The sequence below is a fragment of the Alicyclobacillus kakegawensis NBRC 103104 genome (genome assembly GCF_001552655.1).
Taxonomy (GTDB): domain Bacteria; phylum Bacillota; class Bacilli; order Alicyclobacillales; family Alicyclobacillaceae; genus Alicyclobacillus_G; species Alicyclobacillus_G kakegawensis.
Genome location: NZ_BCRP01000019.1, coordinates 1 through 47,636 on the forward strand (window position 1 = coordinate 1; position 47,636 = coordinate 47,636).

Genomic DNA, 47,636 nt, shown 5'->3' on the forward strand with positions numbered 1-47,636 from the left:
TTTTCCAGTTCCGCAGCCCATAACACCACATTGCCCTGTTGGAAGGAGCCCACTAGTGCCATCCCAGTGACTTTAGCTCCGGGGTCTAGTTTTATGCGAAGGGGCTGGACGCCACCACCTTCCCTCTCCGTCAGAATGATGGTGAAGGGATAACGGCGAAACACGGCCGCTTTGCTCTTCTTCAGAAGCTGTCTGGCCCGTGCTGGGTGACAGGGCATCAGCGGGTTTCGATGATTGTCCAGTACAAACACACGGTTTTGCTTACTCATGGCAGTTACCTGCCTTTCTCCCCGATTGGGGGTCACGTTGGCCTCGCCCGGTTATCCCGGCTTGTCATGCCCGGCATACTGGCTTCCACCCCGTATGCCTGTTTAATGCCGGACGGCAGGGCCCGGAGCTGGCCTCGCACCCCAGGGTGCCATGACCGGGATAACGTCTGCATGAGGGGCTGTTCCCTCTCATGCGGGCTGGTCAACCCCAGGCTTGCTCATCGCAAGCCCCCGGCTTTGCCGTGGGGTGGTTGACACAAACTCGACTAGATCCTCGCTCGACATAAACCGACCGAAACTATTTTCTCTCATGGCACATTATGCTATACTTCTCAATGACCAGCCAGCGCAGGACACATGCGCCGACACTACTCTTGACGTAGTGTATTGGGCGTAGTGTATCTATAGAGACAAATCTCGCGCATCTGGTTGGTCAGATGCGCTTTTATTTTTCGCCAGTAGCCCAATAGAAAGGAGGACCGTCGAACAGGGCGTGGTTGGGCAAAAAGAAAAGACCCTCAGGTTGGCCGCCGGAGGGGTCTTACGGGTTCTCGGTATGAATCTCGCAAAAAGAGATTATCATACCGGCTAGTTAAAGTCAACCACTTTCCGCTGTTCGATGAACCTATGGAGCATGACAAGCTCGAAGCCATCTGGGGGCATCGACTGCTTGACGAGGGATTCCTCGCTATCCCCAATATCATCGTCCGCAATTACCGTCGCCTCGGAATTGAACATGGCGAGTTCGGTTTCATTTGCGCCGTCCTCACATACAAACACGACGGTCGAGATCCTTACCCGAGCCAGGAGACATTAGCCGAACACCTTCAGTGTAGTACACGTCAGATCCGCAAATGGGCAGATAGCCTCGAAAAGAAAGGTCTACTTCTCATCGGTCAGCGTCGCAATCGGCAGAGCAAACAATTCGGGAACGTCGTCTACAACTTTCGACCTCTCATCGAGGCCGCATTGAAGCTCGTCGGCGAAAAGCCACTGCCAGCCTCCAAGGAAGACTGGGACGTCGAGTATCGACAGCCGGTGGAACCTGAAGTTCCAGCGGAACCTCAGATACCGATGGAACTTCAAGTACCGACGGGTAATACCGGACTTCAAGTTCCACCGGTTCAGGAACTTGAAGTCCTCGAATTGGGACCTGAAGTTCCGCAGAATATATCATTTGAACAAACAAAAGAATATAACAAACCTGATCCTACTTTATTAACGGAACATCTATGCGAAAAACTCAGACAACAATTCTCATCTTCATCTTACGATACTTGGTTCCGTAATATACGCGTTGAGGGAATTTCAGATGGCATCCTCTTTGTGGAAACAGAACATGAGCTGGCTGCTACGTATTGTCAGCAACACTATGTAAACAAGTTTCTCGACATTCTTCACGAACTAGGCTATGAAGTCAGTCATGTGAAATTCTTTGTCCGGGACAGCTGATACTTACTGATGTAGATGTTTTCTCCCAGTAATAGTTGACGTTGGAAAACAGAGTATATTATGCTTCATTCAACAAATATAAAGGGAGACAAAAGATGAAGTCCACTGGATACGTTTATCGTGTTGACAACTTAGGTCGTATCGTTATTCCGGTCGAACTCCGAGAGGAGTTTCAAATTCACCACCGTGAGGATATAGAAATTTTCGTAAATCAGGAGGGGATTGTCCTCCAAAAGTACAAACCATCCTGCATCTTCTGCTCAAATGAAGAACATATGCGTGTCTACAAAGGGAAGCTCATTTGTGATGAGTATGTAGTGATCTCGGCTCGCTAATCCATACGTCATTGTATGCCGCATAATAAAAGTGCAGAAAACCGCAGCGTAAAATTGCAGAGTTAATCTGCGTTTTACGGGCGGAAAGTGAATAGGCACTTGCAACACCACTCTGCCAATTCTACCCTTGGGTTTGCCGAAGACCTAAGGGGGATGAGAGAGGATGTTGAAAGTGCCACAGCAACAGTATATCAAGTTTCTCTACGAGAATGAGGATTATTCGATCTCAGAGATCGCCAGGGCCATGGGAATCAATTGGCGGACAGCCAAGAAGTACGCCACCAGGGACGATTGGAATGAGCCCGTGCGCCGGCGCAGGAGGCGATATCCCGTTCTCGGTCCGTACCTTGACATCATCGATACCTGGTTGACTGTGGAGCAGGCGTTGCCCCGTAAACAGCGGTACACGGCGAAGCGAATCTTTGATCGCCTCTGATCGCCTCTGCGATGAGTATGGGTTTAAGGGCGGGCGGCGGACCGTTGAGGAATACGTGGCCAAGCGCCGGAAGGAACTCAAGCTGGAACGTGCCGAGAGCTATGAGCGGCTTGAACATCCCGGCGGCGAAGCGCAAGTGGATTTTGGCACGGCTTATGTTGGACAACCCGGCAAGCTCGTGGAGCGAAAGGTACTCACCATGTCTTTCCCGTTCAGCAGACCCTAAATAAAGTAGGTTACATACTTGAATAGGAAACCGATTTCCCGTATAATCCTTTTCAGAACGATGACAATAGACATCGAATAGAGGAGGTATGAAAGGAGCGATATGGGGGAAAAGCCGGTCAAACCAACGATTAGAGATATAGCCAAGAAAGCCAATGTGTCTGTTAGCACGGTGTCACGAGTTCTAAATGGTAGCAAACCGGTTTCCCCTGATCTTCGGGAGAAAGTGCTGTCTACCATCGAATCGTTGAAATATAGTCCAAACCCCATAGCCCGTGGTCTGGCCACCGGCAACCTGCCTTTTGTTGTTGTGATGATTCCGCAGTTCGATGAATTCTTTACCGAACTTGCAAGAGGTCTGGAGTTGGCATTACCAAAAGGAATTACTGTTTTTCTTGTCGATTCTACGAACGACATTACGGTGGAGAAGCAAATTTTCGAACTGGTGAGTGAGCTTAAGCCTGTAGGATTAGTGCTCGCAGCGGTCGCGAGAGAATGGAATTATCCAACTCCGGATTATCCGATGGTATTTGTAAACCGTCTGCCAAGTGGTGTTCTTGATAGATTTGATACGGTCGAAAGCGACAACTATGAAGGCGGGAAGCTTGCTGGCAGTTTCATTCGTGAATCCGGTCATGAACGTGTCGCAATCATCGCCGGCCCGAAAGGATATAGAACGAGTGACAATCGTGTGGATGGATTCATCAAAGGATTCCGCGCCGGTGGTAACAGGGACATCACTGTCTTCCGGACAGATTTGTCGTTTGAAAGCGGCTTATCTGTCGGGCAGGTGTTACTAGGAGCTAACACACGCTATACTGCGGCCTTCTGTGTCACGGATGCGATGGCCCTCGGTGTTATGGAAGCGTATTGGATGGCTGGGAAAGCGGTTCCTCGGGATATTAGCATCATTGGCTTTGACGACAGCTGGGCCGGACGATTAACGCCGGTGCAATTGACCACGGTGCAACAAAACCCACGACAAATTGGTAGAGAGGCTGCGGGATTGCTGTTGAGAAGATTGTCCAACTTCGAGGTAGAGCCAGCATCAATTTGTTTGCCCGTCACTCTCTTAAAACGGAAATCCGTCGGAAGATACCTATCGTGGTACGACGGTGCTAATGAAGGTGAGCGGTTATGAGTGAAATTGTCTTAAAAGGGATGGGTTGGAATCATATTAGGGCTATGGGTCCTGTATTGGCGGCATCTGAAGCATTTACCTCCAGCCATCCTTCTGTAACTTTAAGGTGGGATACTAGACCTTTGAGTGACTTTGAGTCCTACCCTGTTGAAGAACTTGCCAGACGTTACGACATCATTCTTTTCGATCATCCCTTTGTTGGTAGCATAGCCAAAGGCAGGTGGTTTCTGCCGCTAGATGAATGGATTTCCGAAGACGAGATGGAAGGTATTCGTAAAGGGTCGGTAGGACGGAGCTTTGAAAGCTATGCTTGGAATGGTCATCAATGGGGGCTTCCGGTTGATGCCGCATGCCAGGTGATGGCCTTTACGGGAGATGATTTAGATGAGGACTCAGGGCGGGAGTGGGTCACGAGTCTCCTGCAGAGGAGGTCTACTAGAGGTGAATATTTAGTCCCATTGCATCCGATTCATGTATGGTCGTTGTTTCTGGGCTTGGGGCATTACATTGAGGGGAACACATTCTGGCCATTGGGTGAGGCGATTTCGAGCCACAGTGGTGCTGAAGCCTATCATACGTTACGGTTCATTGTCAGACACGCTAGCCCCTTCTCACAGAGGAACGATCCAATAGGTATTCTCGACTACATAAGTTCGACCAAGGATTCTTGTTTTGTTCCTTGGATTTTTGGGTATTCCATCTACTCTCGCGAGGGGGTTGGCACGAATCGGGTGCATTTTCGTGATTTACCCATTCGGGCTCATGCCTTTTCTCCCGCCATCGTGGGCGGAGTCGGAATCGGGGTTTCGGCGCGAACAGCCGTGCCGCAGATAGCGGCCGAATTTGCCGCTTTTCTAGCGGGTGAAAAGTGCCAGACAGGAATGTACTGGAAGGCATTTGGACAGCCCGCTCATCGAGCGGCATGGATGAGTTCCGAATTGAATCTGTCTACGGATAACTTTTTTACAAAGACGTTACAGACGATGGAAACAGCCTTCATGAGGCCAAGATTCCCTGGATTTCCTTCGTTTCAAGAGACTGCTTCCAAGATACTGCTGACCGGATTGCAAGAAGGCAGGTCGGCGTCATCTGTCATTGAACACATGAATGAAGCGTTTTTTACGATGTGCGCTATATAATGCCTACGCTAATGCTCGTGTTGGATGTATTGCCATCGAAGGATACCAAATCGGTTGGAGATGTCAGTGATGAAAAAATATTATCAGGATTACGAGGTTGGGGAAACTCGTGAAACATATGGACGAACCATTACCGAGACTGACGTTGTCTTGCATGCAGGACAATCAGGAGATTTTTATCCGCATCATATGGATGCCGAATGGTGCAAAACCCAGGAGTTTGGCCAACGGATCGCGCATGGTACCTTAGTGTTTGCTGTCACGGTTGGTCTTGGTGCCAGTGAGATAAATTCAGTGGCATTCACGTACGGATACGACCGAATTCGTTTCATCAAACCGGTTTTTATCGGGGATACCTTGCATTCGCGTATAACCGTTATCGAGAAGCGTTCACATCCAAAACGTTCCTCCGCCGGCATTGTTGTAGAGCGAGTTGAGGCTATAAATCAACACGGGGTGACCGTTTTTGCCTGTGACCACTTACTGATGGTGGAAAAGAGAAACTAGCGGTCAAATAAAAGTGTAATAAAATTCCATGTAGATCTGGTGGAGCGTGAGTAATTCTTGCATCAAGAAGAGGTGACTTTGCGTGGGTGCGTTAAAAGGGTTAAGAATTTTAGACTTTACACAAATGAAGTTTGGGCCGTTTGCTACACAAATTCTCGGCGATGTGGGTGCCGATATCATTAAGGTCGAAAAACCGGGTGGAGAGTTTGAGAGAACACTGACCTATGAAGGCATGTTGCTGGGAGATACCAGTCCATTTTTCCTCAGTATGAATCGCAATAAGCGTAGCATCGTGCTTAATTTAAAGGACCACCGTGCACACGAAATTGTGAAACGTCTGGTAAGCACATGTGATGTTGTTGTCAGCAATTACAGGCCAGGGGTCATGCAGCGCCTTGGCTTGGATTACGAGTCGCTCAAAGCGATTAAACCAGACATTATCGTAATTGAGGCGAGTGGATGGGGAGCGGACGGACCTTACGTTGCGAGACCTGGGCAAGATTTATTGGTTCAGGCGGTATCGGGTGTAGCGGCAAACAGTGGCCTATTAAGTGGGCCTCCCATTCCAACATCGCTTTCCATTAGTGATACCTTTGGAGCACTCTATTTGGCCATCGCAATTCTTGTCGCTTACCAGCACAAGCAACGTACCGGTGAGGGTCAACTAGTGCAACTCAATCTTTTAGATGTGATGATAGCTGTTCAATGTGAAGAAGCGACTGCGTGGTTAAATATGGGCGGAGATTTTGAGAGACCCGCGGTAGCTCCGGGCAGCCCATGGGCGAGTGCTCCTTATGGAATCTATAGAGTTCGGGACGGATACATCGCACTGGCGATGAACAATCTATCCAAATTAGGTAAGATCCTTTCTATTGAAGAACTACATCAATTTGACACTCCGGACATTGCTTTTAAGGAACGGGATAAGATCGCACGCATTATTCAAGCCAATCTTGATAACAGAGACTTATCCGTCGTTGAAGAATTGCTCGCGCAAGATATTTGGTGTGCTCAAGTACAGTCACTTCCGCAGGCCTTGCACGATCCGCAAGTGATTCATAATGGAATGATTCAAGAAATTGATCATCCGGGATATGGAAGAATAAAGGTGATTGGACATCCGATTCACTATAGTAAGACGCCGGCTTCTCTTGGGTCAGGTGCTCCGAAGACGGGAGAACACACCGCAGAGATTTTAAAAGAATTAGGATTTGATTCGGAAAGTATCAAAGAACTGTTTAGTCAAGGGGTTATTTGCTGAGTTGTGACATTGTTACGATTGTGGGGTGAGTATGAGTTGGAAAAAAACGCATTTATCCAACTGGATAACGTTACCAAGGAATACCCTGGCGTTGTTGCCTTGAATAAAGTTTCCTTCACAATAACCCCGAATGATATACACGCGTTGGTGGGGGAAAACGGGGCTGGGAAATCAACAATAATTAAGATCCTTGGTGGATTGGAGCGTCCGTCCAGTGGAACGCTGAGAGTACGTGGGAAAGATTATAAATACCTAACTCCTAAGCTATCTCAGGAGTTGGGGATCGCGGTCATCCATCAAGAACTCATGATTTTGCCCGAACTCAGCGTAGCGGAAAATTTGTTTCTCGGTCAAGTGCCGAGATTTGTAAACTGGTCTTCAGTGTACGAACGGGCTCAGACTATTCTCAGACGCTTAGGTCTGGATGATATTAATCCGAAACAGCCGGCAGGGGAACTGACAGTGGCTCAACAGCAAATGATCGAAATTGCGCGAGCTGTGTCTAGAAACGCGAGTCTCTTGATTTTGGACGAGCCAACCTCATCTCTAACCGCTGTGGAAACGGAAGTTCTCCTTAGGCTCTTAGAGTCTCTCCGAGACGAAGGGACGTCGATCATTTATGTATCCCATCGCATGAAAGAAGTGTTTGACATATGTAATACAATCACGGTTCTTCGCGATGGGAACATGATTACCTCAAAATCAAAGGATGATATCAGCTCGGGTGAAGTTATCCAGTTGATGGTTGGACGGCCAGTAGAAAATTTTTATGTGCGCAATCAACCTGCGAGGCACGGTGAAGAATTGCTAGCGGTCAGAGATCTCACGCGAAGAGGGTATTTCTACAACGTTTCATTTTCTCTTAGAGCAGGTGAAATACTTGGGTTCTCAGGACTCATCGGTAGCGGGAGAACCGAAGTAATGAGAGCGGTTGTTGGTTTAGACAAATATACTTCCGGGGAAGTTGTATTTAATGGTAGTACATGGGACAAACCTACTGTGGCTCGAAGCATTAATGAAGGACTCATATATCTTCCTGAGGACAGAAAGAGCGAGGGGATGTTTACAAAACTAGATATAATTGATAATATTTGTTCTATTTTGTTACGTGAGGTTAGTTCTGTAGGAGTGATATCTCGAAAGAAAACTAGAAATTTGTCAGAAAACATTGTTGAAACATATAGTCTTCGGCTCGGCGGCTTGAAAACGAAGGGTGGTCAGTTAAGCGGAGGAACGCAGCAAAAGATTATACTGGCTCGTGCTCTGGCACTGCGTCCGAAAGTCTTAATCCTTGATGAGCCTACACGGGGGATTGACGTCGGGGCTAAACAGGAAATCTACAGATTGTTGAATCAACTAACAGAGATGGGAACGGGCATAATCCTCATTTCATCCGAGCTTCCCGAGGTTCTGGGATTAAGTGACCGTATTGTGGTCATGAGAGAAGGTTATGTTGTCGGTGAATTGGAGAGAAACCAAGCGACCGAACAATCCGTTATGGATTTGGCAATCGGGTATGCGGTTTAAGAATGGGGTGTGCAATGTGTCTCAAATTCAATCGAGTGAAAGCAAGTGGTGTCCGTTTGCAGTAACGGGTAAAGACCTAGCCAAGAATAACTTTATGCTAGCCATTCTGTTGGCCATGATTATAGTATTCAGTTTCATTCCTGGTTTCTTAACTTTTCACAACTTAGTTAACATCATGGCGCAGGGAGCCGTATTGTCGGTTGTGACTCTCGGCATGACCATTGCTCTTATAGCTGGCAAGTTTGATTTGTCGGTGGGTTCGATAATATCTCTGACGGGGGTACTTTCAATCGGACTACAATCTTTCATGGGGTTGCCTCTGAGTTTGTTAGTCACATTGCTGGTGGGACTTGCTGTCGGAGCAGTCAATGGGGTACTGATTGGCTTTTTGGGCGCTGACGCTCTCATTGTAACTTTAGGAATGCTCTCTGTGGTTGGGGCTGCAGCATTGTTGTACACCAATGGAGCGACTTTATCGGGTAATTCTCATGCATTTACATCTCTAACGCAAAGCAGTTGGGCTCACATCCCTACATTAGTAATTTATCCAATTATTCTGACCATACTTGCTCACTTGGTTCTTCGCCATACAGTGTTCGGACGAAAAATCTATTTTGTCGGGGACAATGCGAAAGCTTCTATATTGGTTGGGATAAAGCCTAGACGAGTCATTTTCACTGTATTTTTGATTTCAGCTTTATTAGCATCCATAGGCGGTATTTTATTAAGCTCATGGGTTAACAGCGCGTCACCTGTGGCGGGCGTTGGCTGGGAGTTAAATGCTTTGGCTGCGGCGGTTTTGGGGGGTACGAGCATGTTCGGTGCAGAGGGTCGAATGTCAAATGCCTTAGTTGGTGCGCTTATTTTCTCGGTCATCAGTAACGTGATTGTGCTTTTAAAGTTGCCCGTTGTCTATCAGGAAATCGTTGAAGGGATCATCATTGTGGTGGCAGTTGCCATCCGTCGGGGGCGAGTGAATTGACTTGGTTATTAAGTAGTTCGAAGAACAATCTTCAGGGAATCAAGAGGCATCTATCCTTGCCATTTCTTGTAGCGGTAGTTCTATACATTGTGGAGGTAATTTTTATCCCGCATTTCTCTTCTGTGCGTAATATATCTCAAATAATGCTACAAATGAGTACTATTGGGATTATTACATTGGGAATGAGTTGTGTAATGATTGGTGGAGGTTATGATCTATCTGTCGGTTCCGTGATGGGACTAAGCGGTGTCATTACCGTGATGCTTGAATCTCATGGCCTTGTTTTGGCCATTTGTGTAGGGATTATTGCAAGTATTATTGTAGGCGCTATCAATGGTGTAGTCGTTACCTATTTCAAAGTGAGTCCGCTCATTGCCACGTTAGGAACCATGACCGCTGTGTTTGGTGTCGATTTACTGCTGACCAATCAGACTTCGGTTATTGGTACGAACCTGGCTCTCACCAAACTGAATATCTCCATATCGCAAGTTCCCATTCAATTTATCATCTATTTAATTTGCATACTGTTTATGTGGTTCTTGTTCTCCCGAAGTCGTTTTGGTCGAAACTTATATGCCATCGGAGGGGATGAGCAGACAGCCCATGCGTTTGGAATACCCGTCATGCGAACAATCCTTCTTTCTTATACGATATCAGCTTTTATGGCTGGGATCAGCGGCATTTTAGTTGCTTCTCAGTTAAATACGGGTTCTCCACTGTCTGGACAAAATGATGAATTGACTGCGATTACAGCAGCTGTACTGGGTGGTATCAGTCTGACAGGCGGTTCTGGAAAAATCGCAGAGACCCTTTGGGGGGTCTTTATCCTCACAATCGTAGCAAACGGGTCTGATTTGCTCGGGATAAATGGCTATGTCCAACCTATTATTTCCGGGGTAGTGCTAATCATCGTAATTGTCACAGCGACTGCACTGAAGAAAGAAAATCGACCGATGAACTTGGAGTCGAAATCCGATGGCAGAGGCCATGTAGCGAGTGCATAGGAAGTCTGCTTGGAACCCTGTTAAGGAGGTGATAATGTTGAATCCCATATCATGAAAGGACAGTCTGACAAGTATACATTTTATTCCACAACGAGCTAATTAAGGAGGTATTAACCATGAAGAAACTTGCAATCATCTTGAGCAGTATGGTGGCAGTTTCCATCGCCCTCGTTAGCGGATGTGGTGCAACAACATCAGGCAATGATGCTGGTAATCAATCCACCTCTTCGTCTTCGAGTAATGCACATGCCACGAATAAGACGCCTGTCATCGGGGTAACTGTATCAAGTCTTTCCAATCCATATATCAAGCCCTATGCCACTGCTTTACAGAATGTAGCAAAGAAATACGGAGTAAAATTGATTATCTTGGATGGCCAGAATTCTGTTATAAGGCAAGCCAATGAGATTCAAGATCTAATTACCAAGGGTGTCGATGGGATTATCGTGAACCCGGTCGATCAAGAAGGGGTGATACCTGCTATTAAGGCTGCTCATAATGCCGGGATTCCGGTCGACACCGGGAATATGAATGTTGCAGCAGACGGTCTTCGATACATTAGCGCATTTACGGGACCTGACGATGTGACTCAAGCTGAACAGGCAGCTTCTCTAATGGTTAAGGCATTACACCAAAAGGGGCAGGTCGGTATCATTATCGGGATGCCCGGAGATTCTGCGAGCGTGAATCGATTGAAAGGTTTTAAAAAGGAATTCTCAAAATATCCGGGGATAAAGATTGTAGGTACAGCGATAGGTAATTGGCAAAAATCTGATTCGCTGACTGCTGCTCAAAATCTCTTGACTGCGCATCCCGGATTAAACGGGATCATCTGTGTTGACGATAACAGCGCGGCTGGCGCAATTGAAGCGCTTCAACAGAGTGGGAAAGCAGGTAAAGTAACTGTCGTCGGTATTGGCGATAACTCCACCGGCGCGGCTAATATCAAGGCGGGGCTGCAGTATGGTACGACGGATCAATCGCCCGTGACGGACGCAACATATGCGATTAAAGTGATGCTGGAGGTTATAAACCACCAGAGCCATAAAAAGTTAAATTATATACCGACACCTGTTGTTACAAAGGACAATATTGATAAGTATCCTCCGCAGTGGTAATTGACTCTTATGAAAGCGGACCCAGTCAAGAATCTGTCATTCTGCGATTCTCGCAAACAGCAACAGAAACAGCAGTTAAAATCTGAAAAAGAGTGAGGTCTCTCGTCTGTGTAAGCAGTCTTGACAAAATGGTGCGTCAATTCAAGGATCGGGCGTCCTACAAGTCCGGTAATGGAACTTACGATAATCACTTATGGGTCGATGGGAACCTCCCGATCAGTTGGTGAAATCAGGCCTTGCGGTACAAGTCGGACTGCTAGACTGCTTGGATGGGGAAGCTCCCATTGACTTCCCATCCTCCTGAGCAACTGTCTCACATGGATGGGGTTTGAGCGGCTCTGGAAATTCTCCGGCGTTGTTCCAGCAGTTTCGGATCTACTGGAAATTCAACAACGGAGAACTTCTCTTACCGTCATAGGAGCGAGGACGGAGCATTCTGAACGGAATTTCTTAGGGGTCGAGGGAGCATGGGGGTTGAAGTGTAAGACTTTTAGAGATGCATGCCAATGACGCGACGAGCCATTTCAGAGGTGCTTACAAGCGTGATGTGGCAGCGGTGCAAGGTGCACACCATCCGCAACGTCCACCCCCAGGGTGTCCAATGAAGCAGTACTCGATGATACCGCCCGTTATCCGGGCTATATTTGCCCAGCTCACTCAGGAAGGACCCCGGGGAGCAGTTGTGCCGTGGGCGAATGAACTCAAGGGCAATTTTTCAAAGGCTATGGAGGTACTGGAGAAGACGGCGGAGAACGTTGTCGAGCACCAGCGGCAACTCTGCTCGACGAATCCGATGGAGTGGTTGAATTGAGAGATGAGCCGGCGGTTGAATGTACTGGGCATATTCCCAAATTGAGACTCTGTACTCCGCTTGATGGGCCATCTTACAGGAACAACACGAAGAGTAGCTGGTAGCTCGTTGCTACTTCAGCATTGAGTCCATGGTGAAGCTGGAGTCGGAACCCATATCAGTATTGGCGACGGATTCTGTATCTTAAGTAGTAATATTAGATTGTCACACTCTGGGCAAACGGTGAATTTCCACCACTTGACGAGATGCTACTCAACATCGAGAGGTGACATTGCTATGAAATTGAGATTGTTGTCGCGTGCCTTCGATGGTTTTGAGAGAAGCTTCAATGAGCAAATCCGTACATTCAAAGAGTTGCATCAGGATGTTGAAATAGAAGTTGATTTTATAGAGATCTCCGAGTTGGAGAGACGAGTGGTGTATGGTGAAGATAGAAATGTTGACTACGATGTACTTCTAGCCAACACAGACTGGCTTCCTGCACTCGTACGCGATAGGAAAATACTGTGTCTTGATACTTATCTAAAAAACGTTCCAGAGCGCATCGGTTGGCCGAGTGGTTGGTCACCAAGCATGCTGTCCTTACAAACATTTGATGAAAAAACATTCGGTGTTCCGTACCATGATGGACCGCAACTGTTCATGTATCGAAAAGATCTTTTCTTCGATTCAAACGAACGAAAGAAATTCAAGGATGTGTACGGATATGACTTGTCCGTTCCCAAAACATGGTCGCAATTCGCTGACATTGCGAAATTCTTCACCAGACCGGAGCAGGGGTTATGGGGAACGCTACTGGCGGGCTTTCCGGACAGTCACAACATCGTGTATGATTTTTTAATTCAATTATGGAGTCGGGGTGGCGAATTTCTCCGTGATCGGAAAGCAGCATTCAATGATGAAGTCGGTCTGGAGGCATTGAAGTTCTATATAGATTTGGCAATCAATGACAAGGTTGTTCCACCAAACTTTCGCGATTTGGATAGTGTTGCTTCTGGAGAGTATTTCGCATCCGGCCATGTTGCGATGATGTGGAATTGGAGCGGGTTTGCGGCGGTAGCCGACTCACCAACATCAAAAGTGAAGGGCCAAGTGGCTTGTACACATATTCCCAGAGGTGACGGTCCACATGGAAAGCATGTGTCACTAAACGTCTACTGGGTTTTGACGATTCCGAGTTCGGCGCGCAATCCGGATGCATCCTGGCAGTTTATCCAACATTGTATGAGTCCTGAAATGGATAAAGTCACCTCCATGGCTGGAGGGAATGGGACGCGCTTGTCCACTTGGAGAGATAGCGAAGTTCAAGCTCAATATCCGTATTACAAAGTGATTGAAGATATTCACAAAGAAGTCAGGTCAACGCCGTCCATACCCGAATATCCGCTGCTTGCAGACATCCTAAACGACATGATGGTGCGGGCGTTAAATGGTCTTCCAGCTCAAGACTGCCTCAACTGGGCTGAGAATGAGATCAATCGTATTTTACAGACTAAGTAAAAGATATAAAATTCTTGATATCAGTTTGTGATGCCATGAAAGAGGGACATAAAATGCCGCGAGTACATGAGATCTTAGATCTTGAGTATAAGCCAAAACTACCTAAAGATATGTCTATGGGAATCGGCATTGTTGGAGCGGGTGAGATTGTTCGCGAGGCACATCTCCCGGCCTATAAGATTGCAGGTTTTAACGTTGTATCGATAACCGATCTGGACACAACACGTGCACAGGCCCTATCGGTTCAATATGGGATACCCAGAGTCTATGAGACGGTAGAGGAACTCGTTGCCGATCCAGACATTCAAATTGTGGATATTGCAGTCCCGGCCGAGGTGCAGCCGAGCATTGTTGAACTTGCTACAAACCACGGCAAACATGTGCTGTGTCAAAAGCCGCTGGCCGATACGTTTTCCAACGCTCAAAGTATTGTTTCAATGTGCGAACAGGCAGGAGTTAGAGGTGCAGTGAATTGCCAGATGCGGTGGGCTCCAGGTATCCAAGCTAGCCACACGATTATAAAAAGAGGTTGGCTAGGGGACCTGATTCAAGCGAGCTTTCAAGTCAACGTTCTTCAAAGGTTTGAACGTTGGTCGTTTCTGAGAGATATTCCAACACTCGAGGTCATGTATCATAGTATTCACTATTTGGATTCAATTAGGTATCTCTTTGGCACACCATCATACATCTTCGCGGATGGTTCAAAGTATCCAGGACAGGTGTGCGCGGGTGAGACGAGGACATTGATTCATATAGCATATGAGGACGAAAGACGAGCGTTGATTTACGATAATCATAACAACTGGTGCGGTCAGGATGATTGGTATGCCGCGTTCCGATTCGAAGGTACACGAGGCGTCATTAAAGGGACAAATGGAGCGCTGTATAATTACCCGACAGGACGAGAGGATACAATGAGCTTTATCTCCAGGGAGATAGATGAGGACTATTGGTTTACCCCGCGGTTGACAGGCAGATGGTTTCCTCACGCATTCATAGGAACTATGGGAGAGCTAATGATAGCCATCGAAGAAGATAGAGAACCGGTCAACAGTGTCCGAGACGGATTGGAAACGTTGCAAATGGTATTTGCAGCCTATAAATCAATGGATGAACGTCGCGCAGTATGGCTTCATGAAATAACGGGTTAGCACCTAAAATTCCGATGGGAGTGCTGATGTCTATGAAACTAGTTACCTACAAGTCGCAAAATCAAGAGTTGCTTGGGGTGAAATTGGACGGCGGGATCATCCCTGTTTCATGCATAGCAGAGGTTTCCGGCGACAGTGAGCTTGCTTTGGTTACGGTACATGACTTAATTGGGAATGCCATGTTAACCGAACGTCTGCATGAGGCGGTGGAGAAACATCATAATCAACTCCAACACAGTCTCGTCCAAGAGGACTCCATTCAGTTTTCCCCGTGTGTGCCGCGACCCGGCAAAATCATCTGCATCGGCTTGAACTATCGCCGCCATGCGATTGAAACCAACGCACCGATTCCAACTGTTCCGATTGTGTTCAGCAAGTTTTCCGACACAGCGGCAGCACATCTTGAAGAGATACCGTTGCCTAAAAGATCCACCGAGGTCGACTACGAGGCGGAACTGGGCGTTGTCATCGGTAAGCGTGCTGTCGATGTTTCCCGCGAGCAAGCGCTCGATTATGTTTTCGGATATTGCAACGTGAATGACTTATCCGCCCGAGATCTGCAGATGCGCACTCACCAATGGCTACTTGGCAAGACATGCGAGAAATTCGCCCCGATGGGTCCGTTTCTCGTCACCAAAGATGAAGTCGGCGATCCGAACAGCTTGGACATCCGTGCCTTCGTCAACGGTGAAAAGCGCCAGGACTCCAACACTTCGGACATGATTTTCCACGTCGATGAAATCATCGAGTATCTCTCACAATACATGGTCCTCGAACCGGGCGACCTGATCTTGACCGGTACGCCGGAAGGCGTCATTCTTGGATATCCAGAGGATCAACGGGAATGGTTGAAAGCGGGTGACACGGTGACAATTGAAATCGAAAAGCTCGGCTCATTAACGAATACGTTCACTGTTAAAGAGAGGGTGTAATAATATGCGACTGCAAAATAAGGTTTGCCTGATTACTGGAGCTGGAAAAGGGATTGGTGCCGCAACGGCAAAAGCGTTTGCACGGGAGGGTGCCATCGTTGAAATTGGCGAAGTCGATATGCGGTCTGCGAATTCCGTTGTAGAAGAGATCAATGTTGCCGGTAGACTGGCCTTCGCCACGGCTGTCGATGTAACCAACAGTGAATCGGTCGACGCGTGGGTGAAGCAGGTGCTTGAGCGTCACAAGCGGATCGACGTTCTGTTCAACAATGCGGGCGTGAGTGCTGTTGGCCAACTGCATGAAGTGACACGGGATCTGTGGGATAAGGTAATGGCTGTCAACGTGACGGGTGTGTATTTGGTTTCACGGGCGGTGCTGCCAGTGATGATTGAACAAAATCAGGGCGTCATCATCAACATGTCTTCTTGCATCGCACAGATCGGACTTGCTCGGCGCGCGGCCTATGCGGCGACCAAGGGGGCTATCCTCTCAATGACGAAGTCGATGCAGGTTGACTATGCACCGCATAATATTCGCGTGAATGCGTTGCTTCCGGGAACGATACTTACACCGTTTGTAGAAGATTATTTGAATCGGTCTTATGATGACCCAACAAAAGCTATTGAATCTTTGAAACAACGTCAATTAGGGGGGGAACTAGGTAAACCGGAGGATGTTGCAGCCGCTGCCGTCTATTTAGCCTCTAATGAATCCAGTTACGTGATGGGAGCCGGCCTAGCGGTTGATGGTGGTGTTACTGCAGGGAAACCATTATAATTTAAGCAAAAATGTCCGTGTAATAGTAATAGCTGAATCCGTGACAGGGTAGCTGTCGGTTGCTCATGCGGCGTTTATCACGAATCGAACGGGCTTGGACACATCGGTGAGTCAAGCGATTCCATCGGAAATTCACCCGTAAGGGAACACCAGTATCCGTAGAAGCGAATGGCTTCCCGGGCCGTTCATCGTCAGGCCTTGTTTCCAGGTCGCGTGGTTCCAAATCCCGGGCTAGAGACGGCACATGTTATGCGAAGGTCAAATACAAATGGCGAAATACAGGGAGCCATCGGTTCCATGCCCCAGCTTCAGTTTGGTCTGCTTGCATGTCGGACTAGCTTCGCAACCAAGGTCATCAAGTTCTGAATTGCCGTCCGGATACGGCGACGTTCTGCCTTCTTACGCAGGGGTATCGTTGCGTTTCAGGCTTTCCTGACCAACCACCCTCAGCAAGTTATAAGTCATGCATACAAAATGCAGTACCGAGTTGGTTGCGAACTTGACTGACGGCAGCCGTTCTGCGTCAAAATCCGTCTTGATTTCGCTGTGGAACTGTTCCATCACGGCGTGGTCATGGTACAGACGAATGATCACATCTGGGTCGTCGGGCAGGGAGGTCCAGTAGGCGTCGACCTCAATGTCTGGGACCAACAGGGTTTGTTCGTCGTCGTGGTCCGTTCGATGACCTCGCAAACCATCCGAACGGGTTCCGACAGGCCCTTGACTGGGCACATCAGCGAACCGTGATACACTTTCTTGCCTGGCCGAGGCTCGTGGCATATACCGTGCTGCTGGGCGGTCACGAGCCAGGCCTAGGGGCTTTACCTTCGCAGATTCCGTTTGATAATGAACTCGGTCCTGCTATCCTGAGGCACAAATTCCGCGCTACATCTCGGTACGGTGAACTGGTAAACGAACAAAGTGGTGCAGAAATTGTTCGGTTGATGGCAGAATCTCCTGATATATGGTTCTATGAAAACGCGATCATTATCCGACCGTCCTTCTTCAGGGGGTTAGAACCCATACTTCTTGCGTTTTTCTCCTTGTACTGTCGAAGTACTGTCGAAATTAAATATGTAAATTTTACAATTTTATAGGCTGCTATGTGGGGCCACTTGCTTCGTAAGCATTCAAAATGCCCTCATCGGTAAAGATGGGGGCGTTTTTGCATTTACCTAATCTGAATCCGACCGTTATTCCGGTACTCGAACAACCCAAACATGTTCTGAACTTCCAATTCCGATCATTTCTTAGAAAAAGATCGCGGTTTCATAATGACTCCTTTATCCATATTATCGAACGAGCGACAAGGATTTCCCCTATTCAGACCTGTTTCCAGTCTGCCCGTGCCAAGGTGGCGCGAAATGTGGGTTGACATCGATTTCATGATTGATTTAAAATAGAGTCAAGAAACTTAGTAACCGTTATTAAGTAAGGGGTCAAAGATGTGGTAAATAGTAAGCCTGAGTTGCTACGAAAACTCAACGACCGACAAATTCTCAACTTAATTCGGCAGGAAGGCCCTATTTCAAGAGCAGAAATTGCTCGTGAATTAGGCCTAGCACTTCCTACTGTCTCAAGAGCTGTTGACAGTTTTCTTGAACGCGGATGGATTGAGACCGTAGGGGTGGGCACCTCCAGCGGCGGAAGACCACCAACACTACTTCGGCTAAAGGAAAATAGTACGGGTGCCGTAGGTATCGAGATTGGCAGAAGCTCTGTCCGTATAATATACACAGATCTTCGAGCACACGTTCGATATCTTGACGAGCGTTCCATCAATGAGGTTGCCGGGCCTTCTTCTCTTTTGAAGTATGTTTATGAATTTATTGAAGAGCATCAACTGCCGATTGACCAAATCGAAGGTATTGGTATTGCGGCTCCTGGACCGTTGGATGCGGCTAAGGGGGTATTGATGGTACCAGAGGACATCACGAGTGAATGGATTGGTGCGCCTATTGTTCAAGTTCTGATGGATGGACTGAATGTTCCGTGTTACTTGTCAAATGATGCAAATGCAGCAGCGCTTGCAGAAAGCTGGTTTGGAAAAGCCAAAGATTATGACAGTGTTGTGTTTGTGCTGTCGGACATTGGGTTGGGTGCTGGGGTTGTACTAAACGGGTCTATATGGAATGGGCACAATAATTTCTCCGGTGAAATCAGCCACATGATTGTGGATGTTCAAGGTATTAAATGCTCCTGTGGCAGAGTTGGATGTTTGAACGCATATGCTTCTCTTCGCGCAATCGAACAAGCTGTAAGATCGCGAGAGGCCAGTAGAGCAGATGCGACTTGGTCAGATATTATTCGACGAGCGAAAGAAAGAATAAATCCCGAGGCTGAAGTCATTCGGACTGCTGCACGGTATCTCGCTGCTGCGATTGTGAACATAATTCAGATGATTGATCCTGCGGTTATCGTTCTTGGTGGGCGAGCAATGCTGCATGAAGATATGTACCTATTCAATCTCGTGCGGCAACATGTTAATCAGTTGCTCGGTAATGAAGAGCGAGACATCTTAATCACAGGCTTTGGCGTTGACGCCGTATGTGTCGGGGCAGCTTCGTTAGCGTTGCAATACGTTTATGACCATACACGGTTGTTGAAACAAAGTTAAGGGCTTTTACACGCGGGAACGTCTATTCAGCTCTTCCTTTTGTTACAAATTAACAAATATAACAAATATAAACTTAAAGCGGGGTGTGAAGTGAGTTCAGTGCAGTGAGGGAGAAGAACTATGTTTGTTGGAGTTCTTGTAGGATTACAAAATATTACTATTAGGCTTGTGCAGGTAGGAGGCGTGCAAATCAGGTGGTGAATATTTCGTATGTCACATGTGATCTGTGATCTATGTGGTTGATGGTAGGTTCACCACGCGGAATTACTCGTCACGGTTGTGCTCATCGACCATTGAAAAGAGATGGAGGGAGAAAGCCGTGGGTACCCATACGAAATCTAACGTAGCGAAGTTAGTCATCGGCGCGTCGTTGATAGCCATATTGGCAACTGGGTGTGGGGCACAGAATGCTACCAACAGTGCGCAAAGCAATTCGGGAAGTCCCAATGGCGAGACTATTACGTTTTGGGCTGACCAGGAGGCGCCTGAGAATTACCAAGCACAGGTTTGGAAAAAAGTTCTTGGTAAATTCAAGCAACAGACTGGAATAACTGTGAAGTATCAAATGATCCCGTGGTCGGATCTTTGGCAAAAGATTCTCGGTGCCGTCTCCAGCGGAAATGGACCAGACGTCGTTGCAATGGGTAACACTTGGGCGTCTACATTGGCTGCTACGGGCGGATTCGTCCAATTGACTCCAGACAAGGTACAGCAGATTGGTGGTTCGTCGAAGTTTATACCTGCGTGCTTTGTTGTCACAGGACTAGCCGGACACTCACCGATCGCCGTGCCGTATCTGGCTGAAGCGGACGCGTTGTACTACAACAAGCAAATGTTCCAAGATGCTGGCATTGGGAAGCCCCCTACTACTTGGAGTGAATTTGTTGCTGATGCCCAAAAATTAACGAAAAACGGTGTGTATGGTTTTGGAACGGACGGAGCATCCGTCACCGATAACGCACACATCTTCTTTGATTTGCTCAACCAAAATGGAGGTTCATTCTTCGATAACAATGGTAAGCCTGCATTGACCAGTACCGCGTCAACAAAGGCTGCGAGCTTCTTCGCAGATTTGAGGAGTAAATACAAGGTGATGGCGCCAGACTCCGCCGAGTGGAACGATAGTGATGTGGTAGCCGCTTTTGCTCATAAGAAGATTGCCATGATGATTATGCAAGATGGATACATGACTCAACTCAAGCAGGATGGCATGAACGACAGCGAATACGGTGTAGCTCCGATTCCGATGATTCCGTATGGTTTAACTAAGCTCCCGGCAGGTGGAAGTATGACTGGTAGCCATGTCGCGGGCATCGATGTTGGCATACTTAAATCTTCCAAGCACCTGCAAGCGGATTTGAAGTTTTTGAAGTATATTACGGATCCACAGACGCAAATTACACTCTGCAAAGCGTTTAATCTGTTGCCAGTAAATCCGGACGCCTACAAAGATCCAGCTTTCCAATCGCCTAAAATTAAGGTGTTTGAAGATATCCTGAGGAATCATGCCAAGCCCACTCCGTTGGTGAATAACTATGGTCAAGTCGAGCAAATTATTGGTACCCATATCAAAAACATTCTTTCTGCAGCAGCTCAAAATAAACTTCAACCAAATACTGTGACGAAAGAACTTTCCCAAGCCAATCAGGAAGTGGCATCTATTTCTCAGTAGAACGTTTGTGCTGAGGGAACAGGAACCATCGTAAGATGGTTCCTGTGTTCCCGATATTCAAAACGTGTGAAAACTGAGTTAAGAAATTGATATTACCATAAGAGTCAAGGAACAACTCAGTGGTTGTCGCAATTGTTACATAGTTAGCTAGGGAAATGGTCCAGGATTGATGGAATTATTGAAGTGAAAAGATGCTTTGCCAGGATGAAGAAAGTTCGCTTGACTGCCATGTGGCTGCCTCGGCGTCACCTGTTCATCCTGAACTCATCGAGTACAAGCGCTTCAACAGAGAATAGTTGCAAACACTCATGGTGAAACGAAGGTGAGGCAGCCAGAGAGAACGCAAAGTGATTGGCTTGATTGTATGCTGGCACAGGCACTGCTCACCGGGGTTATGGAGAAGTTCAAGAGGTTACGCAAGTAGCAATTGTACCGCATGAGGGAATTATATGAGGGAGTTATCGAATTGCTTGGTTCTTCGCGTTTCAGAGGACCGAAATCTTTCGTGGCGGAGGTGGCTGAGTTGTTTCTGTGCGGCCATCACAGTGATCTATTTATCGAAATGATGATTCATCGTGTCCAAACCTCCTAATGCCTCGGTATGCTAAGGCCATCTTCTGTTTGTTAAGCTTACTCACTCATAGTCAAACGGCACCAAGTCACGACAATTTGAATACTTCTCTATAGTCCTGAGTGATGTAACGAGTAGAAGAACACCACGTACGCATCGCCAAGAAGGCAAGGATTTTCAATGAAATGAATGATGTATGCGTACAAACCATACGTTAACTAACACACGCATCTAGAAAGTAGGTGGATATCATGCATAAATATTCCTGGTTAGAAAAAAAACCGAACCTTATCGTACTATGGATGCTGTTACCGGCACTAGTTTTGGAATTATTGATTCATATACTGCCGATGCTTGTTGGTTTATACATCAGCTTTACCCATCTCACGACGTTTACCTTACATGATTGGCTCCATGCGCCGTTCATAGGACTCGAGAATTACAAAGTTGGTCTTAACCCATCCAATCCTCTGGGGGCAGCGTTCTTCTGGTCATTCTTCATTAGTTTAGCTTACACTGCGATTACAGTCATTGCTTCAACTTTGTTAGGATTGGGCGGAGCACTGCTTGTCAATCATCATTTTCCAGGTCGAGCAGTATTTCGCACAATATTTCTATTACCTTATGCAATGCCTGTATTTGTGGTTGGGATTGTGTGGCGATTTATGTTCATGAGGGATTGGGGACTTGTCAATCAACTACTTGTCAACGCGTTTCATGTTATCGCTAGTAAACCGTTCTGGCTGATTGGACCGCATGCGTTCATAGCCATTGTTATTGCATCAATTTGGAGAAATTGGCCATTCTTGTTCTTGATTTCGCTGGCTGGCCTGCAAACGATTCCGCCTGACCAATATGAGGCTGCAGAGGTGGATGGTGCAAATACATTGATGAAATTCCGTCACATTACTCTTCCTGGTTTGCGGCCCGTCATTTCCATCGGTATTTTACTCAGTTTCTTGTGGACTTTTAATGATTTTACACTTCCGTTTTCGATGTTGGGTGAGAACCCATCCCCGAGCGCGGATGTGTTAACTCTGCACATCTACTCTAATTCATTTCAAGATTGGAACTTCGGTACAGGTGCTGCCATGTCCGTACTCATGATGATGGCACTGGGGTTGATTATCTTACTGTTCAACAGGATGTTCCGGCTGGGGAGGAGGAATGAACTGTGAAGCGCAAGTCACAATTACAGACGCTTACACGAGCTTTCTTTCTGACTTTGTACACGCTGTTTGTTGTTGTGCCACTTTACGAAATGGTAAAATCTTCATTTGAACCTTTGCGTGACATTGAGTCTACACAGTTTCATTTCTTGCCGCTTCACTTTAGTTGGAAGGCATACAGAGACATGTGGACAACACTTCCTTTAGCACGATACTTCATAGATAGTTTGGTTGTCTCTGGAATTTCGACCTTGCTCTCCATTGTCGTTGCGATATGTGCGGCGTATGCATTCAGTCGTTTTCGCTTTCCAGGCAAGTCTTTCTTCGGTGTAATGATTCTTGCAACACAAATCTTTCCCGGGATGTTGTTTTTGTTACCTATATTTGTAATGTTTACTCAGATTCAGGATAACACGGGCATTCAACTGAATGGGACATATCTTGGGCTGGTCATCACTTATATGACGTTTGCACTTCCTTTTGCAATTTGGATGATGCGCGGCTATTTTGAAACCATTCCCCTTTCACTGGAGGAAGCGGCTATGATTGATGGCTGTTCTCGGATAGGTGTTTTAACTCGAATTGTTATTCCTTTGGCAATTCCAGGGATTATAGCTGTAGCCGTCTTCGCCTTCTTGAACGCGTGGAATGAAGTGCTGTTTGCTAGTGTTCTCACTTCGGATACGACACAAACGCTTGCTATCGGACTCCAAAGTTATGCGACCCAAACTGTAGTCGAATGGAATCAGCTGATGGCATCGTCCATAACCGTGACTGTTCCAGTTATGGTTGCATTTTTGTTAGTTCAAAAGTATTTCTTGTTCGGCCTCACAGGTGGCGTAAAAGAGTAGCAAATTTAGTAGTTACGTTGGTGCAAAATGCGAGCATATTTCTGTAAAGTCCTAGCCTAGGAGTGTGTCAACGTATTTGATTTGAGCGCTGAAATATACGCGATAAGCCACATAGTTCCTTTTCGAACTCTGCCTCACCCCAGGAGGTCGCATGATTTTGCGGTGGGCTTCTTTGTGCTGTGTACGCAGTGATGAAATCCCGGAGAGGTTGCCATTCCCTGTCTCGATGACGCTGTTGGGTGTCAAGGTGGTGCGCGCCTGAGAAGGTAATGATTTTCATTTCAGCAGATGTGATGATCAGGCTCTGCTAGTGATTTGAGAAACTAGATGGATGTAGATAGCCAGTAGGAGGCTCGCAGAGTGAACGAACTCACAAACTGGAAAATTCAACATATGGATGAAGGCGCGATCAGCGATTTGGTTATGGCTTCACCAGACTTTATCGACCACTTTTGGATCCCAACCCGCGTCCCCGGCGATGTACACACAACACTTATCGAACGAGGTATCATCGAGCACCCGTTCTTCGGCCACAACGACGTGAAGGCCCGCTGGATCGAGGACAAGGTGTGGTGGTATCGAACCGAGCTGTTCTGGGACGAGGTACTGGAGCCCGACGACCGGGTGGAACTCGTGTTCGAGGGCCTCGATACGTTTGCCACAGTCTACTTCAACGGTCTCGAGATGGCTCGTTCTGAGAACATGTTCGTGCCGCTCGTACTCGACGTGACGCGCGAGATCCAACGGGGACGTAACGTGATCGCAGTCAAGTTTGACCCCATTCTGTACCGAGTGGCGAACAAAGAGATGCGCTATTGGTCGGGTTTCAGCAAGGAACGGATTTGGGTTCGCAAGGCACAGATGAACTTCGGCTGGGACTGGTGTCCGCGGCTGGTGACGGTCGGGATCTGGAAACCTGTACACCTGCTCCGCCGTCGTACCGGCCGCTTGACCTCGGTCTGGGCGCGAACGACGAAGCTGACGCCCGACCACAGCCGGGCGTGGCTGGACGTCGACGTGGAGGCGCAAGTCTGGGCGGACAGCGCCGAGCAGGTGGTCGCAGAGGTGGAGTTGGCGTCGGACGCCGGCCGCCTGGTGCATGAGCTGCCGCTGCGGGCGGGGCGCGGCTCGCTGCGGATGGAGATACCGCAGCCGCGGCTGTGGTGGACGCATGACCTTGGAGAACCGCACCTCTATAAGCTTCAGACTCGGCTGTACGTGAACGGGGAAGTCGTCGACGAACACGCGTCCGAAGTCGGGATCCGCACCATCGAACTGCGAACCGCGGACGATCAAGGCCGCCCTGTCTTCACCTTCGTCCTCAACGGAGTGCCTGTGTTCGCGAGGGGTGCCAACTGGATCCCTGTTGACAGCTTCTTTGCGTCGGCATCGGATATGCGCTATCAGCAGCTGATCCGGCTCGCCAAGGAGGCCCACATGAATATGCTCCGCGTGTGGGGCGGTGGCATCTACGAACGGGATGTGTTCTATCAGACGTGTGATCGCGAAGGCGTCCTCGTCTGGCAGGATTTCATGTTCGCGTGCGCGTTGTACCCGGATTACAACATGGACTTCATGCGCAACGTGGAGACGGAGATGCGCCACGTGATTCGCGCGCTCCGCAACCACGCGTGCCTGGCGCTGTGGGGCGGAAACAATGAAAACGACTGGTTGTACGAGATGCTGCGGGCCAGCGGCACCATTCAAACCCCGTTCTACGGCGAACGCATCTACCATCAACTGATTCCGAAGGTTCTCGCGGAACTCGACTCGACGCGGCCGTACTGGCCGAGTTCACCGTATGGCGGCAACGACCACAACAGTGCTGAGGCGGGAGATCGCCATAACTGGCAGGTCTGGCATGGCCATGTGTACCCGCGCAGGTTCGGCGAACCGGAACGGGTCGACTACAGCGTGGCCGGGGTATCGTTCAAACACTATGCAGAGGACGAGGCGCGGTTCGTTAGCGAGTTCGGGATGCACGCCGCGGCCAACCGCTACACGCTGGCGCGCTGGCTACCAGAAGGCACGCTGTACTGGGGCAGTCCTGAACTCGCCTATCGGAACAAGGATTACCACCATCCTAAGGGCAACCTGCTAATGGCAGGGTATACGGGTGAGCCTCACAATCTCGAGACCTACTTGGCCTACTCGATGTTGACTCAAGCCGAGGGTCTTCGCTTCGGAGTCGAACACTATCGGCGACGCAAGTTTGAAACGAGCGGCACGCTGATCTGGCAGTTGAACGACTGTTGGCCAGGGACGAGCTGGTCCGTGATCGACTATCACCTGTTGCCCAAGGCGTCGTACTACTATGCCAGACGGTTCTACCACCCCATACTCTGGTCGCTGCGGGTCATACCCGGTGAGGTTATTGAATTGTGGGGCGTGAATGATACGCGGTGGCCTGTGGAGGAGAGAGTCCGGGTGGAGGTCCGCACCTTCCATGGTGAGACGATGTTGGAGGAGGAGGTCTCGGTCAGCCTTCCCGCGAACGGGATTCGACAACTCCGACGCTGGTCAGAGGCGGAGGTGCTGAGGGGTGCAGACCCGAGGCATGTGGTGGTGATCTCGACGCCTATCGCTGGGCGAGGACCGCGTCAGATCGTCTACCTCCGTGACCATCGTGAGCTGTGCTGGCCGTCCGCGGAGCTGCGCTGGGAGGTGGACCACGAGCGCCGGACGGTGACAGTGCAGACGGACGTTCATGCTCGCTTTGTGCAGATTGAGCTGGCACAGTCCGGCGTAGTCTGCTCGGACAACTTTTTCGACCTTCCGGCCGGGGAACGAACCACCATTGAAATCCGCCAGCTGGAAGGAGATCCGCTCCGCTGGGACACACTTCACATTCATGCGCTAAACGAGAGGGGGAACGCGTAATGAAGGCAGTGGTATTACACGGTGTTGGAAACCTGCGGGTGGAGACCCTGCCTGACCCGGTCCCAGGCCCAGACGAGGTCGTGATTCGTGTCGCCGTGTGTGGGATCTGCGGCACGGACCTGCACATCTATCAGGGTCAGCCGGGATCGGCCGAGGTGCATCCACCCGTGGTGCTCGGCCATGAACTGGCCGGCGAGGTGCTGGCCGTTGGGACGGGGGTGACGAAACTGCGCGTGGGAGACCGAGTGTCGGTCGACCCGAACCTGTACTGCGGCGTCTGCCGCTTCTGCCGCGACGGACGCATCCAGATGTGCGAGCATTTGCAGGCGATCGGAGTCACACGTAACGGCGGTATGGCCGAATTGTGCGTCGTTCCGGCCAAGAATTGCCACCGCCTACCGGACGGGCTGGGGATGCTGGAGGGCGCGCTGGTAGAGCCGCTCGCCTGCTGCGTACACGGAATCGAGCGGCTGTCGCTGCGGCCGGGGCAGTCCGCTCTTGTCATCGGTGCCGGTTACATTGGACTCATGATGGTACAGCTGCTGCGTCTGTACGGTGCAGGCCACATTGTTGTCAGTGAGCCAGAGGCGCGCAAGCGCGAGCTGGCCCTGTCGCTCGGCGCGGATTCTGCCATCAATCCGAATGCGCTTCCAGATCACGCAGCCGGCGTGCCTGCGGCGGATGCAGGAACCGGGTTCGATGTCGTCATCGAGTGCGTAGGCCGCGCGGAGACCATGCACGCCGCTGTCGAGGCCGCGGGCCGCGGGGGACAGATACTTCTGTTCGGTGTCGCTAATCCAGACGCGGTCATCCAGGTCCGACCGTATCAGGTGTTCGCCAAGGAGCTGACGATCGCTGGGTCGTTCGTGAACCCGTACACCCATCGGGCGGCGGTCGCGTTGGCGGCGCAGGGTCGGATTCAAATGGTGCCCCTGGTCTCCCATCGCTTTGCGCCCGACGATATTCCCAGCGTCATGGAGTGCTATAGGGGGCTATCGGCACTAAAAGGCGTCATTGTCTGGATGCAGTAGGCAGGATTCGTTTCCGGCACCAGCTGAATACCCCCGACACGTGTAAACGTACGGTTTAGTATCAAGTGGTTTGGGTTGCAATTGAGTTCACCGATTTCGTTCAAATAGCATACATCACGCCGGAGTGACAGTCTTCTGAAGAAGTTCACCGATACGGTGACTACAGGAGTTCGACAGAACTACCCCGGACCCTACGCTTAAGGTCATAGTTTTTTAGATTATGTAATTATGCAATGACTTTAGAAGAAAAAATTCATATGACGTATGCTCTGTCACTTCGCTAACTGGTTATGGAATGATGGAATCATAGAATGATAATTGAAGGCATTTCGTGAAAGGATGGTCATCATGGTATACGGAGCCATCGAGGCTGGCGGCACCAAAATTTTGTTCGGAGTCGGTGATGATAACGGAAGAATTCTGGATTATAGGACCATTATTACCACAACTCCGGCGGCAGCGATGTCATCGATTTGCGAATTCTTCAAACGTAATCCTGTGGAAGGTATTGGCGTCGGATCGTTTGGACCTGTGGATGTCCATCTTACTAGTCCTACCTACGGTCAGTTGACGACGACACCTAAGATTCCGTGGCAACAGTTCAATTGGGTGCATCATCTTCGTGAGCGGCTCGACGTACCCGTCTATGTGGATACCGACGTGAACGCTGCCGCATTGGGAGAATCCCGTTGGGGAGCCGCCGTTGGATTTAGGAACTCTGTGTACATTACGGTAGGAACGGGGGTCGGAGCAGGAATTATCGCAGAGGGCCGCGTTGTTCATGGGCTGATACATCCGGAGGTCGGACACCTCTTGGTGCGCAAACATCCCAATGATTCGTTTGAGGGGATCTGCCCGTTTCACCAGGATTGTCTTGAAGGACTCGCAAGTGGACCTGCACTCGCAGAACGTTGGGGAGTCAAAGGAGAACATCTGGCTGAACACGGTATCGCATGGGATATGGAAGCTTATTATCTGGCACAAGCGGTTGTGAGCCTGATGCTCATCTTGTCCCCCGAAAAGGTGATCATGGGAGGCGGTGTAATGAATCAGCCTCAGCTGATGCCAAAAATCCGATCACAGGTCGTTCATCTGCTCCAGGGTTATTTGTGTCATCCTCAAATCACTGAAAGAATCGATGACTACGTCGTGCCACCTGCCCTCGGGCACCTGGCTGGTCTCAAAGGAGCACTCGCACTCGTGCTCGAGCGTTGTAGCTCCTCGTGAACAGGTCAGTTCAGCCGCGAGGATGACCGGTATCCTGCATGCCAATCTTTCGAAAACGGCCCGGTGAGATGCCCACGTAACGACGGAACGAGTTCTCAAAATGCGTCTCGCTTTGATACCCGACCGTATTTCTCCAATTGTGTCCTGTGTCGTGAGAAGGCGGCGTTTCGCCACCTCAATTCTATAGGCACGCAAAAACTGCATAGGACTTATTCCTGTCTCTCTCTTGAACGTAAGACAAATGAAAGGGACTGATATAGACCATTTCCGAGAGCTGCTCAAGCCGAAGATCATTCGAATCGTATTGAACCCGAGTTTGTCAAGACAGATGGGATGGCCTTTTAAGAGAGAGCATTCCTGTAATAAAGCAAAATCGGGTTTGAGACAATGAAAAACTCCTGATAGTGTTGGGTTTGCACAGAACACATCACTTATCAGGAGGTAAAGACAACATGAGTATAACGCAGAACAGCAAGATTCGCAGGATCACGGATTCAACCTTGGTTGTCGGAGCTGACATTGCTAAAAAGGTCCACGTGGCTCGTGCTAGTGATGTGCGGGGCGTGGAACTTGGGAAGCCACTGACTTTTGACAACACAAGACACGGTTTTGGAAGGCTTCTCACGTGGATTCAGTCACTCATGGTGGACCATAGTTGCGACAACGTCGTGTTTGGCGTCGAACCAACGGGTCACTATTGGATCGGATTAACACCCGCAGATTGGACACATACTCCCGATATTGAGCTCTTTCGCAGTTTTTCTTCGGGCCTTTGCTCTGGTCCATAAATTGCCATCAGTCGTCGGTCCGTCAAGGGCCGCTGTCGCTGAACCTCCGGTTCCCCTTGACCGCCCCTCCTCCCTCTGGCCTTGGGTAGTGAGGGGCAAAGGCCCTGGATACGCACCAACGTGCGTCACACCCTTACAGGACGTCTGGGCTGGAGCCCAGTCTCGAGATGGCGGCGGTAGAACTCGGCCGGCGACAGGTAGTGCAAGCCGGAATGCAATCGGCGGTTGTTGTACCGGCTCACGAATTCCACGACCGCCTGATATGCCTCGGCGTAGGTCTCGAACTCGTACATGGACAAGCACTCATCTTCGAGAAGCCTGTGGTACGACTCAATGTATGCGTTCATATTCGGTGTCTTGGGCGGTATACGCTCGTGTAGGACATTCCATCGCTCACACTCCGATTCAAACACATGACTCACAAACTGGGGGCCATTGTCTGAACGGATAACGGGCAATGGTAAATTACGCTGAAGAATCCGACGCTTCCACAGTGCTGTCCGAAAAGCTTCAACGGCATGTCTGGCTTCGCAGGTGAGACCGATATGATATCCCACAATCTGCCTGTCATACACGTCGATGTACGACAGCACAAAGAAGAAGCGATCCTCTCCCGTGATGTATCCGTACTTCACATCCACCTCCCAAAGCTGGTTCGGTCCTGTGATGGTGCGGTTCTGTGCCAACTTCCTCGGGGTTTTTTGGCGAAGTTTCCGTTGTGGCCGCAGGACATCCAGTTCCTTACACAGGCGGTACACCTTTTTCTCGTTCACCACGAGTGTATGGTCCTGTCGGAGCATATGGGTCAGCTTGCGGTACCCATATGCGTAACCGTCACCGGCAATGGATTCCATAATCCATTCCTTGATCTGTTCATCACTGACCTTGCGACCATCCACAGTCCGTGAATACCCAGGAATGGGGCGTCCACCCGAAGTGGTATGCGGCCTTCGCGCCCGTTTTTCGAGCGCGCACGATTTTTGACAGGAATTTCGCCGGCCGGTGTGGAATCCAGTAGCTCGTTGCATCTTCGGACGGGAGGATTTCCAGTTGCTCGGCGGCATTCGTACGTTTGTCATGGGACCCGCGCCTGTACTCGCTCGTCTCATCGATTGGCTGGGGTGGGTCGACATCATTGACCAGGGAGTGTCCCGATCGGACTGCAAACTGTCGGTCGGCTTACGCACCAAGGCGTTGCTCATAAACGTGGGGACCAACCGGGAGGCTCTGTACCGTGTAGAGGAGTTCTATGCCCAGCACGATACAGAGGTGCTGCTGGGCGAAGGCGTTTCCGCCGAGGATCTCAACGATGATGCCTTGGCGCGTGCGTTGGATGCTCTCTACGAGGCTGGGCCGGAACGGCTGTATACCACCATGGCTTTGCAGACCCTGCGGAAACTGCGGGTGATGGACGATGCCGATGACCTCATCCCCATTCATGCGGATACCCCCTCGCTCTCGGTCACGGGCGAGTATCTGGACCAGACGGAGTTTCGCATTGACCGGGGGTTTTCGAAGGACCATCGGCCGGACCTGAAGCAGATCGTCTTTGGGCAAGGTACTTGTGGAGATCCGCTGTGCGACCAAATTTTTAAAAAAAAGGGCTACCCCCTATTGGAGCTGCACAACCCATGTCGGAAGATTGCCACTATAAGGGTCTAATGCAAGGTAGTCTTCTTTGTCCAATGCGAAAAACTACGAACGAGCGAGAATGCGGGAGAAAATAAAAAATCATTGAGGGAGGTATATAAAGTGTCTTCTACCCGTCCTCACATCGTGCCACCTAATCGTTGGTGGGACTACGTGTTCATCACGGCTGGCGCGACGATAGTTCTTGTAAATATCATTTATACATGTTATGTATGGATGCTTCTTCCTAATACAATTCCCATGCACTTCAGTGTATCTGGACAGCCAAATCAGTGGGGCGGCAAGGGAAATGTCATACCGTTGCCCATCATCAGCCTGCTCTTGTACGCTTTGTTCATCGTATTTCGTAGGTTTCCTTGGTTGATGAACTATCCAGTGGCGGTGACTCCCCACAATGCCATTCGTCTATACAGCTACGCTAGACTTCTTATGGCGATCATGGCTCTGGAGTCATCCGCCTTTTTATTCGCGTTGCAACTGGGTATCGTGAGAACCGCATTGGGAAAGCAACATGGGCTTGGAAGTATATATCTAATTCTTGTTGTGGTAATTTCTTTATTGGTATTGATCGTCTTTTTGGTAGCAATGATCTCAAGATCTAAGAGACAGGATTAAAACGCGTTTGGTTGGGTGAATAAACGTAAGATATGAGCCTCCCTTGTTTACTAAAAGTGGATATCAGCCTTCGCTGAAAATGTTGCCCTAAATTCAGGAGAATTGTCTTAGACATGGTCACAGGTGCGGTGTGTTCACCCGCGCAAGGGCCGCTTCGCTTACGGCGTTATCTCTTTTCGTGAAGCCACCCCAGGAGCAATGATGTACCGACTCTCCGTGTCAACTCACGAATAAATCTTACCGAACGGGATGTGAATCACTCATTCAAAAATCTAACCTTTCACTCGCTCTCTCTCCTTTTGTGTAACCGCTCACGCTGTTTGGCGGAAGACGAGCGGTTTTTTGTTGCATTCGTTGACGGAGGGTTTTCCCGTTGATTGTCGTATGACGATTCATATCGTACCGACAATCATCGACAGGGGGCATAAAAGAAGAAGAGAGACCTTCAAGGTTTGCCGGCCTCGGTCTCTCTTCTGCTGGGTCACGGTTCTCACCGTGCCCTAACTGAGTTATGTCTCAATCTTATACCATCCCCTTTCCCGACGTCGAGTCCTACCTGCAATTTTGTGAGGATCCGGATCTGGACCGGCTTCGCCCGCCGAGATGTGGTCATTGCGGACATTCTGTCTTGCATCGCCACGGCAGTTATAAGCGCAACGTGTGGGCAAAGGAACGGTCGTGGCGTATCCTGGTGTTCCGGTTCCGCTGTGCGAATCCGGAGTGTAAGCGAACCTGCAGTGTGTTGCCTAGTTTCGTGGGACGGTACGAGCGGTTTGTCTGGGACGTCCAGGAGCAGGTGTGCACAAATGTGGATACACAGCACTCCATGGAGGAGGCGGGCAGGGCGGTCCCCGCTCCGGTCGGGCCGATTTGTACCCGTACAGTGTGGCGGTGGTTCAGGCGTTGGCGGGCGTACATGAACGAGTTGGAGAGCCAGTTCTGGGAATACGTGATTTCGCTCGATCCCGCTCTTCATATGCCGAGGGGTCAGGAGCGGCCCACCCGCCGTCTGCAATACTGGCAGAAGGTTTGGATGCAGCTGGTGCCAAAGAAAGTGAACGTTCGACTCTTCCATGGCTTGTATCGTCTTCGCCAGTCGTGTGCAGCCTATATGGTCTAAACCATCCCACAATTTATGTCTATGGAGCCTTCTCGCCCTCTCGGCTGAGAATGGGGTTGTACCCATTCTGGAAGGGAGATGGTGGAATGGACCGGAAGCGTGCGGAGGAGATTGCGGCGTTTCGATATGGGGCGATTGCTCCCATTGTGAGCCGGCAGACACCGCTGTCCCCAGGGGAACTGCGTGCGTATCTCGAACATGCGGTGAAGCAGTCCTATGTGATCCCAGGCACCACAAGAACGACGCTCAGCGTGCGGACCTTGGAGCGGTGGATTGCGGCGTACAGAAAGGGCGGGTATGACGCCTTGCTTCCCAAGACCCGCAGCGATAAAGGCCGCCACCGGCTGCCGGACGAGGTGATTCAAAAGGCCGTGGCGTTGCGCAGGGAGCGGCCCGAGCGCAGTGTGGAGCAGATCATTCTCTTGCTGGAGGAGAGTGGGGTTGTGGCGCCGGGCACGGTGGCGCAGAGCACCCTGGCTCGCCATTTACTCCGTGCTGGAGCAAGCCGCAAGGATCTGCTGCGCTCCGACGACCGGGGATACCGGCGCTTTGAGGCAGAAGATGTCCATGTGCTGTGGCAGGCAGATTTTAAGCATGCGCTGTATCTCCCTGATCCGAATCATCCACAGCGCAAGAAAAAGACCGTTCTATTCGCCATCCTGGACGATTACTCGAGACTCATTGTCCACGGGCAGTTTTATTGGGACGAGCAGTTGCCCCGCCTGGAAGACAGTTTGAAAAAAGCGATCCTGCGGTATGGCATCCCCGAACAACTGTACGTGGACAACGGTGCGGTTTTCTCATCCCAGCACCTGCGGCGCATCTGTGGAAAGCTTGGGATTCACCTTTCGCACAGCAAACCCTACCGCCCTGCTGGGCGGGGCAAAGTAGAACGCCTGTTCCGGTTTCTCGACACGAGCTTCATCCCCGAAGCCTACGAACAAGTCGAGGCAGGGCATATCCGGACGCTTGGCGAGTTGAATGACGCATTTTGGGCCTGGGTCGAGGGGTATTACCACCTGCGAAAACATGGCAGCACGGGACAGTCTCCCAAGGAACGGGCAGCGGCGAGCAACCGTACACCCAAGCGGGTTTCAGAAGCGGAACTGACAGACATTTTCCTGTGGGAGGAGGAGCGTACCGCCGACAAGGCGAACTGTGTCTCCCTGATGGGCAACACCTATGAGGTGGACCCTGAACTGGCCAGGCGGAAAGTGATGCTGCGCTATGACCCGTTCGATCTTACGGTGATCCAGGTCTGGAGCGAGGGTAAAAGATGGCCTGACGCCAAGCCGGTGGATTTGACCCGACGTTATGACCGCGGGTTACCTCGACGGTGAAAAGCGACAAGGAAAGTACGGACCACGTCTCCTTCTTCGAGGCAGCGGATAACCGGCGCAGGCAGGCGGCTCAGGGATCCCCCCTGCGATTTTCGGATGTAAAGCGTGGTGAGCACTCATGACGCCACAGGAGAAGTGGGGATTAGAAAAGCTACCATTTCGACGGGACGTGGAAGGGCATGAGTTTTACGAGACAGCCGCACACCGGGAAGCCTTGGCTCGTATGGAATGGGTGCTTGAACAAAACGCACTGGGTTTACTGACCGGTGAAGTGGGCAGTGGGAAATCCACCCTCATCCGGCGACTGATTGGCGGGTTGGATGAGATGAAATGGCTTCCCATCTACATTTGTATACCCGGCCTGCGACCAAGGGAGTTTTATGGAGAACTTCTCTCCTATCTTGGGGAGGCGAGTCCTTATTCCGTCAACCGGGCGAGGAAGCTCTGGAATGAACGAGTCCAGGCTGGCGGGCTTACTGACGAGAGACGGTGGGTGGTGGTGATGGATGAGGCGCAGGATATCTCCGATGAGATGTTGCAGGAGTTGAGATTTGTTCGTAACCAGAGGATGGACACCGTGTCCCCGTTCCCGCTGATTTTGGTTGGGCAACCGGAGTTACGGCGGAAACTGCGGCTGAAGAAATACGAGGCCATTTCGCAACGGATTGAGATGGTGTACCACCTGACCGGAATGACCAGGGAAGAGACAGCAGACTATGTGCGTCACCAGATTCGGCTGACCGGAAAGGCAGCGCCGTTGTTTACGGACAGCGCTTTGCACCTGATTTATGGAGCAAGCCGAGGAATTCCACGGGTGGTCCATCAAATCTGCTTGCAAGTCCTGTACGATGCAGCGGCCAAGAACAGTGATGTGGTGGAGGACGCCTACATCCAGCGAGTGTTGGCGGACCAGCAGTGGCAACGGGGGGCGGCTGGATAACCGGCCGCTCCTACACACCTGAAGTGACTGACGGACCAACGACCACCAAGATGGCGGAATGTCGGTACAACTCTCACGCCAATGGCGGTGAGAAATTCACCGCCAAACAGCGTGAGTGGCTACAGCAAGCATCATGCTTTGGCTATGGATATTTAATCCTTCATATGGACTTTTAAATGCTGTTCTAGAGTCCCTTGGCCTTTCACAGTCGCAATGGATCTACGGTTCTGGAACGGCAATACCCTCGCTGGTTCTAATGTCAACGTGGAGTATAGGAAATACCGTCGTGATATTCTTGGCTTGGAGCCACTGCACTTGACAGCGCTCACATCATGCCCATATATTATCTATACGTCTAGATGATATTAGGAATTCGCCGGATGATGGCCCCTCTGCACGTCAATTCGGTGTATGAGACCTGTAACGTCACGGGAGGGATGACAGCTGAGAGAGTTTATTGACCGAGATTCTCCCCTGCCTGTATACGCTCAGATTGCGGAGCATCTGAAACAAATGGCCGATCAACAGTTTGTCGAAGGACGTACAAAGTTCTACACGGATGACGAATTGATTGCCATGTTCGGTGTCTCCCGCATGACGATCCGCCAAGCCGTTCAAGTGTTGGTGGACGAAGGGATTCTGGAACGCATTCAGGGAAAGGGCACGTTCATTGTTAAAAAGAAAAAGATGGAGACTGACATTGAGCGGCTGGACACATTTTTTCGAGGCTGGTATTTGGAGCAGGACTTCAGTGTGGAGCTGTTGGTCAAGCAAGTGGTTCCGTGTCCGGACAAGTACTGCAGCCGGCTGGGACTCACACCTGAGTCGGAAGTCATTCAGGTGAAGAGAAGGAGGTTGTCCAAGGGAGTTCCGGTTGTGGTCGACAACCGTTACATGCTTAAGGAGTTCGGGGACAAAATATCCGACGAGGAGCTGGTTCGATATTCGTTTTCGGAGATCTTCCTCCGGAAATTCAATCTGAAGTTCTCAGAAGGAACCATTGAGATTGAGGCTACTCTAGCGGATGAGAAAACCGCAGAGTTGTTAACCGTACCGATCGGTTCACCGATTCTCTACCGACGCATCGAACTGATGGTGGACCATCACGGTTGCATATTCGTTGGCGAATCTTCGTACAGAGGAGACATGTTCAAGTACAAGTCCGTGCTTCGTTCCAAATGAGCATAGAAGCACTAGTGACGCAAGGGAAATCACGGATTTGGGTAGTGTGTGAAAGCGTTTCCTCGATCCTCCAATTATCGTCCGCACGACCAGTCTACTGATCACATACCGAAGCGGAGAAAGGAGTACAACGATGAGTGCCTTTGCAACACAGACGCCTACAGAAACGGATGACAGATTGACACCTGTACAAAAAAGGACGCTAGCCGCCGCCTGGGCAGGCTTCAGCCTAGATAGTTACGCAACCATCATCTATTCCCTAGTCCTTACGTCAGTGATGGTAGCATTTCAACTTTCCCCGGCTGCGGCTGGATTGATTAGCACAGTGACGCTGGTTGCATCCGCGGTGGGAGGCGTGTTCTTCGGCATCCTTTCGGACTATTGGGGCAAACGAAATGTGATGATTATCAGCATCTTGCTGTTCGCCTTCTTCAGTTTAATGTCTGCTGTCGCACAGAATTACGGTCAGTTGATGGTTTCACGCGCACTCGTGGGATTTGGGTTCTCTGGTGAATACACAGCGAGCATGATGATGGTAACCGAGGTATGGCCGGCTCATAAAAGAACCGTTGCCAGCGCATTAACACAAAGCGGTTGGGCCATCGGTTTCTTTGTCGGTAGCTTGGTTACCTTGTTGTTGTTGCCCACATTTGGATTTCGGTCCGTATTCTTGGCAGGGGCCATTCCTGCGCTGTTTGTCCTGTACATTCGGTTTGGGCTGCCGGAGTCCAAGGTATGGGAAGAAACGCGAAAGGCGCAACGCGCATCTAAACGGGACAAGACCTTCTCTTTCTTCCAGTTATGGTCCCCGGTGCTGTTGCCCACTACCCTCATTACCATGGCCATCGCGACGTTTAACCAATTCGTCTATTGGGGAATCAACTCTTGGCTTCCGGCCTTTCTGGAATCGCCGCAATCTAAAGGCGGTGCAGGCCTTGGATTTGTACATGGAATGAGTTGGCTCATGGTGTTCAACGCAGGGTCATTTCTAGGTTACATTTGTTTCGGCTGGATTGCGGACCGTATAGGCCGAAAGAAAGCCCTGTTGCTGTATTTGATTGCCATGATGGTCTTCCTTGGGATCTTTGTCGGCTGGGTGCGAGCCGAATGGTTGTCCTATCTCTTTGCTCCGGTCGTTGGATTTTTTGGCACAGGCTACATCTCTGCCTTTGGCGCTATGTTTGCCGAATTGTTTCCCACCACGGCCCGAGCGACTGGACAGGGATTCGTGTATAACTTCGGCCGGGGTGTGGCAGGTTTCGTGCCCTGGATTCAGGGGCTTCTGGTGAGCAGAATGGGATATATGTCAGCTATGTTGATTCCCATCGGGTCGGCGGTGCTGTTGCTCATCTGCATATTCATTGTCCGGGACACACAGGGACAACCCCTTGTCAGAGACCTGGACGATCTGAAACAATAAACATGACACAGGCCAAGTTAGAGAAGGACCATGACTGCGAAGGAGCACTTGCATGAACAAAGAACCGTTGAACATCGAGAATATTTTACCGGAAGTGAATTGGATTTCGGATCTTGAGACCCGCAAAAAGGTCTGCTTGATTTGGGAGCGATTGTGGCAAGAAAGTTCGTTTACTGATATCAATCAACTGCCGGTCGTACCGAGTACGACGTACCCGCACATTCCGCATAATCGTGCAGTGGTCCACATGGCGGTTCGAGTGGCGGAAGTGTTGGAAGAGATCCATGGTGTGAAGATCGATCGCGATGACTTAATCGCCGCAGCGCTCTTGCAGGACGCGAGCAAGTTGGTGGAATACCGGAAGACGGAGGACGGCGGATACGAGTTCACCGAAATGGGAAGCATGTTCCAACATGCGTTCTATGCAGCACATCTCGCTTTGCAATATGGGCTGCCGCATACGGTCGTACAGGCTATATTCACCCACACGCCGGACAGTGCCCAGTTTCCGCCAAGTTTAATTGCACGGATTCTGTTTTACGTGGACCAGATTGATACAGCGGCCTTGGGCGTTGACCGTTGGAAGAAGACGAGTATGATTTATCGGTGAACACCGTCGTGCTGTCATGCACTCAATGCTTGGCGCGGTACATCGATGGCCAACGAACGACTGACAGTCGCATTAATGGTATATACTGTATTTTCTGGAAATTTTGCGGACGAGTTAGGGGTGCTCCAGCGTGACGTGGATAGTGGACCAAGAAGTGAGTCAGATCCAGCTTTCCGAGCAATTTAAATTTCTGATGAACGGGACGTCGATTCTCAAAATACCTGGTGTCCATGACGGAATGGCAGGGTTGATCGCCCGCAACGTTGGTTTCCAAGCCTTGTACCTGTCCGGAGCAGCCTTTACGGCAAGTCAGGGGCTGCCCGATCTCGGCATCATCCACTCCTCCGAGGTGGCGGCCAAGGCCAGGGAAATTATACGAGCTACCAACCTCCCACTCCTAGTGGATATTGACACCGGCTATGGGGGCGTTCTGAATGTTGCTCGAGCCGCTCGCGAAATGACAGAGGCCCGGGTGGCGGCAGTTCAAATCGAAGATCAGGCGTTGCCTAAGAAATGTGGGCACCTTAACGGGAAGGACCTGGTATCCACCGAAGAAATGGTGCAAAAAATCAAGGTTATCAAAGAGGTCAGCCCGACATTGGCCGTGGTTGCGCGGACGGATGCGAAGGCTGTCGAAGGCCTCGAGGCTTGCATTAATCGTGCTCGTGCCTATGTGGACGCCGGCGCAGATGCCATTTTCCCTGAGGCGCTTACGAGTGAAGCCGAGTTTCGGCACGTGGCCGACGAAGTCCACGTCCCCTTGCTGGCGAATATGACGGAGTTTGGGAAGACACCCTATTTTACGGCACAGCAATTCGAGGACTGGGGATACCGCATGGTCATTTACCCAGTGACCTCCCTACGGGTAGCTGCAAAAGCCTATGAAAGAGTGTTTACGGAGATTATGGAGAAAGGGACGCAGAAAGACAGCTTGCCCAGCATGCAAACGCGGGAAGAGTTGTACGAAACAATTCAGTACTACGCGTTTGAATCACTGGACGGAAAGATCGCGAGAACCGTACTTCCTCAGTTGGGCAAGGAAAATGGATGAAGCATAAACCGCGCACGGAATTTACGATGGCACTGTGGCCGCGTCAACCTTTGTTTTGTGATTCACACCGCAGCAGACGGGAGACCACGCACATCTGAAAGATGTGCGTGGTTCCTCTTTTTTTGGGCAAGTGGCATCGGCGACAGACCAGGGAATGTGGATGGGGTTTGGCCATAGCCTGCTCAACGACCAGACGCTTGAATCCTGGAGTCAATTTCCGGCGCTTCCCTGGAATAACCTCCAAACCTTCAGTCAGTTTGCGTGGTTGGGAGTGACGCTTGAAACTGCCTCAGTATCCTCAGCGATCTTCGTCGACCTGCGAATAATCAGCTCGGAATTCAAGACATGGTCACGTCCGTCGCTGCCCGTGCCAAGCGAACCTACATTCTGTAGGGCGTCTACCAAATCGGCAGCAACGACCCCCATCTCTGTTTTCGGATGCGTCATGGTTGTGAGCGGTACCTCCCCCATGTTGGCTATGGGGGCATCATCGAAACCGGCAATAGATAAATCTTCGGGCACCCAAATGCCGCGCTCGCCTAGAGCCGCAAGCAGCTCAAACGCGACCTCATCATTGTAGCACAGCACTGCCTCCGGCCGTACGTCAGACGCTGCCGACGCAGTGCGCTGAGCAAAGCTCTGGGGATGACTTCGCGCCGCGTCTCCGTCTCGTACATCGCGATAAAGCGGGAGGCGGGCAGGACGCCCTGCGCCTTCAGCGCCTTCAAGAAGTCGCGCATGCGGAATTTGCCCTGGACGTCATCCGAATTTGAACAGCCCGCCGATGCGGGTGTGCCCCAATTCCATCAGGTGCTGGGTAATGGTCTGCGCAGCCCCTACATCGTCAATGCGAATGGTCCGCGTGCACAGTTCGAGATACGAGGCGTGGAGCATGACCATCGAGATGTTGCGCTCGACAATCTGCAGATACAAGTCGAGAGTCGGGGTGGCCAGGGCGCTTTTCGTCGGTTCAACAATCAACCCGTCCACGTGCGTCTCCAAGATGCGCCGCAGGGCGTCCCGCTTCCGGGAGAAGTCGTTGGATGTACTGAACAACAGCACCGAATAGCCGGCCTCGCTCAGCTCCAACTCGATGCCGCGGATGATAGCAGGAAGATAGAGTCGTTGACGTACGTGGTCAGCACGTCAATCATCCGGGTGGGTACAGAGGTGCGCGAAACGTGGGGTCAATGCAGAATTGGTTCTAGAAAGTTGCATCAAATTTGCGCTAACTGTCCCTGCTCCGCCTGCTATCGTAGTTGGTAGCAGACGAAAGGGGTGCTGTTATGCTCGGCAGAACTCACATGGCCATCGGGGCCGTTGCTTCCGTTGCAGTCGCACCATTCATTGTGCATGCGCCTTGGGACGCCTTACGCAATTTCGCACAGGGCCGTGAATGGCAAGCGGCCTCCGGTGCGCTTGTTGTCCAAGCATTGCTCGTCGTCACAGCCGTTGTCGGGAGTTTGCTCCCCGACCTCGACCAGCGAAATTCGCTCGCCGCGCGCAAAGTGGAGCGGGTGGGGCAGGTCGTGGCGTTCGTACTCATGGCCGCGCTCCTTTTCCTCATGCATTGGCAGACACACTGGGCATTGTGGGCGCTGGCCATAGTGGTGAGCTTCGCCCTGGGCGCGAACAGCAATATCGCACGCAGGATTGGCCTTGGCATTACAGGTGCAGGACTGCTGTTTCTCGCGGTACATGGGGCGATTCTGCTTACGGTTTGGATCTTGGACGCGATGTTCACCGAACACCGGACGTTCACGCACAGCTTACTAGGCACGGCCTTGTTGGTTGCTGGAGCATTCACTGTGTTGGATACTCTCGGTCAGGTGCACGGCTGTTACAGCCAACGTATAATGGCCATAAGTTGACGGTGTTTGATGTCCGGAAACTGACGGATTCGGTGACCAGAGTAGGCAAACGGGGCAACTCGGGTGAGTTGCCCTGTTGCAGCTGCAGTTTTTACAGATAGACCTTGGCGTCGTGGGTCCCCGCTGTTCTTAACGTGAGTACCGTTGATTGGCCATCCGTCGACCCGGGAAAGATGATGCACCAACTGCCCGACATGTCCATCTCCGGTTGCCCCCACACAAACTGCCTGCCAATTCGCAAACCAATCACTTCTCCACAGTGCAAAGACTTGGAGCCGTCCCCACATTGCACCCAGAATCGGTCGAACTGTCTGTCGTAACGAAGGGTGCCGCGCTTTGCAATTCGACTTGTCATGACAACTCCCCCTGTATGACCAGATTCACGATGTGATCATCAATGATCCGGTGCTTCGTCTGGGCACCGTACATGAGGCAGTGCGTGCACACCTTGTTGATCATGCGTGCTGCACCACTGGAGAATCGATAAATCTCGCCGATGGCCTTGTCCGAGAAAATCTCGTGCTCGGCCCCGGCATAAGCCAGGTGACGTCGGATGTACTCGCCGACCTCTGCCCGGTCGTAGTACGGGAGCTTGCATTGTATGTCGATTCGTTGGCGGATGGCGGCGTACGCCTGGAGGTTTAGACGCTCCCAGAGTTCGCTCTGCCCGACCAGGATGAGCGCCATGGGGCTTTGTGCGTCCATGCGGAAGTTGAGCAGGAAGCGCACCTCCTCTAACATCTCGCGATCCAGCAGATGAGCTTCGTCTACGACGCAAACGGGCTGCACGTGGTGAATGCCGCGCATGAGTTCTATCTCGCGATGCAACTGTCGCTTTGCGTCTCCGCGGTAGAACTTGGACTCACACCCGAGCTGTTCCAACAATCCTTTGTAGAAGTGGCGAGGCGTGAGTCTCGAGTCGGACAGGTAGAGGACTTGGTACTTGGCGCTATCCAGTGTCTCCGCAAAACGGCGAATGGTCGTGGTCTTTCCCGTTCCGCAGTTTCCGGTGACAACACAGAACAGTTGCCGCTGTGCCGCGTAGAAAAGCCGCCCAAGCGTATCCTCCAACGATAGCGATGTGTAGAGCTCGCCGGCCGGAATGTTTCTGGCAAACGGGGTGTGCCTAAACCCGTAGAATGGCTCAAACATCTCCCTTCACCTCGTTCCACGCACAGGTGTAGGAGATGGCCCGTGCCTGTCTGTGTTGACGTTGCTCATGCTGTTTCTGCGCAGCGCCCAGCAGCCTGGACGCGTCTGCTGGTTGGGACCCCAAGTGTTCCGGCAACTTGGGGCGTTTGCCAGCCCGCTCCCCGATGACCATGGGGCGAGCTTTCCACGGTTCATATCCCTCGTACTCGATGGTCACCTCGCTGATGTCTGCCGGGTCGTAAATGACGTCCACTGTGCAACCGATGAACGACAAGCCTACCTCATACTTCCGGTCCATGAAGCTGATGCATCCGGACTTGTCCACTTTACGTGTCTCGGCATGCAGGAACGCATTTGCGAGGACCTCCGGTTCAACAAATCGCAGCGCCTTGTGGTCACTACGGTACGCCGTTTCTGGGCTTATGGACTGATTGTCTGTGGAGAGCGCGGCGTGCGGTTTGTTCTAGTAACATTCCGACAGCCATACGTTGAATTTTTGATTCAGCTGCTCAAGGGTCTGTGGCTTGTCCAGGACAATCTCGCTGAGAAATGAATCGACCGTCCGATTGAATTTCTCCACCTTGCCCTTACTTTCGGCAGCGTACGGCTTGGTGTAGAGGAGCCGTATCCCAAGCTTGGAACAGGTCCTGACCATCCAACGGGTTCGATATTGTTTTCCGTTGTCGAAGTACACCGAATCCGGGGCGCCGTATTTCTGGATGGCTTGGCGAAAACCATCTTCCACGATGGCCTGGTCGAGGGTGGGGTAAAACTCGGCATGAAGTACGTACCGCGTGGTGTCGTCCAGGAACACGACGAGGTAGACCTGTTTCCTTGCACCGCCAGGTCCGATGGGCAGATGCCATAATTCGTTTCGATGCCGGCGCTGAAACCGGCGGGCAGCCGCACCGGTTGCGGCATACATCCGCATCTGACGGGAGCTGTACCTACGCTCCGCCAACTTCTCCTGCAGGGTGCTGCGCTTAATCTGGCCCGGCTTTGCATGTCCCTCCCACTCAAGGATCTGAATGATCTGGGAGATGCTGCGCGTGGGAACCTCCCGTCGCAGCAAGATGGCCTGTTCCAGGAGCGACTCCGGGATGACCTCTGGTCTTGGATACACCTTGGGTCTCGGCTTGAGGCCCTCGAATCCTTCCTTCCGGTACTGGGCCAGGTACCGACGAATGGTTCGTTCGGAGAGACCCGTTTGTGCGCAGATCTCGGCCCGGATCTGCCGCGCACGGCCTGCATCCAGGCCGTCTGCAAGCAACCGAGACAGCATCTGCACCCGATTTGCGGCGATTTCCCTCCGCCTTCCTCGAATCTTTCATGCCAACCACCTCCATTTTGGTAGGGTCAGCATGAACGTACTTCCACCAGACGCGGATCAACACGCCGAACGGGTATGTCTCCACAAATGCAGATTTGCAAGCGGTCGGACAGCACGCGCCAGCCAACCGGGATGAGGCCCCACGACCCGTCCGATTCGATGGAGTGCGGTTTGCGGATGAGCGGACGAACTCTCCACAGTCCACTGGAAGCGCTCAGCGATGGACTCCAGGCAGCCGGCGGCATATGGGGCAAAGTCCTCAAACCACTGGCACCAGCGCCGCAGCGTGGATTCCTCAACGCAGGCAGGCGTCGCCTTATCTGTGACAGCATCCTCAATGACTTGTGCCTCGTGGCGGCGGTAGGGAACCAGAAAGTTTGGCAGTTCGTGGTGGATCTTGTTACAATCCCGGCAGCGCAGTCGGCGGATGATGAGTTTTACCTTGTCGCCGGAGCTCTGAACCCAGGTCCTTTTCCGACTCCCGATGACGCGAAGCTTACCTTGGCAACAAGGGCAAGGGACATTCTCCGCACTCTGGACAAAAAACACCGGTGGTATGGCTTTCAACAAGCTTAAAATTTGATATACTGACCATATTCGAGTGATGGGACGCCCCTTGTGATGCTGTTTGCCCAGCACCACGTAAATAGGGGCGTCTTTCCTTTCCTAGGATATGGCCATTTTACTCAGCAATTTTCGGACAGGCAATACCGTCAGCTTTCGGCCACTTCATTGTGGCTGAAACAGTAAAAATGTTATTTGGCCTTCTGAGAAAGAGGCAAATTGTCTAAGCTATATGTCCTTTTTGTCGGACAAATTATGACGCATATGTTCAAAGTGTACATGACTTGTTGGAGAGGAGGTGGAACGATGTATGGAGTGTTTGGCGGGTTTACTCGTTGGGCGGTTGTGTTTTTGATTATCTTCGTGCTGTTCTTCTTGCTTATTCCTGGATATGCAGCTCCAGCCGCAACTGCAGCAGGCCCAGTGTGTTAATGGACGCAAGCTTAGGGTAGTCAATCCTTGTATGATGCCATGGAAATGTCTACACGAAACCCGGTAGGAGGAATCTTAAATGTATGATGGCGGATGCTTTGGTGCCTATACCCGTTGGGCGGTTGTATTCCTGATTATCTTCGTGTTGTTCTTCTTGTTGGTACCGGGGTACTCGGCAGTGACAACCATCTGCACTACAACTCCCGTCTGTTAAGTTCGCAACCGATTGTATCATCTCACTTTGACTTAGTGAGGTAGAGCCACATGTGTTTAGAATGGAGGGGTGACCGTGTGCAGTCGACTGGATTGCGTCAACAATCTGGGGAAATGGGTTCAATTCAGAACCCCGTGGGGAATTCATCGTGGCATCGTGACTGATGTGAACAACCGTGCGGTCTTAATCCGGGTTCCCCGTCAGTATGCACCCGTGGGTCTGGTCAGCGATGCTCAAATGGTCGAAAACGACGACGAGAAGAAACTCGACCTTGCGCTCGCCCAATGGCGTGCTTACAGCGTCGTCGCTTGGGGTTATCCCGGTTATGCTGCCTGGTGGGCCGGCTGGTTGTGGTGGTGGCTCGCATTTTCTTGGATCCTTGCCTTGGCATTTTTGTGGTAAAACTATAAACAGTGATGCCGCCCCATTTAACTGATTAACCAAAATAATCTTTTTTAATAGATATCACAAAAAGAATATATTTTCTTACTTGTCGGTCCCTTCTATTCCAAAAGAGATGCAATAATGTATCCATCAAGGATTCCCCGTAGTGAATCGAAGCAACGGAGCGTGCCGGGCTATAAACAGTCGCAAGTCGGCAGGCTCCTTGCTGCAGAATGCATCGCGGACCAGAGTGTTCACACACCTCCGGGAGTGCCCGTGCCACGTCGTCGTTATAAACACAGATTCTCATAAACAAGGGGATGCCCCCTCAGTGTGCTTGGCACTTTTGAGACATCCCCTTTTTTATCATGTTCGTATTAATATTAAGATTGAGCGACGGGCGTTCCTAGTTTGTTCAGTGTTTCCCGGATGAACGCCGGTTCGTCGGCTGGCATCCGCGACGAAACGTAGTTGCCGTCGACGACCACTTCTTGATCGACGTAGTTGGCGCCCGCGTTGATAAGGTCATCTTTCAAAGGAGGGAAACACGTCAACGTCTTGCTTTTGGCAAGACCTGCGCTAATCAGAATTTGAGGCCCATGGCAGATGGCCGAGATCAGTTTGCCCTGACTATCCATGTCCTTGACGAACTGCTGTATTTGCTTATTAAGACGTAGGTTTTCCGGTGACGATCCGCCCGGAACGACGACTGCGTCAAACTGATCCGCCTTTACTTCGTCGATGGAAGCATCGGTTACATACGTTGCCTGTTTGTTCTTGCCTGTCAGCTGTTCACCTTTTTTCAGCCCGACAATGACCGTTTCGTGGCCCGCTCCTTTGATGGCTTCGTACGGTTTTTGCATCTCCGAATCCTCGAATTCGTTGGCCAGCAGGAAAGCAACTTTCTTCATATCTGTTTAACTCCTTTTAACATGATGATTGGGTGCCCGTACTTTACAGTACCCGTTTATGGATTCTCCAACCCAAAGACAGGCGCTATGCAGTTGCTCTCAATAACTGGGTCTTGTCAGGGTCAAACCACCCACCCCAGTTCCAATCGTGTTGGCCAAAATTTGTCGATGAGGGTTGCGCAATGTCTTGCCGCTGTGTCAAGATCGATCACGATCAAGTCTGGCTCGTCTGTTCGAGCGGCTTGACGGGTATGACAGCGGATGCAGAGCAGATTGCGGATCACTTGGCCGTGGGTGCAATCTTCCTCGTCCGCTGTTTTTCGTTGCTCCCAGACGAGGTACCGAACGAGCGTTTCGGCCGTGAATAGCAGCGTCATATGAGCGTGTATGTGGTTTTGGTTGGGCGAATGACAATTGAGCATCCCGAGTTCTTGTTTTGCCGTACGGAACAAGATTTCAATTCGCCAGCGCTTCAGCCACGCCCCCATCACTTCAGATGGCGCATCGTGACGGTTACTTATGAGTAGGTAGGCCCCTCTATACTCTGCAGCCAGCTCTTCAGTCTCCACGGGTTCATTCGAGTTCACCAGTTCTGTTGGTTGCGTGGTGGCTTTGTTGTCTTCCGGCTTCATTCGTTTGCCGACTACTGCGGCGACCGGTGTGTATTTCATTTTCGTACACGGCTCGCCCCGTCGATTCACGGAGACCTTCGGCATCTTCATGTAGATGTTTTCGCAGACGACGGAGGCGACGTCCACATTGCCTTGCGCTATGAGCAGCGGATAGACCTCTCGAATGAGGTCCTTTGGACGCATTGGGACAAAGCGTTCACGTCTGGTGCCGGGCTCAATCATTCGGCGGAATAGCTGCGTGTTCCGTTTGGCCTTTGTGACCCAGTCAAAGTTCTCCGATTCACACCGGGCCAGGAATGGTTTGCTGAAGTACCAGCGGTCCATGACGACCCACAAGCGGCATGTCACCTGTTTTCGGACAGCCAAGAGCATCCTCCATGCCAGGTCCAGCTTCGACTGCTTCTTGTCGGTGTCGTTTTCAGGTTTCGTCCAGATGGCGTACGGACCATGGGTATTCAATCCCATTGCTCCGGACGGCGTGCAGCGCCACGATGTTCATCGCCCATGTGTAAACTTTGTTTGAACTGTCGTAGAGCCAGTAGAGAAACGGGATCCCCTTGGCGTATGGGTGTGGGGCATGCGTATCGTCGAGCGCAAGCACGTCTCCGTCTGCCAGAGCCGTATCCGGGTCTTCCTGAAGACGAGCAGTGCGCTTTTGATTGAACATGTCCCATTGAGAAAATCCCGTCAGGAACCGGCTGAGGGCGGATTGGGTCACTCTTTCGAGGCCCAGCATGCGTTGTAACAGGCCGTCTGTGTTGAAGAACGTGGCCAGTGCATTGACGGAGGGACAGCGGTTGATGAGTCCAACGACGTAGAGGAACGCCAGAACCCAGGTGGCGAC

The 47,636-nt window shown here is 50.8% G+C and carries 46 protein-coding genes and 4 pseudogenes; 37 read left to right on the forward strand and 13 right to left on the reverse strand.

Annotated features, from left to right (window positions below):
• The coding region (locus tag AK2_RS12910; protein ID WP_174521160.1) for an RRXRR domain-containing protein at positions 1-269 on the reverse strand (269 nt) is incomplete at its 3' end.
• Between the two features lie 627 nt (positions 270-896).
• On the opposite strand from AK2_RS12910, the gene AK2_RS16585 reads away from it, so the two are divergent.
• From AK2_RS16585 to AK2_RS12995, 17 genes are all read left to right on the forward strand, one after another.
• Positions 897-1,721, forward strand: coding sequence for a helix-turn-helix domain-containing protein (locus AK2_RS16585; RefSeq protein ID WP_083521184.1), 825 nt, complete (start codon positions 897-899; stop codon positions 1,719-1,721).
• 95 nt (positions 1,722-1,816) lie between these two features.
• Positions 1,817-2,056: an AbrB/MazE/SpoVT family DNA-binding domain-containing protein gene (locus tag AK2_RS17495; RefSeq protein ID WP_067935101.1), complete on the forward strand. Its 240-nt coding sequence runs from the start codon at positions 1,817-1,819 to the stop codon at positions 2,054-2,056.
• Positions 2,057-2,219: 163 nt separating this feature from the next.
• The gene (locus AK2_RS17500; RefSeq protein WP_245632905.1) at positions 2,220-2,492 is read left to right on the forward strand and encodes a terminase gpP N-terminus-related DNA-binding protein; all 273 of its coding nucleotides are present in this window, start codon (positions 2,220-2,222) and stop codon (positions 2,490-2,492) included.
• A 55-nt stretch (positions 2,493-2,547) separates the two neighbouring features.
• The gene (locus tag AK2_RS17505) at positions 2,548-2,718 is read left to right on the forward strand and encodes a hypothetical protein (RefSeq protein ID WP_245632906.1); all 171 of its coding nucleotides are present in this window, start codon (positions 2,548-2,550) and stop codon (positions 2,716-2,718) included.
• Positions 2,719-2,820: 102 nt separating this feature from the next.
• Positions 2,821-3,858, forward strand: coding sequence for a LacI family DNA-binding transcriptional regulator (locus AK2_RS12935; protein ID WP_067935102.1), 1,038 nt, complete (start codon positions 2,821-2,823; stop codon positions 3,856-3,858).
• Complete coding sequence (locus tag AK2_RS12940; RefSeq protein WP_157076340.1) at positions 3,855-4,997, forward strand: type 2 periplasmic-binding domain-containing protein; 1,143 nt, start codon at positions 3,855-3,857, stop codon at positions 4,995-4,997. Before AK2_RS12935 ends, AK2_RS12940 begins: the two co-directional genes overlap by 4 nt.
• Positions 4,998-5,066: 69 nt before the next feature.
• On the forward strand, positions 5,067-5,504 hold the full coding sequence (locus AK2_RS12945; protein WP_067935105.1) for a MaoC/PaaZ C-terminal domain-containing protein: 438 nt from the start codon (positions 5,067-5,069) through the stop codon (positions 5,502-5,504).
• Between the two features lie 82 nt (positions 5,505-5,586).
• Positions 5,587-6,765, forward strand: a complete 1,179-nt coding sequence (locus AK2_RS12950) for a CaiB/BaiF CoA transferase family protein (RefSeq protein WP_067935106.1) — start codon at positions 5,587-5,589, stop codon at positions 6,763-6,765.
• A gap of 36 nt (positions 6,766-6,801) precedes the next feature.
• Complete coding sequence (locus AK2_RS12955) at positions 6,802-8,292, forward strand: sugar ABC transporter ATP-binding protein (protein ID WP_169794792.1); 1,491 nt, start codon at positions 6,802-6,804, stop codon at positions 8,290-8,292.
• Between the two features lie 16 nt (positions 8,293-8,308).
• Positions 8,309-9,274 carry an ABC transporter permease gene (locus AK2_RS12960; RefSeq protein ID WP_067935108.1) on the forward strand — a complete coding sequence of 322 codons (966 nt, stop codon included), beginning with the start codon at positions 8,309-8,311 and terminating at the stop codon, positions 9,272-9,274.
• Between the two features lie 56 nt (positions 9,275-9,330).
• Complete coding sequence (locus AK2_RS12965; protein ID WP_083521186.1) at positions 9,331-10,278, forward strand: ABC transporter permease; 948 nt, start codon at positions 9,331-9,333, stop codon at positions 10,276-10,278.
• A gap of 116 nt (positions 10,279-10,394) precedes the next feature.
• Positions 10,395-11,396, forward strand: a complete 1,002-nt coding sequence (locus AK2_RS12970; RefSeq protein WP_067935114.1) for a sugar ABC transporter substrate-binding protein — start codon at positions 10,395-10,397, stop codon at positions 11,394-11,396.
• A 682-nt stretch (positions 11,397-12,078) separates the two neighbouring features.
• On the forward strand, positions 12,079-12,207 hold the full coding sequence (locus AK2_RS17925; protein ID WP_439645104.1) for a hypothetical protein: 129 nt from the start codon (positions 12,079-12,081) through the stop codon (positions 12,205-12,207).
• A 276-nt stretch (positions 12,208-12,483) separates the two neighbouring features.
• The gene (locus tag AK2_RS12980) at positions 12,484-13,707 is read left to right on the forward strand and encodes an ABC transporter substrate-binding protein (protein WP_067935121.1); all 1,224 of its coding nucleotides are present in this window, start codon (positions 12,484-12,486) and stop codon (positions 13,705-13,707) included.
• Positions 13,708-13,760: 53 nt separating this feature from the next.
• Positions 13,761-14,858 (forward strand): Gfo/Idh/MocA family protein, encoded by a 1,098-nt coding sequence (locus tag AK2_RS12985; protein ID WP_067935124.1) that lies wholly within the window; start codon positions 13,761-13,763, stop codon positions 14,856-14,858.
• Between the two features lie 32 nt (positions 14,859-14,890).
• The gene (locus AK2_RS12990) at positions 14,891-15,790 is read left to right on the forward strand and encodes a fumarylacetoacetate hydrolase family protein (protein WP_067935126.1); all 900 of its coding nucleotides are present in this window, start codon (positions 14,891-14,893) and stop codon (positions 15,788-15,790) included.
• A gap of 4 nt (positions 15,791-15,794) precedes the next feature.
• Entirely contained in the window at positions 15,795-16,568 is a 774-nt protein-coding gene (locus AK2_RS12995) for an SDR family NAD(P)-dependent oxidoreductase (protein WP_067935128.1), read from the forward strand.
• Between the two features lie 399 nt (positions 16,569-16,967).
• On the opposite strand, the gene AK2_RS17510 is transcribed toward AK2_RS12995, so the two are convergent.
• Positions 16,968-17,261 (reverse strand): hypothetical protein, encoded by a 294-nt coding sequence (locus tag AK2_RS17510; protein WP_067935130.1) that lies wholly within the window; start codon positions 17,259-17,261, stop codon positions 16,968-16,970.
• 754 nt (positions 17,262-18,015) lie between these two features.
• On the opposite strand from AK2_RS17510, the gene AK2_RS13005 reads away from it, so the two are divergent.
• From AK2_RS13005 to AK2_RS13035, 7 genes are all read left to right on the forward strand, one after another.
• Positions 18,016-19,185, forward strand: a complete 1,170-nt coding sequence (locus AK2_RS13005) for an ROK family transcriptional regulator (RefSeq protein ID WP_083521187.1) — start codon at positions 18,016-18,018, stop codon at positions 19,183-19,185.
• 319 nt (positions 19,186-19,504) lie between these two features.
• A complete protein-coding gene (locus AK2_RS13010) occupies positions 19,505-20,857 on the forward strand; it encodes an extracellular solute-binding protein (RefSeq protein ID WP_067935133.1) in 1,353 nt (450 codons plus the stop codon).
• A gap of 822 nt (positions 20,858-21,679) precedes the next feature.
• Entirely contained in the window at positions 21,680-22,606 is a 927-nt protein-coding gene (locus tag AK2_RS13015) for a carbohydrate ABC transporter permease (protein ID WP_067935135.1), read from the forward strand.
• The gene (locus AK2_RS13020; RefSeq protein ID WP_067935138.1) at positions 22,603-23,448 is read left to right on the forward strand and encodes a carbohydrate ABC transporter permease; all 846 of its coding nucleotides are present in this window, start codon (positions 22,603-22,605) and stop codon (positions 23,446-23,448) included. Before AK2_RS13015 ends, AK2_RS13020 begins: the two co-directional genes overlap by 4 nt.
• Before the next feature lie 393 nt (positions 23,449-23,841).
• Complete coding sequence (locus tag AK2_RS13025; protein WP_067935201.1) at positions 23,842-26,328, forward strand: beta-mannosidase; 2,487 nt, start codon at positions 23,842-23,844, stop codon at positions 26,326-26,328.
• A complete protein-coding gene (locus tag AK2_RS13030; RefSeq protein WP_067935141.1) occupies positions 26,328-27,359 on the forward strand; it encodes a zinc-dependent alcohol dehydrogenase family protein in 1,032 nt (343 codons plus the stop codon). The genes AK2_RS13025 and AK2_RS13030 overlap by 1 nt, the downstream gene beginning before the upstream one ends.
• 348 nt (positions 27,360-27,707) lie before the next feature.
• Complete coding sequence (locus AK2_RS13035; protein WP_067935144.1) at positions 27,708-28,586, forward strand: ROK family protein; 879 nt, start codon at positions 27,708-27,710, stop codon at positions 28,584-28,586.
• Positions 28,587-28,596: 10 nt separating this feature from the next.
• Here AK2_RS13035 and AK2_RS17840 read toward each other — a convergent pair.
• Positions 28,597-28,701: pseudogene (locus AK2_RS17840) on the reverse strand (hypothetical protein); the annotation flags it as partial.
• 337 nt (positions 28,702-29,038) lie between these two features.
• On the opposite strand from AK2_RS17840, the gene AK2_RS17845 reads away from it, so the two are divergent.
• Positions 29,039-29,374 (forward strand): IS110 family transposase, encoded by a 336-nt coding sequence (locus AK2_RS17845; RefSeq protein WP_067935152.1) that lies wholly within the window; start codon positions 29,039-29,041, stop codon positions 29,372-29,374.
• Positions 29,375-29,499: 125 nt separating this feature from the next.
• Here the strand turns inward: AK2_RS17845 and AK2_RS13045 are convergent, their stop codons facing one another.
• The gene (locus tag AK2_RS13045; RefSeq protein WP_169794794.1) at positions 29,500-30,273 is read right to left on the reverse strand and encodes an IS3 family transposase; all 774 of its coding nucleotides are present in this window, start codon (positions 30,271-30,273) and stop codon (positions 29,500-29,502) included.
• A gap of 178 nt (positions 30,274-30,451) precedes the next feature.
• On the opposite strand from AK2_RS13045, the pseudogene AK2_RS13050 reads away from it, so the two are divergent.
• The 9 genes and pseudogenes from AK2_RS13050 to prpB form a co-directional block, all read left to right on the forward strand.
• A pseudogene (locus tag AK2_RS13050) lies at positions 30,452-30,964 on the forward strand (DUF4277 domain-containing protein); the annotation flags it as partial.
• Between the two features lie 213 nt (positions 30,965-31,177).
• The gene (locus AK2_RS13055; RefSeq protein ID WP_067935156.1) at positions 31,178-31,639 is read left to right on the forward strand and encodes a DUF1648 domain-containing protein; all 462 of its coding nucleotides are present in this window, start codon (positions 31,178-31,180) and stop codon (positions 31,637-31,639) included.
• Between the two features lie 511 nt (positions 31,640-32,150).
• Complete coding sequence (locus AK2_RS17515) at positions 32,151-32,759, forward strand: DUF6431 domain-containing protein (RefSeq protein ID WP_245632907.1); 609 nt, start codon at positions 32,151-32,153, stop codon at positions 32,757-32,759.
• A gap of 86 nt (positions 32,760-32,845) precedes the next feature.
• Positions 32,846-34,221: pseudogene (locus AK2_RS13065) on the forward strand (transposase).
• Positions 34,218-35,039: an ExeA family protein gene (locus AK2_RS13070; protein ID WP_067935167.1), complete on the forward strand. Its 822-nt coding sequence runs from the start codon at positions 34,218-34,220 to the stop codon at positions 35,037-35,039. The pseudogene AK2_RS13065 and the gene AK2_RS13070 overlap by 4 nt, the downstream one beginning before the upstream one ends.
• A 492-nt stretch (positions 35,040-35,531) precedes the next feature.
• Complete coding sequence (locus tag AK2_RS13075) at positions 35,532-36,221, forward strand: GntR family transcriptional regulator (RefSeq protein ID WP_281180666.1); 690 nt, start codon at positions 35,532-35,534, stop codon at positions 36,219-36,221.
• A gap of 133 nt (positions 36,222-36,354) precedes the next feature.
• Positions 36,355-37,641 carry an MFS transporter gene (locus tag AK2_RS13080; protein WP_083521190.1) on the forward strand — a complete coding sequence of 429 codons (1,287 nt, stop codon included), beginning with the start codon at positions 36,355-36,357 and terminating at the stop codon, positions 37,639-37,641.
• Positions 37,642-37,693: 52 nt separating this feature from the next.
• Complete coding sequence (locus AK2_RS13085) at positions 37,694-38,251, forward strand: HD domain-containing protein (protein WP_067935171.1); 558 nt, start codon at positions 37,694-37,696, stop codon at positions 38,249-38,251.
• Positions 38,252-38,381: 130 nt separating this feature from the next.
• Entirely contained in the window at positions 38,382-39,302 is a 921-nt protein-coding gene (prpB, locus tag AK2_RS13090) for a methylisocitrate lyase (RefSeq protein ID WP_067935173.1), read from the forward strand.
• 252 nt (positions 39,303-39,554) lie between these two features.
• On the opposite strand, the gene AK2_RS13095 is transcribed toward prpB, so the two are convergent.
• Positions 39,555-40,049 carry a substrate-binding domain-containing protein gene (locus AK2_RS13095; protein WP_083521191.1) on the reverse strand — a complete coding sequence of 165 codons (495 nt, stop codon included), beginning with the start codon at positions 40,047-40,049 and terminating at the stop codon, positions 39,555-39,557.
• Between the two features lie 12 nt (positions 40,050-40,061).
• Positions 40,062-40,391, reverse strand: a complete 330-nt coding sequence (locus tag AK2_RS13100; RefSeq protein ID WP_157076342.1) for a type 1 periplasmic-binding domain-containing protein — start codon at positions 40,389-40,391, stop codon at positions 40,062-40,064.
• A gap of 197 nt (positions 40,392-40,588) precedes the next feature.
• Here AK2_RS13100 and AK2_RS13105 point away from each other — a divergent pair, with 197 nt between their 5' ends.
• Positions 40,589-41,173: a metal-dependent hydrolase gene (locus AK2_RS13105; protein WP_067935180.1), complete on the forward strand. Its 585-nt coding sequence runs from the start codon at positions 40,589-40,591 to the stop codon at positions 41,171-41,173.
• Positions 41,174-41,264: 91 nt separating this feature from the next.
• Here the strand turns inward: AK2_RS13105 and AK2_RS13110 are convergent, their stop codons facing one another.
• The 4 genes and pseudogenes from AK2_RS13110 to AK2_RS17530 all read right to left on the reverse strand — a co-directional run bounded on the left by AK2_RS13110 (position 41,265) and on the right by AK2_RS17530 (position 44,297).
• Positions 41,265-41,528, reverse strand: coding sequence for a DUF5348 domain-containing protein (locus AK2_RS13110; RefSeq protein ID WP_067935183.1), 264 nt, complete (start codon positions 41,526-41,528; stop codon positions 41,265-41,267).
• Entirely contained in the window at positions 41,525-42,325 is an 801-nt protein-coding gene (locus AK2_RS13115; RefSeq protein WP_067935187.1) for an ExeA family protein, read from the reverse strand. Before AK2_RS13115 ends, AK2_RS13110 begins: the two co-directional genes overlap by 4 nt.
• Positions 42,318-43,656: pseudogene (locus tag AK2_RS17930) on the reverse strand (DDE-type integrase/transposase/recombinase). Before AK2_RS17930 ends, AK2_RS13115 begins: the two are co-directional and overlap by 8 nt.
• A gap of 56 nt (positions 43,657-43,712) precedes the next feature.
• A complete protein-coding gene (locus tag AK2_RS17530; protein ID WP_306302879.1) occupies positions 43,713-44,297 on the reverse strand; it encodes a DUF6431 domain-containing protein in 585 nt (194 codons plus the stop codon).
• A 228-nt stretch (positions 44,298-44,525) separates the two neighbouring features.
• Here AK2_RS17530 and AK2_RS17675 point away from each other — a divergent pair, with 228 nt between their 5' ends.
• Both AK2_RS17675 and AK2_RS13130 read left to right on the forward strand, forming a co-directional pair.
• Positions 44,526-44,651: a hypothetical protein gene (locus AK2_RS17675; RefSeq protein ID WP_281180665.1), complete on the forward strand. Its 126-nt coding sequence runs from the start codon at positions 44,526-44,528 to the stop codon at positions 44,649-44,651.
• Between the two features lie 289 nt (positions 44,652-44,940).
• Positions 44,941-45,267, forward strand: coding sequence for a hypothetical protein (locus AK2_RS13130; protein WP_067935191.1), 327 nt, complete (start codon positions 44,941-44,943; stop codon positions 45,265-45,267).
• 365 nt (positions 45,268-45,632) lie between these two features.
• On the opposite strand, the gene AK2_RS13135 is transcribed toward AK2_RS13130, so the two are convergent.
• The 3 genes from AK2_RS13135 to AK2_RS17195 all read right to left on the reverse strand — a co-directional run.
• Entirely contained in the window at positions 45,633-46,160 is a 528-nt protein-coding gene (locus tag AK2_RS13135) for a type 1 glutamine amidotransferase domain-containing protein (protein WP_067935194.1), read from the reverse strand.
• 122 nt (positions 46,161-46,282) lie between these two features.
• On the reverse strand, positions 46,283-47,251 hold the full coding sequence (locus AK2_RS13140; RefSeq protein ID WP_169794795.1) for a transposase: 969 nt from the start codon (positions 47,249-47,251) through the stop codon (positions 46,283-46,285).
• The coding region (locus tag AK2_RS17195) for a hypothetical protein (RefSeq protein WP_217994705.1) at positions 47,211-47,636 on the reverse strand (426 nt) is incomplete at its 5' end. The genes AK2_RS17195 and AK2_RS13140, both read right to left, overlap by 41 nt.

Bases quoted from the DNA above. Each gene is read 5' to 3' on its own strand.
- AK2_RS13025 (WP_067935201.1), top strand. From the start codon at position 23,842: ATGGATGAAGGCGCGATCAGCGATTTGGTTATGGCTTCACCAGACTTT.
- AK2_RS13085 (WP_067935171.1), top strand. From the start codon at position 37,694: ATGAACAAAGAACCGTTGAACATCGAGAATATTTTACCGGAAGTGAAT.
- AK2_RS17845 (WP_067935152.1), top strand. From the start codon at position 29,039: ATGAGTATAACGCAGAACAGCAAGATTCGCAGGATCACGGATTCAACC.
- AK2_RS12935 (WP_067935102.1), top strand. From the start codon at position 2,821: ATGGGGGAAAAGCCGGTCAAACCAACGATTAGAGATATAGCCAAGAAA.
- AK2_RS16585 (WP_083521184.1), top strand. From the start codon at position 897: ATGGAGCATGACAAGCTCGAAGCCATCTGGGGGCATCGACTGCTTGAC.
- AK2_RS17675 (WP_281180665.1), top strand. From the start codon at position 44,526: ATGTATGGAGTGTTTGGCGGGTTTACTCGTTGGGCGGTTGTGTTTTTG.
- AK2_RS13115 (WP_067935187.1), bottom strand. From the start codon at position 42,325: ATGTTTGAGCCATTCTACGGGTTTAGGCACACCCCGTTTGCCAGAAAC.
- AK2_RS12980 (WP_067935121.1), top strand. From the start codon at position 12,484: ATGAAATTGAGATTGTTGTCGCGTGCCTTCGATGGTTTTGAGAGAAGC.
- AK2_RS13030 (WP_067935141.1), top strand. From the start codon at position 26,328: ATGAAGGCAGTGGTATTACACGGTGTTGGAAACCTGCGGGTGGAGACC.
- AK2_RS12945 (WP_067935105.1), top strand. From the start codon at position 5,067: ATGAAAAAATATTATCAGGATTACGAGGTTGGGGAAACTCGTGAAACA.
- AK2_RS17495 (WP_067935101.1), top strand. From the start codon at position 1,817: ATGAAGTCCACTGGATACGTTTATCGTGTTGACAACTTAGGTCGTATC.
- AK2_RS12990 (WP_067935126.1), top strand. From the start codon at position 14,891: ATGAAACTAGTTACCTACAAGTCGCAAAATCAAGAGTTGCTTGGGGTG.
- AK2_RS13110 (WP_067935183.1), bottom strand. From the start codon at position 41,528: ATGACAAGTCGAATTGCAAAGCGCGGCACCCTTCGTTACGACAGACAG.
- AK2_RS13080 (WP_083521190.1), top strand. From the start codon at position 36,355: ATGAGTGCCTTTGCAACACAGACGCCTACAGAAACGGATGACAGATTG.
- AK2_RS17515 (WP_245632907.1), top strand. From the start codon at position 32,151: ATGTCTCAATCTTATACCATCCCCTTTCCCGACGTCGAGTCCTACCTG.
- AK2_RS13035 (WP_067935144.1), top strand. From the start codon at position 27,708: ATGGTATACGGAGCCATCGAGGCTGGCGGCACCAAAATTTTGTTCGGA.
- AK2_RS13070 (WP_067935167.1), top strand. From the start codon at position 34,218: ATGACGCCACAGGAGAAGTGGGGATTAGAAAAGCTACCATTTCGACGG.
- AK2_RS12995 (WP_067935128.1), top strand. From the start codon at position 15,795: ATGCGACTGCAAAATAAGGTTTGCCTGATTACTGGAGCTGGAAAAGGG.
- AK2_RS17500 (WP_245632905.1), top strand. From the start codon at position 2,220: ATGTTGAAAGTGCCACAGCAACAGTATATCAAGTTTCTCTACGAGAAT.
- AK2_RS12985 (WP_067935124.1), top strand. From the start codon at position 13,761: ATGCCGCGAGTACATGAGATCTTAGATCTTGAGTATAAGCCAAAACTA.
- AK2_RS12970 (WP_067935114.1), top strand. From the start codon at position 10,395: ATGAAGAAACTTGCAATCATCTTGAGCAGTATGGTGGCAGTTTCCATC.
- AK2_RS13015 (WP_067935135.1), top strand. From the start codon at position 21,680: ATGCATAAATATTCCTGGTTAGAAAAAAAACCGAACCTTATCGTACTA.
- AK2_RS13135 (WP_067935194.1), bottom strand. From the start codon at position 46,160: ATGAAGAAAGTTGCTTTCCTGCTGGCCAACGAATTCGAGGATTCGGAG.
- AK2_RS13105 (WP_067935180.1), top strand. From the start codon at position 40,589: ATGCTCGGCAGAACTCACATGGCCATCGGGGCCGTTGCTTCCGTTGCA.
- AK2_RS12940 (WP_157076340.1), top strand. From the start codon at position 3,855: ATGAGTGAAATTGTCTTAAAAGGGATGGGTTGGAATCATATTAGGGCT.